Source organism: Undibacterium sp. WLX3042 (assembly GCF_049544825.1).
GTDB lineage: Bacteria > Pseudomonadota > Gammaproteobacteria > Burkholderiales > Burkholderiaceae_D > Undibacterium.
Genome location: NZ_CP186698.1, coordinates 2,882,498 through 2,938,926 on the forward strand (window position 1 = coordinate 2,882,498; position 56,429 = coordinate 2,938,926).

At 51.1% G+C, this 56,429-nt stretch carries 61 protein-coding genes and 1 tRNA gene (2 of these 62 running past the window's edge); 41 read left to right on the forward strand and 21 right to left on the reverse strand.

All coding sequences use genetic code 11. From position 1 onward, the window contains the following. The 24 genes from ACPAOP_RS12930 to tatC all read left to right on the forward strand — a co-directional run. A protein-coding gene (locus tag ACPAOP_RS12930) for an ABC transporter ATP-binding protein (RefSeq protein ID WP_423679597.1) crosses the window boundary here: on the forward strand, positions 1-358 show its final stretch. The gene continues 446 nt to the left of window position 1, outside the view; the window shows 358 of its 804 coding nt (coding positions 447-804); its start codon lies off the left edge, out of view; it ends in the stop codon at positions 356-358. Then, a complete protein-coding gene (mlaE, locus tag ACPAOP_RS12935) occupies positions 355-1,125 on the forward strand; it encodes a lipid asymmetry maintenance ABC transporter permease subunit MlaE (RefSeq protein WP_423708302.1) in 771 nt (256 codons plus the stop codon). The genes ACPAOP_RS12930 and mlaE overlap by 4 nt, the downstream gene beginning before the upstream one ends. Before the next feature lie 133 nt (positions 1,126-1,258). Next, on the forward strand, positions 1,259-1,735 hold the full coding sequence (gene mlaD / locus ACPAOP_RS12940; RefSeq protein WP_423708303.1) for an outer membrane lipid asymmetry maintenance protein MlaD: 477 nt from the start codon (positions 1,259-1,261) through the stop codon (positions 1,733-1,735). Next, on the forward strand, positions 1,732-2,502 hold the full coding sequence (locus ACPAOP_RS12945; protein WP_423679600.1) for an MlaA family lipoprotein: 771 nt from the start codon (positions 1,732-1,734) through the stop codon (positions 2,500-2,502). The genes mlaD and ACPAOP_RS12945 overlap by 4 nt, the downstream gene beginning before the upstream one ends. 108 nt (positions 2,503-2,610) lie before the next feature. Continuing rightward, on the forward strand, positions 2,611-3,261 hold the full coding sequence (locus ACPAOP_RS12950) for an MlaC/ttg2D family ABC transporter substrate-binding protein (protein WP_423679601.1): 651 nt from the start codon (positions 2,611-2,613) through the stop codon (positions 3,259-3,261). 19 nt (positions 3,262-3,280) lie between these two features. Next, the gene (locus ACPAOP_RS12955) at positions 3,281-3,556 is read left to right on the forward strand and encodes an STAS domain-containing protein (RefSeq protein ID WP_423708304.1); all 276 of its coding nucleotides are present in this window, start codon (positions 3,281-3,283) and stop codon (positions 3,554-3,556) included. A 149-nt stretch (positions 3,557-3,705) separates the two neighbouring features. Beyond that, positions 3,706-4,626, forward strand: coding sequence for an ABC transporter ATP-binding protein (locus tag ACPAOP_RS12960; protein ID WP_423708305.1), 921 nt, complete (start codon positions 3,706-3,708; stop codon positions 4,624-4,626). A 5-nt stretch (positions 4,627-4,631) separates the two neighbouring features. Continuing rightward, complete coding sequence (locus ACPAOP_RS12965; RefSeq protein WP_423710019.1) at positions 4,632-5,387, forward strand: ABC transporter permease; 756 nt, start codon at positions 4,632-4,634, stop codon at positions 5,385-5,387. Positions 5,388-5,447: 60 nt separating this feature from the next. After that, positions 5,448-5,684 (forward strand): BolA family protein, encoded by a 237-nt coding sequence (locus tag ACPAOP_RS12970; RefSeq protein WP_186884504.1) that lies wholly within the window; start codon positions 5,448-5,450, stop codon positions 5,682-5,684. After that, positions 5,684-6,934: a UDP-N-acetylglucosamine 1-carboxyvinyltransferase gene (gene murA / locus ACPAOP_RS12975; RefSeq protein WP_423708306.1), complete on the forward strand. Its 1,251-nt coding sequence runs from the start codon at positions 5,684-5,686 to the stop codon at positions 6,932-6,934. The genes ACPAOP_RS12970 and murA overlap by 1 nt, the downstream gene beginning before the upstream one ends. Beyond that, on the forward strand, positions 6,934-7,587 hold the full coding sequence (gene hisG / locus ACPAOP_RS12980; RefSeq protein WP_186884506.1) for an ATP phosphoribosyltransferase: 654 nt from the start codon (positions 6,934-6,936) through the stop codon (positions 7,585-7,587). Before murA ends, hisG begins: the two co-directional genes overlap by 1 nt. A 15-nt stretch (positions 7,588-7,602) precedes the next feature. Further along, a complete protein-coding gene (hisD, locus tag ACPAOP_RS12985) occupies positions 7,603-8,925 on the forward strand; it encodes a histidinol dehydrogenase (RefSeq protein ID WP_423708307.1) in 1,323 nt (440 codons plus the stop codon). Between the two features lie 21 nt (positions 8,926-8,946). Then, the gene (locus tag ACPAOP_RS12990; RefSeq protein ID WP_423708308.1) at positions 8,947-9,711 is read left to right on the forward strand and encodes a DNA-methyltransferase; all 765 of its coding nucleotides are present in this window, start codon (positions 8,947-8,949) and stop codon (positions 9,709-9,711) included. Positions 9,712-9,813: 102 nt separating this feature from the next. Beyond that, positions 9,814-10,893, forward strand: coding sequence for a histidinol-phosphate transaminase (gene hisC, locus ACPAOP_RS12995; protein WP_423710020.1), 1,080 nt, complete (start codon positions 9,814-9,816; stop codon positions 10,891-10,893). A gap of 2 nt (positions 10,894-10,895) precedes the next feature. Beyond that, positions 10,896-11,507, forward strand: coding sequence for an imidazoleglycerol-phosphate dehydratase HisB (gene hisB, locus ACPAOP_RS13000; RefSeq protein WP_423708309.1), 612 nt, complete (start codon positions 10,896-10,898; stop codon positions 11,505-11,507). 45 nt (positions 11,508-11,552) lie between these two features. After that, positions 11,553-12,191: an imidazole glycerol phosphate synthase subunit HisH gene (gene hisH, locus ACPAOP_RS13005; protein WP_190480517.1), complete on the forward strand. Its 639-nt coding sequence runs from the start codon at positions 11,553-11,555 to the stop codon at positions 12,189-12,191. Positions 12,192-12,317: 126 nt separating this feature from the next. Beyond that, positions 12,318-13,112 (forward strand): 1-(5-phosphoribosyl)-5-[(5-phosphoribosylamino)methylideneamino]imidazole-4-carboxamide isomerase, encoded by a 795-nt coding sequence (hisA, locus tag ACPAOP_RS13010; protein WP_186897758.1) that lies wholly within the window; start codon positions 12,318-12,320, stop codon positions 13,110-13,112. Further along, on the forward strand, positions 13,109-13,873 hold the full coding sequence (hisF, locus tag ACPAOP_RS13015) for an imidazole glycerol phosphate synthase subunit HisF (RefSeq protein ID WP_186884512.1): 765 nt from the start codon (positions 13,109-13,111) through the stop codon (positions 13,871-13,873). The genes hisA and hisF overlap by 4 nt, the downstream gene beginning before the upstream one ends. After that, positions 13,870-14,271, forward strand: a complete 402-nt coding sequence (gene hisI, locus ACPAOP_RS13020; RefSeq protein ID WP_186884513.1) for a phosphoribosyl-AMP cyclohydrolase — start codon at positions 13,870-13,872, stop codon at positions 14,269-14,271. Before hisF ends, hisI begins: the two co-directional genes overlap by 4 nt. Then, positions 14,268-14,615 carry a phosphoribosyl-ATP diphosphatase gene (locus ACPAOP_RS13025; RefSeq protein WP_423679613.1) on the forward strand — a complete coding sequence of 116 codons (348 nt, stop codon included), beginning with the start codon at positions 14,268-14,270 and terminating at the stop codon, positions 14,613-14,615. The genes hisI and ACPAOP_RS13025 overlap by 4 nt, the downstream gene beginning before the upstream one ends. Before the next feature lie 56 nt (positions 14,616-14,671). Beyond that, the gene (locus tag ACPAOP_RS13030) at positions 14,672-15,046 is read left to right on the forward strand and encodes a histidine triad nucleotide-binding protein (RefSeq protein WP_423708310.1); all 375 of its coding nucleotides are present in this window, start codon (positions 14,672-14,674) and stop codon (positions 15,044-15,046) included. Between the two features lie 31 nt (positions 15,047-15,077). Beyond that, positions 15,078-15,299: a Sec-independent protein translocase subunit TatA gene (gene tatA, locus ACPAOP_RS13035; RefSeq protein WP_423708311.1), complete on the forward strand. Its 222-nt coding sequence runs from the start codon at positions 15,078-15,080 to the stop codon at positions 15,297-15,299. 33 nt (positions 15,300-15,332) lie between these two features. Then, positions 15,333-15,824 carry a Sec-independent protein translocase protein TatB gene (gene tatB / locus ACPAOP_RS13040; protein ID WP_423708312.1) on the forward strand — a complete coding sequence of 164 codons (492 nt, stop codon included), beginning with the start codon at positions 15,333-15,335 and terminating at the stop codon, positions 15,822-15,824. Between the two features lie 45 nt (positions 15,825-15,869). After that, on the forward strand, positions 15,870-16,631 hold the full coding sequence (tatC, locus tag ACPAOP_RS13045; protein ID WP_423679617.1) for a twin-arginine translocase subunit TatC: 762 nt from the start codon (positions 15,870-15,872) through the stop codon (positions 16,629-16,631). A 30-nt stretch (positions 16,632-16,661) separates the two neighbouring features. On the opposite strand, the gene ACPAOP_RS13050 is transcribed toward tatC, so the two are convergent. Then, on the reverse strand, positions 16,662-17,330 hold the full coding sequence (locus ACPAOP_RS13050) for a DUF2461 domain-containing protein (protein WP_423708313.1): 669 nt from the start codon (positions 17,328-17,330) through the stop codon (positions 16,662-16,664). Between the two features lie 8 nt (positions 17,331-17,338). Next, a complete protein-coding gene (locus ACPAOP_RS13055) occupies positions 17,339-18,505 on the reverse strand; it encodes a Do family serine endopeptidase (RefSeq protein WP_423679619.1) in 1,167 nt (388 codons plus the stop codon). A 25-nt stretch (positions 18,506-18,530) separates the two neighbouring features. Here ACPAOP_RS13055 and ACPAOP_RS13060 point away from each other — a divergent pair, with 25 nt between their 5' ends. Then, positions 18,531-19,283: a Nif3-like dinuclear metal center hexameric protein gene (locus ACPAOP_RS13060; RefSeq protein WP_423682333.1), complete on the forward strand. Its 753-nt coding sequence runs from the start codon at positions 18,531-18,533 to the stop codon at positions 19,281-19,283. Between the two features lie 60 nt (positions 19,284-19,343). Here ACPAOP_RS13060 and mscL read toward each other — a convergent pair whose 3' ends face one another. After that, positions 19,344-19,763, reverse strand: a complete 420-nt coding sequence (gene mscL, locus ACPAOP_RS13065) for a large conductance mechanosensitive channel protein MscL (RefSeq protein WP_423679620.1) — start codon at positions 19,761-19,763, stop codon at positions 19,344-19,346. A 321-nt stretch (positions 19,764-20,084) separates the two neighbouring features. Here mscL and petA point away from each other — a divergent pair, with 321 nt between their 5' ends. The 7 genes from petA to ACPAOP_RS13100 all read left to right on the forward strand — a co-directional run bounded on the left by petA (position 20,085) and on the right by ACPAOP_RS13100 (position 26,819). After that, complete coding sequence (gene petA / locus ACPAOP_RS13070; RefSeq protein WP_423679621.1) at positions 20,085-20,699, forward strand: ubiquinol-cytochrome c reductase iron-sulfur subunit; 615 nt, start codon at positions 20,085-20,087, stop codon at positions 20,697-20,699. Next, positions 20,699-22,111, forward strand: a complete 1,413-nt coding sequence (locus ACPAOP_RS13075) for a cytochrome b (RefSeq protein WP_423710021.1) — start codon at positions 20,699-20,701, stop codon at positions 22,109-22,111. Before petA ends, ACPAOP_RS13075 begins: the two co-directional genes overlap by 1 nt. Before the next feature lie 25 nt (positions 22,112-22,136). After that, positions 22,137-22,901 carry a cytochrome c1 gene (locus ACPAOP_RS13080; protein WP_423679622.1) on the forward strand — a complete coding sequence of 255 codons (765 nt, stop codon included), beginning with the start codon at positions 22,137-22,139 and terminating at the stop codon, positions 22,899-22,901. Positions 22,902-23,058: 157 nt separating this feature from the next. Continuing rightward, on the forward strand, positions 23,059-23,670 hold the full coding sequence (locus ACPAOP_RS13085; RefSeq protein ID WP_423679623.1) for a glutathione S-transferase N-terminal domain-containing protein: 612 nt from the start codon (positions 23,059-23,061) through the stop codon (positions 23,668-23,670). Positions 23,671-23,794: 124 nt separating this feature from the next. Continuing rightward, the gene (locus ACPAOP_RS13090; protein WP_423679624.1) at positions 23,795-24,304 is read left to right on the forward strand and encodes a ClpXP protease specificity-enhancing factor; all 510 of its coding nucleotides are present in this window, start codon (positions 23,795-23,797) and stop codon (positions 24,302-24,304) included. Positions 24,305-24,362: 58 nt separating this feature from the next. Then, a tRNA-Thr gene (locus ACPAOP_RS13095) sits at positions 24,363-24,438 on the forward strand. A 194-nt stretch (positions 24,439-24,632) separates the two neighbouring features. After that, positions 24,633-26,819: a S9 family peptidase gene (locus tag ACPAOP_RS13100; protein ID WP_423708314.1), complete on the forward strand. Its 2,187-nt coding sequence runs from the start codon at positions 24,633-24,635 to the stop codon at positions 26,817-26,819. A gap of 403 nt (positions 26,820-27,222) precedes the next feature. Here ACPAOP_RS13100 and ACPAOP_RS13105 read toward each other — a convergent pair whose 3' ends face one another. From ACPAOP_RS13105 to ACPAOP_RS13135, 7 genes are all read right to left on the reverse strand, one after another. Then, positions 27,223-29,301 carry an esterase-like activity of phytase family protein gene (locus tag ACPAOP_RS13105; protein ID WP_423708315.1) on the reverse strand — a complete coding sequence of 693 codons (2,079 nt, stop codon included), beginning with the start codon at positions 29,299-29,301 and terminating at the stop codon, positions 27,223-27,225. 300 nt (positions 29,302-29,601) lie between these two features. Beyond that, positions 29,602-30,201 (reverse strand): UbiX family flavin prenyltransferase, encoded by a 600-nt coding sequence (locus tag ACPAOP_RS13110; RefSeq protein WP_423708316.1) that lies wholly within the window; start codon positions 30,199-30,201, stop codon positions 29,602-29,604. Between the two features lie 8 nt (positions 30,202-30,209). Further along, the gene (gene grxD, locus ACPAOP_RS13115) at positions 30,210-30,521 is read right to left on the reverse strand and encodes a Grx4 family monothiol glutaredoxin (protein ID WP_423679628.1); all 312 of its coding nucleotides are present in this window, start codon (positions 30,519-30,521) and stop codon (positions 30,210-30,212) included. A 274-nt stretch (positions 30,522-30,795) separates the two neighbouring features. Next, positions 30,796-31,299: a nuclear transport factor 2 family protein gene (locus ACPAOP_RS13120; RefSeq protein WP_423708317.1), complete on the reverse strand. Its 504-nt coding sequence runs from the start codon at positions 31,297-31,299 to the stop codon at positions 30,796-30,798. Further along, positions 31,296-31,724: a hypothetical protein gene (locus tag ACPAOP_RS13125; protein ID WP_423679630.1), complete on the reverse strand. Its 429-nt coding sequence runs from the start codon at positions 31,722-31,724 to the stop codon at positions 31,296-31,298. The genes ACPAOP_RS13120 and ACPAOP_RS13125 overlap by 4 nt, the downstream gene beginning before the upstream one ends. A gap of 336 nt (positions 31,725-32,060) precedes the next feature. After that, positions 32,061-32,912 (reverse strand): hypothetical protein, encoded by an 852-nt coding sequence (locus tag ACPAOP_RS13130; protein ID WP_423708318.1) that lies wholly within the window; start codon positions 32,910-32,912, stop codon positions 32,061-32,063. 356 nt (positions 32,913-33,268) lie between these two features. Next, positions 33,269-35,620, reverse strand: a complete 2,352-nt coding sequence (locus ACPAOP_RS13135; protein WP_423708319.1) for a Tex family protein — start codon at positions 35,618-35,620, stop codon at positions 33,269-33,271. A 277-nt stretch (positions 35,621-35,897) separates the two neighbouring features. Between ACPAOP_RS13135 and ACPAOP_RS13140 the strand changes: the two genes are divergently transcribed. The 7 genes from ACPAOP_RS13140 (at position 35,898) to ACPAOP_RS13170 (ending at position 41,834) form a co-directional block, all read left to right on the forward strand. Next, positions 35,898-37,004, forward strand: coding sequence for a dienelactone hydrolase family protein (locus ACPAOP_RS13140; RefSeq protein WP_423708320.1), 1,107 nt, complete (start codon positions 35,898-35,900; stop codon positions 37,002-37,004). Positions 37,005-37,264: 260 nt separating this feature from the next. Then, entirely contained in the window at positions 37,265-38,764 is a 1,500-nt protein-coding gene (locus ACPAOP_RS13145) for a COG3014 family protein (RefSeq protein ID WP_423679634.1), read from the forward strand. A gap of 84 nt (positions 38,765-38,848) precedes the next feature. Beyond that, positions 38,849-39,244 (forward strand): YcfL family protein, encoded by a 396-nt coding sequence (locus tag ACPAOP_RS13150; protein ID WP_423708321.1) that lies wholly within the window; start codon positions 38,849-38,851, stop codon positions 39,242-39,244. A 44-nt stretch (positions 39,245-39,288) separates the two neighbouring features. Further along, positions 39,289-39,903, forward strand: coding sequence for a penicillin-binding protein activator LpoB (gene lpoB / locus ACPAOP_RS13155; protein ID WP_423679636.1), 615 nt, complete (start codon positions 39,289-39,291; stop codon positions 39,901-39,903). A 53-nt stretch (positions 39,904-39,956) separates the two neighbouring features. Next, the gene (locus ACPAOP_RS13160; protein ID WP_186884538.1) at positions 39,957-40,781 is read left to right on the forward strand and encodes a penicillin-binding protein activator LpoB; all 825 of its coding nucleotides are present in this window, start codon (positions 39,957-39,959) and stop codon (positions 40,779-40,781) included. 325 nt (positions 40,782-41,106) lie between these two features. Continuing rightward, complete coding sequence (locus tag ACPAOP_RS13165; protein WP_423708322.1) at positions 41,107-41,559, forward strand: lysozyme inhibitor LprI family protein; 453 nt, start codon at positions 41,107-41,109, stop codon at positions 41,557-41,559. A gap of 131 nt (positions 41,560-41,690) precedes the next feature. Further along, positions 41,691-41,834 carry a hypothetical protein gene (locus tag ACPAOP_RS13170; protein ID WP_423708323.1) on the forward strand — a complete coding sequence of 48 codons (144 nt, stop codon included), beginning with the start codon at positions 41,691-41,693 and terminating at the stop codon, positions 41,832-41,834. A gap of 63 nt (positions 41,835-41,897) precedes the next feature. Here the strand turns inward: ACPAOP_RS13170 and ACPAOP_RS13175 are convergent, their stop codons facing one another. From ACPAOP_RS13175 to minC, 11 genes are all read right to left on the reverse strand, one after another. Then, positions 41,898-42,311 carry a GNAT family N-acetyltransferase gene (locus ACPAOP_RS13175; RefSeq protein ID WP_423708324.1) on the reverse strand — a complete coding sequence of 138 codons (414 nt, stop codon included), beginning with the start codon at positions 42,309-42,311 and terminating at the stop codon, positions 41,898-41,900. A 16-nt stretch (positions 42,312-42,327) separates the two neighbouring features. Further along, positions 42,328-43,155: a peptide chain release factor N(5)-glutamine methyltransferase gene (gene prmC, locus ACPAOP_RS13180; RefSeq protein WP_423679640.1), complete on the reverse strand. Its 828-nt coding sequence runs from the start codon at positions 43,153-43,155 to the stop codon at positions 42,328-42,330. Then, on the reverse strand, positions 43,155-43,655 hold the full coding sequence (locus ACPAOP_RS13185; RefSeq protein ID WP_423708325.1) for a disulfide bond formation protein B: 501 nt from the start codon (positions 43,653-43,655) through the stop codon (positions 43,155-43,157). Before ACPAOP_RS13185 ends, prmC begins: the two co-directional genes overlap by 1 nt. 115 nt (positions 43,656-43,770) lie before the next feature. Further along, entirely contained in the window at positions 43,771-44,850 is a 1,080-nt protein-coding gene (gene prfA, locus ACPAOP_RS13190; RefSeq protein ID WP_423708326.1) for a peptide chain release factor 1, read from the reverse strand. Between the two features lie 105 nt (positions 44,851-44,955). After that, on the reverse strand, positions 44,956-46,242 hold the full coding sequence (hemA, locus tag ACPAOP_RS13195) for a glutamyl-tRNA reductase (protein WP_423708327.1): 1,287 nt from the start codon (positions 46,240-46,242) through the stop codon (positions 44,956-44,958). 79 nt (positions 46,243-46,321) lie between these two features. After that, positions 46,322-48,727 (reverse strand): CHASE2 domain-containing protein, encoded by a 2,406-nt coding sequence (locus tag ACPAOP_RS13200; protein WP_423708328.1) that lies wholly within the window; start codon positions 48,725-48,727, stop codon positions 46,322-46,324. Between the two features lie 10 nt (positions 48,728-48,737). Next, positions 48,738-50,432: a FecR domain-containing protein gene (locus ACPAOP_RS13205; RefSeq protein ID WP_423708329.1), complete on the reverse strand. Its 1,695-nt coding sequence runs from the start codon at positions 50,430-50,432 to the stop codon at positions 48,738-48,740. A gap of 70 nt (positions 50,433-50,502) precedes the next feature. Beyond that, a complete protein-coding gene (locus tag ACPAOP_RS13210; protein ID WP_186884547.1) occupies positions 50,503-51,195 on the reverse strand; it encodes a response regulator transcription factor in 693 nt (230 codons plus the stop codon). A gap of 314 nt (positions 51,196-51,509) precedes the next feature. Then, complete coding sequence (minE, locus tag ACPAOP_RS13215) at positions 51,510-51,773, reverse strand: cell division topological specificity factor MinE (RefSeq protein ID WP_186884548.1); 264 nt, start codon at positions 51,771-51,773, stop codon at positions 51,510-51,512. A 2-nt stretch (positions 51,774-51,775) separates the two neighbouring features. After that, a complete protein-coding gene (gene minD / locus ACPAOP_RS13220) occupies positions 51,776-52,591 on the reverse strand; it encodes a septum site-determining protein MinD (protein ID WP_423679646.1) in 816 nt (271 codons plus the stop codon). A gap of 43 nt (positions 52,592-52,634) precedes the next feature. Continuing rightward, complete coding sequence (gene minC, locus ACPAOP_RS13225; RefSeq protein WP_423679647.1) at positions 52,635-53,381, reverse strand: septum site-determining protein MinC; 747 nt, start codon at positions 53,379-53,381, stop codon at positions 52,635-52,637. 352 nt (positions 53,382-53,733) lie between these two features. Here minC and ACPAOP_RS13230 point away from each other — a divergent pair, with 352 nt between their 5' ends. Next, positions 53,734-55,005 carry an O-acetylhomoserine aminocarboxypropyltransferase/cysteine synthase family protein gene (locus ACPAOP_RS13230; protein WP_423708330.1) on the forward strand — a complete coding sequence of 424 codons (1,272 nt, stop codon included), beginning with the start codon at positions 53,734-53,736 and terminating at the stop codon, positions 55,003-55,005. 419 nt (positions 55,006-55,424) lie between these two features. After that, positions 55,425-56,429, forward strand: partial view of an AMP-dependent synthetase/ligase gene (locus ACPAOP_RS13235; protein ID WP_423708331.1) — the 5' portion only. The gene runs 840 nt beyond the window's last position; 1,005 of the gene's 1,845 nt are visible here — the first part of the coding sequence; its start codon is at positions 55,425-55,427; its stop codon lies off the right edge, out of view.

Below are 56,429 nucleotides of genomic sequence, written 5' to 3' on the forward strand. Positions count from 1 at the left end.
TGCACTTGCCCGCGCCGTTGCTCTGGACCCGCAATTGATGATGTACGACGAACCGTTTGCTGGTCTGGATCCGATTTCTATGGGTGTGGCAGCGAATCTGATCCGGAACTTGAATGATGCTTTGGGGTCTACGTCGATACTGGTTTCACATGACGTTCATGAATCGTTTGCGATAGCAGATTACATTTACTTCCTTTCGCAAGGAAAAATTGTCGCGGAAGGTACGCCTGAACAGATGATGGCATCGGAAGATCCTTATGTCAGACAGTTCGTTAACGCGCAAGCTGATGGTCCTGTACCTTTCCATTATCCGGGCAAAGCCTTGCTGGATGACCTGGGATTGAAAGGAAGAGCATGATCGTCGATTTTGTCGGAAAGTGGACGCGCAGTATTGCCAGTGATCTGGGTTATGCGACACGGAGTTTTATTGCTATCTTATTCAGTGCTGCCGGTTTGTGGCGGCGGCCGCGCCTGATTACTGACCAGATCCATTTCATCGGTAATTACTCTCTGGTGATTATTGCTGTCTCCGGTCTGTTTGTCGGGTTTGTACTTGGTTATCAGGGGTATTACACCCTGAATCGCTTTGGTTCAGGTGAGACCCTCGGCTTGCTGGTGACAATTTCTCTGGTGCGCGAGCTCGGGCCGGTGGTTACTGCACTGTTATTTGCCGGGCGTGCCGGTACTTCCTTAACTGCTGAAATTGGTCTGATGAAGGCCGGTGAGCAATTGGCGGCGATGGAAATGATGGCGGTCAATCCTGAGCAGCGCGTATTAGCCCCCCGCTTTATTGCCGGCCTGATTTCCTTGCCGATTCTGACGGCTATTTTCAACGCCATGGGTGTGATCGGTGGTTATATCGTTGGTGTTCAACTGATCGGTGTGGATAACGGTGCGTTCTGGTCGCAGATGCAGGCGGGTGTGGAAATCGGCCAGGATATTGGCAATGGCGTGTTGAAAAGCATCGTTTTTGGTTTTGCTGTCACGTTTGTGGCCTTGTTTCAGGGGTATGAAGCTCAGCCAACACCGGAAGGCGTGTCCAGAGCAACGACCCGTACTGTCGTGATCTCTTCCTTGCTGGTGTTGTGGCTGGATTTTCTGATGACAGCCTGGATGTTTCAGTAAGCGTAGCTTTAAGCATACTCCCTAGGGTATGAAAATCTGTAAGGCTAAGGTCTTTTTAAATAAACGGTAAATTAAGAATAAATGCAGATACTCCCCCGTTTTCGCGGGAGTGTGGAATAAGTAAGGATCGATGATGCAAAAAAAATCTCTGGATTTCTGGGTTGGACTGTTTGTTTTACTGGGTGCGGCCGCTTTACTGTTTCTGGCTTTAAAAGCGGGCAATATGAGTTCTCTGTCTCTGGAGAAAACATACGAAGTGGTCATGCGTTTTGACAATATCGGCGGATTAAAACCACGCGCTGCGGTAAAAAGCGCAGGTGTCGTCGTCGGGCGTGTTTCTGAAATCAGGTTTGACGATAAAACCTTTCAGGCAACGGTGATTCTGCAGCTGGAAACTCGTTATAAATTCCCGAAAGATACGTCTGCCAAGATACTGACAGCAGGATTATTGGGTGAGCAATATGTCGGATTGGAAGCTGGAGGCGATACAGCCAATCTGGTCTCTGGTGACAGGATAAAAATGACGCAGTCGGCAGTTGTTCTGGAAAATCTGATCAGTCAGTTTCTTTTCAGTAAAGCTGCAGACAGCAGTGCGGAAGAAAAAAAATGAAAAATACATCTAAGCAGTTATATGCGCACTTTTGCGCCGCGATGGTACTCGGTCTGACGCTGTTGCTGACCGGTTGCAGCACGGTATCAGTCGACAAAATCAAAGATAAAGCAGATCAGACGCTGGATGTGATCAGTACAAAAACCAATATCGGTAAAAACCCGCGCGATCCTCTGGAAGGCTTTAACCGCGCGATGTTTTCATTTAATGATACGCTTGATCAGGCAGTGTTAAAGCCAGTTGCTCAGGTTTATCGTGATGTCACTCCATCATTTGTGCAGACTGGTATCGGTAACTTTTTCAGTAATATCGGCGATGTCTGGAACGCAGTGAATAACCTCCTGCAGGGGAATGTTGCTGAAGGTAGTTCAGATGTGATGCGTTTTGCGTTTAACTCAACCTTTGGTCTCGCTGGTTTAATCGATATTGCTTCTCCGGCAGGATTGCCTAAGCACAGAGAGGATTTTGGTCAGACCCTGGGCCGCTGGGGCGTACGTTCCGGGCCATATCTGGTTCTGCCGATTTTTGGATCATCGACCGTACGCGACGCGTTGGCAACGCCTGTCGATATGAAGGGTAATCTGTGGTCGTATAAGGACCCTGTTTATGTCCGTAATACCGGAACTGCCGTGCGTCTGGTTGATGCCCGCGCATCGGTGCTCGATGCCGGTTCGCTGATCGAAGAGGCCGCGCTGGATAAATACGTGTTTATCCGCGACGCCTATTTGCAGCGCCGTGCCAGCCAGATAGCTCCTGAAGAGGATTAATCCGGCAGGGATTTGTAAAAAAATATAACAACAGTCAACCCGTCAACACACCGATGAGTTAACTGGCGACATAGACGTCGCCATCAGATGGATATGAAGGATAAAGAAATGAAAACAATCATGACCCGATTTTTATTGACGATGTTTGCCACGCTGGCATTTGCTAGCAGTGGTTTTGCCGCTGCCGCTGCGCAGGAGGCGCCTGATCAGCTGGTGAAACGTATCAGCCTTGAAATTATCGACCTCGCTAAAGCTGATAAAGAAATTCAGGCCGGTAACCAAAAGCGTGTGTATGATCTGGTGGACAGCAAAATTTTGCCTTATATCGATTTTCAGCGCATGACTTCGCTGGCAGCCGGTAAAAGCTGGCGCGATGCGACGCCGGACCAGCAAAAGCAACTGATTAATGAATTCCGTACCTTGCTGGTATTTACATATTCCGGCGCGATCTCTCAGATTAAAGATCAGCGGGTTGAGTTCAAGCCTATGCGTGCAGCTCCGGAAGATACCGAGGTCGAAGTCCGTTCGCAGATTATTCAGTCACGTGGCGAGCCTATTCAGCTGAATTATCGTCTTGAAAAATTGCCAGCAGGCTGGAAAATCTATGACATCAACGTACTGGGTGCGTGGCTGGTCGAAACCTATAAAGGCAGTTTTTCTGCGGAAATCAGCAAGTCCGGCATTGACGGACTGATCAAGACCTTGTCTGATAAAAACAAAAAACTCGCGTCCGCACCGATCAAAGCTGCCTCTAAATAAGTCTGGCAAAGGATTTATTGTGTACAAACTTGCAGGCGAACTCTCTCAGAAAAATGCCCGTACAGCGCTGGCAGAAGGCAGTGCGGCCATAGCCCAGGGGCAGTCTGACTTCGATTTGTCCGGTCTGGAACGCATAGATTCGGCTGCTGTTGCCGTGATGATTGAATGGCAACGGCAGGCGCTGGCAAAGAAACAGACACTGCAATTTCATGCGTTGCCTGACAGTCTGATCAGTCTGATCAGACTTTATGGTCTGAATGACCAGTTTATTACCCCATCCTCCGGGCGACATTGACGCTCACCCCGGGAATGCGTCGGTTTCCTGCTCGCAGTTTCAGCCCGCGCGCTGAAAATCCCCTATAATCAAGGGTTCGCCCAGCGGGTGTACCCTTAGATTTTTTCCGTATCCGATTTTTCTTAAGCACGTAAGTGCAAGCATGCCAGATGGCCGCCATACAAATCAGTAATATTCAAAAACGCTACCAGTCTTTGCAAGCTCTGGGCGGCGTATCGCTTTCGATAGAAGAAGGCGAATTTTTCGGCCTGCTCGGGCCCAATGGTGCGGGTAAAACGACATTGATTTCTATCATCGCTGGTCTGAACCGCGCCGATACCGGGAATGTCACGGTGCAAGGGCATGACGTTGTCAGTGATTACCGGAATGCGCGCAGAAATCTGGGTGTCGTACCGCAAGAATTAGTCTTTGATCCATTTTTTACTGTACGCGAAACCTTGCGTATGCAGTCCGGTTATTTCGGCCTCAGAAACAACGACAAATGGATAGACGAGGTCATGGAAAATCTCGATCTGACCAATAAGGCCGATACGAATATGCGCGCTTTGTCGGGGGGGATGAAGCGCCGCGTGCTGGTCGCGCAGGCGCTTGTTCACAAGCCGCCAGTGATTGTGCTTGATGAGCCGACCGCAGGCGTTGACGTAGAGCTGCGTCAGACTTTGTGGCAATTTATTTCCCGCCTGAACCGTGAAGGTCACACCATCGTCTTGACTACACATTATCTCGAAGAAGCGCAGGCTCTTTGTAATCGTATCGCAATGCTGAAACTGGGGAAGGTTGTTGCCCTCGACAGCACTGCCGCGCTGATTAAACGCATCTCAGGATCGCAACTGCGGGTAACACTGGCCGCATCCGGTAATACGACTTTACCCGTAACGTTACGCGACAGAATTATCAGCCATGAAACCCTGGCTGATCCGCGTCAGTTTGCTTTGCGTGTTACAGACTACGGTCAGGTTGAAGGAATTTTAGGTGAGCTCCGTACGGGTGGATGTGTGATTGAGGATATGCAATTGTTGCAAGCCGACCTGGAAGATGTCTTCCTGCAAATCATGGAGGGCAAGCAATGAGTAATATGACCGGTTTTAATACCTTGTTCTACAAAGAAGTGCTGCGCTTCTGGAAGGTCGCTACGCAGACGGTCACAGCACCGATCATGACCGCGTTATTGTATTTGCTGATTTTCGGCCATGTGCTCGATGCTCATGTGCAGGTCTATCCGGGTGTGCGTTATACCGCGTTTCTCGTACCGGGACTGGTGATGATGAGTGTGTTGCAGAATGCTTTTGCGAATTCCTCTTCGTCGCTGATACAGTCGAAAATTACCGGTAATCTGGTGTTCGTTTTATTGCCGCCTTTGTCGCACTGGGAATTATTCGGTGGCTACGTGCTGGCGGCGATATTGCGCGGTATCACCGTTGGTGCCGGCGTGTTCATTGTGACTGTCTGGTTCACCGATCTGCATTTTGAGGCACCGTTGTGGATTGCTCTGTTTGCTTTACTGGGCGCAGCGATGCTGGGGACGATGGGATTGATCGCCGGAATCTGGGCGGAGAAATTCGATCAGCTTGCCGCATTTCAGAATTTTTTAATCATGCCGGCGACGTTTTTATCCGGCGTGTTTTATTCGATACATTCCCTGCCACCGTTCTGGCAAACCGTGTCGCACTTTAATCCATTCTTTTACATGATCGATGGATTCCGGTTTGGCTTCTTCGGTAAATCAGACGTGGCACCGTTGTATAGTTTAGCGATTGTTTCTGTTTTCTTTGTTTTACTGTCAGCGATTGCGGTGCAGATGCTGAAGCGTGGTTATAAGTTGCGTGATTGATTGATGCCAGGTATCAGTCCTTCAGCGTGTTACTAATTGAGTTTGAAAGAGATATACGCCGTGTTTCCTACCCCTGAACAAATTAAAAACTACATTGCTGCTGGTCTTGAATGCAGCCATCTGGAAGTTGAAGGTGATGGTCAGCACTTTAATGCCGTCATCGTTTCCACCGCATTCGCTGGCAAACGTCCGATACAACGTCACCAGATCGTCTATGCGGTTCTGGGTGATCGTATGCGTGAAGAAATTCATGCTTTGTCGATGAAAACACTGACACCTGAAGAGTACCAGGCATAATGGATAAATTACTGATTACCGGCGGACACCGCCTGAACGGAGATATCGTTATCTCCGGAGCAAAAAATGCCGCGTTACCGATTTTGTGCGCAGGTTTGCTGAGTGCCGATGATGTCGTGCTGAGCAATGTTCCATCGCTGCAGGATGTCAACACCATGCTGAAATTGCTGCGTCAGATGGGTTTGTGCGTCACGCAGGAAAATGGTGTCACCACGCTCAATGGGCAAGGTATTGATAAACTCGAAGCACCTTACGACATGGTGAAAACCATGCGTGCCTCGATACTGGTACTCGGCCCTTTACTGGCGCGTTTCGGTGAAGCGAAAGTCTCATTGCCGGGCGGCTGTGCGATTGGCTCGCGTCCGGTGGATCAGCATATCAAAGGCTTGCGTGCGATGGGTGCCGAGATCACGATCGAGGCGGGTTATATCCATGCCAAAGCCAAGCGCCTCAAAGGTGCGCGTATCGTCACCGATATGATTACCGTGACCGGCACTGAAAATCTGCTGATGGCGGCGACGCTGGCGGAAGGCGAGACTGTGCTGGAAAACGCCGCGCGTGAACCGGAAGTGACCGATCTGGCGAATCTGCTGGTGGCAATGGGAGCGAAGATCGAAGGCATAGGCACTGATAGACTGGTGATACAGGGTTGCGATAGTTTGCATGGCGCTGCCCATACCGTGATCGCGGATCGCATTGAGACTGCGACTTTCTTGTGTGCAGTGGCGGCAACTGGTGGCGATATCACCTTGAAAAATACCCGCAGCGATATTCTGGATGTGGCACTCGATAAGTTGCGTGAAGCTGGCGTCGTTCTGACGACCGGCCCGGACTGGATACGTGCGCAAATGAGCAGCCGTCCTAAAGCGGTCAGCTTCCGTACCACCGAATATCCGGGTTTCCCTACCGATATGCAGGCGCAATTTATGGCGCTTGATTGTGTCGCATCCGGCAGCAGCCGTGTCACAGAAACGATATTTGAAAATCGTTTCATGCATGTGCAGGAAATGAATCGTCTCGGCGCGAAAATCGAAATTGATGGGCATACTGCAATCATCAATGGCGTCGATAAACTGGTCGGCGCGCCAGTCATGGCGACCGATTTACGTGCTTCGGCCTCGCTGGTGATTGCCGGCATGGCGGCGGAAGGCGAAACACTGATAGACCGGATTTATCACCTCGACCGTGGTTATGACCGCATGGAAGTGAAACTGTCGGCGGTCGGCGCACAAATACAAAGGCTCAAGTAATGACTGCACAACTCACTCTGGCTTTATCCAAAGGGCGGATTTTTGAAGAAACCCTGCCGCTGCTGGAAGCAGCCGGTATTCGCGTGACTGAAGATCCGGAAAAATCCCGTAAGCTGATTCTGGCAACGAATGATCCCGGCGTGCGCGTCATCATCGTCCGCGCTTCAGATGTGCCAACGTATGTGCAGTATGGTGCTGCTGATTTCGGCGTGGCCGGTAAAGACGTGTTGCACGAACATGGTGGCGAAGGCTTGTATCAGCCGATTGATCTGAACATCGCCAAATGCCGCATGTCGGTGGCGGTCTCGGCCGGATTTGATTATCAGAGCGCTGTACATCAGGGCGCTCGTCTGCGCGTGGCAACCAAGTACACCGAAACTGCACGCGAGCATTTTGCCAGCAAAGGTGTGCACGTCGATCTGATCAAGCTGTATGGTTCTATGGAACTCGCGCCGCTGGTTGGTCTGTCGGATGCGATTGTCGATCTGGTCAGCACCGGCAGCACTCTGCGCGCCAACAATCTGGTTGAAGTCGAACACATCATGGATATTTCCTCGCGTCTGGTAGTCAATCAGGCAGCATTGAAATTGAAGCGTGAGCGTTTGCAACCGATACTTGAAGCTTTCGAGCGCGCCACCAGTTTAAAAGCATAATTAAAGAGAATGAGCATGGCATCCCCCGCATCCCTGATTACCCGGCTGGACTCAACTGAGGCTGATTTTTCCGCAAAGCTCTCTGCTTTGCTGGCTTTTGAAGCGAGTGAAGATGAAGCGATTGATCGTGCTGCCGCACAAATTTTAGCCAGCGTGAAAACGCATGGCGACAGTGCTGTGCTGGACGCGACCAATTGTTTTGACCGCCTCAGTGCGGACAGTGTGGCGGCGCTGGAGTTGTCGCAACAAGAGATGCAGGATGCGCTGAATTCACTCAGTGCCGAACGTCGCCATGCGCTGGAAACGGCGGCACAACGGGTGCGTGCGTATCACGAAATACAAAAGAAAGAATGCGGCTCTGAAGGCTTCAGCTATACCGAAGCCGATGGAACTGTGCTCGGTCAGAAGGTCACGCCACTCGATCGCGTCGGCATTTATGTGCCGGGCGGTAAGGCGGCTTATCCTTCATCGGTGCTGATGAATGCGATTCCGGCCAAGGTCGCCGGTGTGCAGGAAATCATTATGGTGGTGCCAACCCCTGATGGCGTGAAAAATCCGCTGGTGCTGGCGGCCGCGGCGATTGCCGGTGTCGACAGAGTATTCACCATCGGCGGCGCGCAGGCAGTCGGTGCGCTGGCGTATGGCACTGCGACGATTCCGCAAGTCGATAAAATTGTCGGGCCGGGTAATGCTTATGTCGCGGCGGCAAAACGCCGTGTGTTCGGCACAGTCGGTATCGACATGATTGCTGGTCCATCTGAAATTCTGGTCTTGTGCGATGGCACGACGAATCCGGACTGGGTTGCGATGGATTTATTTTCTCAGGCAGAACATGATGAGCTCGCGCAGTCGATTTTATTGTGCCCCGATGCGGCATATATCGAAGCGGTGTTGGCGAGTATCGCCCGCTTGCTGCCGGAGATGCCGCGTCAGGAAGTCATCCGCACTTCGCTGGCGAACCGCGGTGCGTTGATTAAAGTACGTGACATGGACGAAGCCTGTGCGATTGCGAACAGCATCGCCGCTGAACATCTGGAAATCTCGGCTGAACAGCCGCAGCAATGGGCAGATAAAATCCGCCATGCCGGTGCGATGTTCCTTGGGCGTTATTCGTCGGAAGCCTTAGGCGATTACTGCGCAGGTCCGAATCACGTGTTGCCGACTTCCCGCACTGCGCGCTTTTCATCGCCGCTGGGTGTGTATGATTTCCAGAAGCGTTCTTCCATGATTCATGTCAGTGAGCAAGGTGCGCAGACGCTGGGTAAAGTGGCCGCCGAACTCGCTTATGGCGAAGGTTTGCAAGCCCATGCGCGTAGTGCCGAATTCCGCCTGAAGTGACTTTCAACATGAATTCCTAGCATGGCAGCCGATTGGCGCAATCAGATATTTTGTGAGGACGCGCTGCAAGGGCTGGCGCGTCTGCCCGATGCCAGCGTTGATCTGTTACTGGCCGACCCGCCGTATGGTCTGGGCAAAGATTACGGCAACGATTCCGACAAAATGGAAGCTGCCGCCTATCTTGACTGGATGACGGAATGGGTCGATCTGGCCTTACCCAAGCTCAAGGCGAATGGCAGTCTGTATATTTTTCTGACCTGGCGTTATTCGCCGGAAGTGTTCGTGATGCTGAAGCAGCGCATGAGCATGGTCAATGAAATCATTTGGGACCGCCGTGTGCCATCGATGGGCGGAACGGTACGTAAATATTCTTCTGTGCACGACACCATCGGTTTTTTTGTCAAAGCGCGGGATTATTATTTTGATCTGGATGCGATCCGCATTCCGTATGATGCTGCCACCAAAAAAGCCCGCAGCCGCAAGATTTTTGAAGGCGCTAAATGGCTGGAGCTCGGTTTTAATCCCAAAGATGTGTGGAGCGTTTCGCGCCTGCATCGTGAACACGCCGAGCGTGAAGAGCACCCGACACAAAAGCCTTTAGAAATTATCGAACGCATGATCAAGGCCTCCTGCCCACCCGGCGGCGTTGTCCTTGATCCATTCATGGGCAGCGGCACCACTGCTGTCGCCGCACAACGTTGCGGGCGCGATTTCGTTGGTTTTGAACTGAATCCTGATTATTGCGAGATGATACAAAAACGCCTCGCTCAGGCGCATCCCGTATAACTCTCCGGCGTGCAGTTTTGGGGGAGTATATGAACAACGTCTCGTACAACCTAATTAAATAGCGGATGTTTTGGTGTTAATCGAACATACTGCCTGGAGTATATAGTGAGTATCACGGATATTATCCGCCCGGAAATCAGCAGTTTAGCGGCTTACCACGTGCCAGATGCGGCAGGTTTGCTGAAACTCGATGCGATGGAAAATCCTTATCTGTTGCCAGCGGAAATGCAGCAGGCGCTGGCGCAGCACCTGGCACAGGTGGCGCTGAATCGCTATCCGGTGCCATCGTATTCCAGCCTGAAGCAGTTGATCGCTGACAAGCTCGGCGTGCCCGCTGATCGCGAGATCGTGCTCGGCAATGGTTCCGATGAATTAATTGCCATGATCTCAGTGGCATGTGCCAAACCGGGCGCGAAAGTGCTGGCGCCGGTGCCCGGATTTGTGATGTATGCGATGTCTGCGAAATTTGCCGGTCTGGAATTCATCGGTGTGCCGCTGCAGGCAGATCTGACGCTCGATACGGCAGCGATGCTGGCGGCCATCCGCACGCATCGCCCGGCGATCACTTATCTTGCGTATCCGAATAATCCTACCGGCACTTTGTATGATGCCGACGATATCGTTGCCATTGCGAACGCCGTTGGTGACACTGGCGTGGTGGTGGTGGATGAAGCGTATCAGCCTTTTGCGCCGTCGAGTTTCATGCCGCATCTGGCGGAATTCGACAATCTGGTGGTCATGCGCACGGTATCAAAATTAGGCCTGGCGGGCATACGCCTTGGCTATATGGCAGGCAATAACGCGCTGATGCATGAATTTGAAAAAGTGCGCCCACCGTACAATATCAATGTACTGACGCAGGCGGCGGCAGAATTTGTGTTGCAGCGGGTCGAAGTGCTGGATGCGCAGGCGGCCGAATTACGCGAGCAGCGTAGCCAATTGGCAATCGCATTAAGTGCCTTGCCCGGCGTGCAGGTTTTCCCCTCCGCTGCAAATTTCCTGCTGATCCGTGTGGCGAATGCTGAACAAGTCTTTGCTAAATTGTTGGATCACAAAATTTTAGTTAAAAATGTAGGTAAAATGCACTCTCTGCTTGAGAACTGTCTGCGTGTCACCGTCAGTACTCCGGAAGAAAATGCACTTTTTATGGCTGCGCTTGCAGCATCTCTGACATCAAAATGAATATGCCAACGCAAAATGAATACCTGCCGCGCATTGCGACGGTATCCCGCAATACCAACGAAACGCAAATCCGCGTCGCGATCAATCTGGATGGCACCGGTCAGCAAAAGCTCAATACCGGCGTGCCGTTTCTGGATCACATGCTCGATCAGATCGCCCGTCACGGATTGATCGATCTGGAGATCGAAGCGGTCGGCGATCTGCACATCGATGCGCACCATACCGTCGAAGATGTCGGTATTACGCTGGGTCAGGCATTCGCGCAGGCGGTCGGCGACAAAAAAGGCATCCGTCGCTATGGCCACGCTTATGTGCCACTGGATGAAGCATTGTCACGAGTGGTAGTGGATTTTTCCGGTCGTCCCGGGCTGGAATATCACATTCCTTTCACCCGTGCGATGATAGGTCAGTTCGACGTTGATCTGACGCGTGAATTTTTCCAGGGTTTCGTGAATCACGCACTGGTTACGCTGCATATCGATAATTTGCGTGGCGATAATTCGCATCATCAATGCGAAACCGTGTTCAAGGCGTTTGGCCGTGCTTTACGTATGGCCGTTGAGCTGGATCCGCGTGCTGCAGGTATGATTCCATCGACCAAGGGTTGTCTTTAATATTGTCAGTCGTATCCCGGTCCCGGCGACAGTCGGGCGATCATTATGAATAAAATTGTTGTTGTTGATTACGGTATGGGAAATTTGCGCTCAGTAGCGCAAGCCCTGCGTGCCGTTGCACCTGAAGCGAACGTATTGATTTCGGGTGAGGTGGCCGATATTCAGAGTGCTGACCGTATTGTGTTACCAGGACAGGGCGCGATGCCCGACTGCATGAGCAGTCTGCGTGATTCCGGTGTGCAGGAAGCTGTACTCAATGCCAGCCGTAACAAACCCTTGTTCGGCGTGTGTGTTGGAGAGCAAATGTTGTTTGACCTGAGTGAGGAAGGCAATACACCTGGTCTGGGACTATTGCCGGGCAAGGTTGTACGCTTTGATCTGGATGGTCAGCTGCAAGCCGATGGTTCGCGTTTTAAAGTACCGCAGATGGGCTGGAATCGTGTGCAGCAGTCCCGTCCTCACGCTTTGTGGCAAGATATACCCGATCAGGAATATTTTTATTTTGTGCACAGCTATTATGCTCAGCCTGACAATGCTGAGCATATTGTGGGTATGACGGATTATGGTCAGCTTTTCGCCTGTGCCGTTGCCCGCGATAATATTTTTGCGACGCAATTTCACCCTGAAAAAAGTGCGCATGCCGGCTTGCAGTTGTATAAGAACTTCGTTCACTGGAATCCTTGAGTCTCTGATCGGGCGAAATGTTGTTGCTTTGTGCTTTGCCGGATAGTCTGATTTTCTGTTGTACTTTCGTTTCTTTTTTTGTCCCTTTTTTTTGTCTGATACCGACACCTTAATTTCTTTAACATCATGTTGCTCATCCCTGCTATCGACCTGAAAGATGGTCACTGTGTACGCCTGAAACAAGGTGATATGGAACAAGCCACCGTGTTCTCCGAAGACCCGGCTGAAACTGCCCGTCACTGGCTGAAACAAGGAGCACGTCGTCTGCATCTGGTCGATCTGAATGGCGCTTTTGCCGGTAAGCCGAAAAACGAAGGAGCGGTGAAATCCATCCTGAAAGCGGTGCGGGAATATGCTGAAGAAACCGGCACTGAAGAAATCCCGGTTCAGCTCGGCGGCGGTATCCGCGATCTCGATACGATAGAACGCTATCTTGATGGCGGTCTGTCCTACATCATCATCGGCACGGCCGCGGTGCGTAACCCCGGCTTTCTGGCAGACGCCTGCAGCGCATTTCCGGGTCAGATTATCGTCGGCATCGATGCCAAAGACGGTAAGGTGGCAACCGATGGCTGGAGTAAATTATCCGGTCACGAAGTGATTGATCTGGCGAAAAAATTTGAAGATTACGGCGTGGAATCCATCATCTATACCGACATCGGTCGTGACGGCATGATGGGCGGCGTCAACATTGAAGCAACCGTCAGACTGGCGCAGGCGGTCAGCATTCCGGTCATTGCTTCCGGCGGTGTACATAATCTCGCTGATGTGGAAGCCCTGTGCGCGGTACAGGACGAAGGTATTGAGGGCGTCATTTGTGGCCGCTCTATTTACGAAGGCACGCTGGATCTCGCCTCGGCACAGGATCGTGCCGACGAACTCAGTGGTGAGCCGCTTTTGGATGAAGAAGACGCTGAATGACATTAGCTAAACGCATTATTCCTTGTCTGGATGTGACCGCAGGTCGCGTCGTCAAAGGCATTAATTTTCAAGAGCTGCGCGATGCCGGTGATCCGGTGGAGATTGCCCGTCGTTACGATGCGCAGGGTGCCGATGAAATTACTTTCCTCGATATCACTGCATCGTCCGATGGACGTGATTTGATATTGCCGATTATCGAAGCCGTTGCCTCGCAGGTGTTTATTCCCCTGACTGTCGGCGGTGGCGTGCGCACGGTTGCCGATGTGCGACGCCTGTTGAATGCGGGAGCCGACAAGGTTGGCATCAATACGTCTGCGGTGACCAATCCACAACTGGTGGCAGATGCGGCGCATAAATACGGCTCACAATGTATTGTGGTCGCGATTGACGCAAAGAATGTCGCACCGGGAAAATGGGAAGTGTTCACCCACGGCGGCCGCAATGCAACCGGTCTGGATGCGGTAGAGTGGGCACAAAATATGGCGCGTCTTGGTGCCGGTGAAATTCTTCTGACTAGCATGGATAAAGATGGTACCCGTTCCGGTTTTGATCTCGGCCTGACCCGTGCTGTATCTGACGCGGTGTCCATTCCGGTAATCGCTTCTGGTGGTGTCGGTGGTTTGCAGGATCTTGCTGACGGTATCAAAGTCGGTGGTGCAGATGCGGTATTGGCTGCCAGCATTTTCCATTACGGCCATCACACGGTCGGAGAAGCGAAGCAATTCATGGCAGCGCAAAATATTCCTATGAGGTTGGTATGAGTGCCGCGACGTGGTTAAACAAAGTGAAGTGGGATGATCAGGGGCTGGTACCCGTGATCGCACAAGAGGCGAGCAGTAACGACGTGTTGATGTTTGCCTGGATGAACCGCGATGCGTTAAGCAAAACAGTTGAGATCGGCGAAGCCGTTTACTGGAGCCGTTCACGTAAAAAGTTATGGCATAAGGGCGAGGAGTCCGGTCATGTGCAGAAAGTAAAAGAAATCCGCCTCGATTGCGATCAGGACGTGGTGCTGATTAAAGTTGAGCAGGCAGATAGCATTGCCTGCCACACCGGACGTCATTCTTGTTTTTTTCAGAAATTTGAAGGCAGCCTGAATGAAGGTGACTGGCAGGCAGTGGATCCGGTATTGAAAGACCCTGAGAGTATTTATAAATGAGTACACAAGTACAAGTGCTGGAACGTCTGGCAGAGATTATTGAAAGTCGTAAGCTGGCCAATGGCGGCGACCCGGATAAATCGTATGTAGCACGTTTGTTTTCCAAAGGCGACGATGCGATTCTGAAGAAAATCGGCGAAGAAGCAACTGAAACTGTGATGGCAGCCAAAGATGCACGAGTATCCGGTGATACCAGCAAAGTGTTATACGAATGTGCTGACTTATGGTTTCATTCGCTTGTCATGTTGGCTCAGTATGATTTGCGCCCTCAGCAGGTTTTAGATGAGCTGGCAAGGCGAGAGGGCATCTCCGGTATCGAAGAAAAGGCTGCACGCAAGGAGTAAGGCGCGCGGCTTTTGTTCTGATAGTTATTTCCCTAGTTTAATTTGATCGGATAAACGTGGATAATTGTATCTTCTGTAAAATTGTTGCCAAGCAAATTCCATCAACGATAGTGTATGAAGATGAGAGCTTACTGGCGTTTAAGGATATTCATCCTGCTGCACCGGTGCACTTATTGATTATTCCAAAAAAGCACATAGATACCTTGTCTTCCGCACAGTCAGAGCATACGGAATTGCTGGGAAAAATGCTGGCGCTGGTGCCTAAGCTTGCGACTGAGCATGGTTGTGCACCAACGGTGATGGCAGATGGAAGTTTATCGGGTGGTTATAAAACCCTGATTAACACAGGGCCGGATGGCGGGCAGGAAGTGTATCATCTGCACACGCATCTGATCGGTGGCCCGCAGCCCTGGCGCGGACAAAATAAATAATTTTGAGATTGAATTCTCTAAGGAGTAAAAAATGGGCGGATTTAGTTGGTTACATTGGTTGGTAGTTCTTGTGGTTGTAATTCTGATTTTTGGCACCAAAAAACTTGGTAACGTTGGCGCTGATCTTGGTAAGGCTGTCAAAGGATTTAAAGACGGCATTAAAGGTGAAGAAGAAAAATCATCCACTGCGACTCAGCAAGTGGCAGATAAAAGCACGATTGATGTTGACGCCAAAGAAAAATCGAAACAGTGAAGCAAGTGTTGCTGACTTCTGTGGGATGCGGCCATGATTGATCTTGGTATCAGCAAACTGGCATTGATCGGTGTCGTTGCCTTGATCGTCATCGGTCCGGAAAAATTACCGAAAGTTGCCCGCATGGCGGGCACTTTGCTTGGGCGTGCCCAGCGTTACATCAGTGACGTGAAAGCCGAAGTCAGTAAAGAAATTGAACTTGAAGAGTTGCGCAAAATGCAGAAAGATGTGCAGGAAGCAGCTCAGAATGTAGAGCAATCTGTCAGCGCTTCACTGCAGGAAGCAGAGAACGAGCTGCGTTCGGTTGAGCGCGATGCGCAAGCTGATTTGCAGACGCCATTCACCGTTACGCAAGCACAGGTCAACGAGAAAGCAAAAGATTTTCGTCGCAAGCGTCTGGCGAAAACATCGGCAGTTCCTGGCTGGTACAAAAGCCGTCATGGCCAGCGCAGTCATATTGTGTCCGGTTCTGCCCGTATGGCAAGACACAGGGCAAAAGCTCGTCCACCTGTCAGTTTTTTTTAATTCCTCTTTTATGTCCCTGCGCTCTTTATTTTGGGTGGTATTCGCATGAGCGATAAGATTGAACACGGCGCTGAGGAAACCTTTATTTCTCATCTGGTTGAGTTACGTGATCGTCTGGTGAAGGCGGTTTATGGTCTCGCTGCTGCATGTATTGTGTTGATGCTGTGGCCGGGGCCGGCGGCTATTTATGATTTTCTCGCCAGCCCTATGCTGGCGTCGTTGCCCGCCGGATCGAAAATGATCGCCACCGGCGTGATATCGCCATTTCTGGTGCCGATGAAGGTGACGCTACTGCTGGCATTCATGCTGGCGTTACCGTGGATACTGTATCAGGTCTGGGCGTTTATCGCGCCGGGCTTATATACCCATGAAAAGCGGCTGATTGCACCTCTGGTGGTTTCCTCCTCGCTGCTGTTTCTGGGCGGCGTCGCGTTTTGTTATTTCGTGGTGTTTCGCCGGGTATTTAAATTCATTAATGAGTTTTCACCTGCGTCGATCAGCATCGCGCCAGATATAGAAAATTATTTAGATTTTATTATGTCGATGTGCCTTGCCTTTGGCGTGACCTTCGAGGTGCCGGTCGTCGTTGTTGTTTTGGTGCGTATGGGGTTGGTGACGGTCGATAAGCTCAAAGCGATACGACCTTATGTCGTGGTTGGGGCGTTTGTGATTGCCGCTATTGTGACGCCACCGGATATTGTCAGTCAGTTTTCGCTGGCGTTGCCTATGTGGTTTTTGTATGAGCTTGGTTTGCTCATTGCGCCACTGTTTGTTCGCGTAACGCAGTCACCCGATACGGCCGAGTAGATGCTACGGGACAGAACGTGTCCCCTAGAATTATGCGGCGCGCAGCCATTGAACCAATGGCAATGCACTTTGGAAGCCTTGTAATAAGGTGTGCTTAACCTCGTCGCTGTCCATGCCTTTCAGCGGACATTCTGTCCAGACCATAAAGTTTTTGAGTTTGATGTACTCGATGTGTTTCAGTTCCGCATCAAACCCTTTCGGTGGGCGACTCAGTTTTCCCTCTTCCTGTAATTCCCCGAAAGCCTGTTTGAGCTTTTTATCTTTCAGCACTTTTTCAAACCCTGCAGCATCATCGACGATATGCTGACGGATTGCCCGCAACCGGTCCGGTGGTGGCATATATTCACCGACGGCAAAAAACAGCCTGCCTGCGGCATCCATTTGAAAATAATAAGCCGGCCCGCCGCCTTCGCTGGGCTTCTTGCGCCCGCTCGGCAGAATAGATGAGGAGAACGTCGTTTTGTATGGTGATTTGTCTTTGGCAAAACGGACATCGCGGTTAATCCGGAACAAGGCTTTCTTCGGTTCACACCCCGCGATTGCGGGATCGAATTTTTGTATGCCTTGTATGAGTTCTGTCACCATTTGTACAAACTCAGCGCGCAAAATATCGTAACGCGGTTTGTTCATGACGAACCACGCGCGGTTATTGTTTTCAGATAACTCAGATAAAAAAGCCTGCAAATCAATCAGGTGCATATTTCAGCCTATTCTTCGCGTCTGGTTGGTGGACGTTTGCCAACCGTGATTTCGAGGGTCGGTTCCTGCTTGTTCCTGACCACCACGATTTTTGCCGTATTACCCGGTTTGAGTTGGGCGACCAGATTCAGCATTTCAGTCGTGTCTCTGACTGGTTTACCTGCGATAGAAACCAGAATGTCACCCGGCTTCATCCCGGCTTTGTCTGCAGGCCCTCCACGGATTACGCCGGCAATAATTGCCCCCGATTTCTGTTTCAGTCCAAAGCTTTCAGCAAGCTCTGGCGTGATGTCCTGGGGTTCAACACCAATCCAGCCACGTACTACTTGCCCCTGACTGATAATTTGTTCCATGACCGCTTTAACAGTCGAGACCGGGGTGGCAAAGCCAATACCCACTGAACCGCCGGTCTGGGAATAGATCGCTGTATTAATCCCGAGCAGATTGCCATTAATATCGACGAGGGCTCCGCCGGAATTGCCCGGATTAATTGCTGCGTCGGTTTGTATGAAATTCTGGAATGCGTTGTCGGTCAGATTATTGCGTCCCAGTGCAGAAATGATACCCATCGTTACCGTTTGTCCGACACCGAAAGGATTGCCAATGGCCAGCACAACGTCGCCTACCTTAGTGTCGTCGGGTTGTCCGAGTGTGATGGCAGGAATATTCGGCAGATTAATTTTGATGACGGCAAGATCGGTTTCCGGATCGGTACCTACAACTTTCGCTGCAGCCGTGCGACCGTCGGCAAGAGCAACATCAATTTCGTCCGCAGACTCGACCACGTGGTTATTGGTCAGGATATAACCTTCGGCACTGACGATGACGCCGGAGCCCAGACTCGATTGCCTTTCTGTTCTCTGGTTCGATTGCTCGCCAAAAAAGCGGCGCAGAAACGGATCATCTAACAGTGGATTGCGTGAACGCTGAATTTCTTTCGAAGTATAGATGTTAACGACTGAAGGCATCGCCTTCTGTGCCGCCCCACGATACGAACTTTGTACGTTGACGCTGTTTGCCGGCGCTTCTTTCAAATTGATAGTCTGTGCCAGCGGCCCGCCTGTACCCGAGCTGAGAGCCTGATTCACCCAGCCTGGTTTTAAGGTGGTTACAATAAACCAAATCGCCAGACCAACTGTTACGGTCTGGGCAAACAATAACCAAAGACGTCGCATAAGGTAGATGATGAAAGTAAATTCAATAAATAGGGATGAACTTGCCCAATTTCTAGACACAGAATTGCAGCTCGCTCGCGTTCGTGATTATTGCCCAAATGGCGTGCAGGTGGAAGGACGAAATGAAATTAAGCGCATAGTGACCGGAGTGACCGCCAGCCTGGCGCTGTTGAATGAGGCTGTGCGTCTTCAGGCTGATGCAGTGCTGGTACATCACGGCTATTTCTGGCGTGGTGAGGATATGCGTGTGGTGGGGCAAAAGCAAAAACGTTTAAAGCTCTTGTTACAAAATGATATAACTTTGTTTGCCTATCACTTGCCACTGGACATGCATCCGCTGATCGGGAATAACGCGCGTCTGGCGCAGGAACTTGGTCTGCGCGCAGAGGGGAGGTTTGGCGATGATGAGCTTGGCTGGACTGGTTGGTCTGATGTCTCAGGGGTTAAAACGGTGGGGCAATTTGCCCGGTATATCGAGGCTCGCCTCGGACGGCAGCCTCTGCTGATCGGCGAGCCGGAGGCGGTTCTGGGAAAAATTGGGTGGTGCACCGGTGCCGCGCAAGGGATGTTTGATGCTGCGATTGCAGCAGGGGTCAGTGTTTACCTGAGTGGCGAGATATCAGAACCGACTGTGCATCTGGCGCGGGAGTCAGGCGTTGCCTACCTGGCATGTGGTCATCACGCGACTGAGCGGTACGGGATTCAGGCCTTGGGCGGCTTGCTCGCGGAAAAATTCGGAATCGAACACGTGTTCGTGGACATTGATAACCCGGTCTGAAGCAACCCTGTGTCGCCGGGATTGCCGGCGTTGAGCGGCAATCCTCTCGCAGTTTTGAGATTATTTTTTCAGTGAGTCGCGGATTTCTCGCAGCAGCAATACGTCTTCCGGTGTCACAACCGGCGCTGGAGCGGGTGCAGGTTCTGCTTTTTTCATTTTGTTAAACAGACGTACCATTTGAAAGATGATGAAAGCCAGAATCAGGAAATTGACGGCAACTGTAATGAAACTGCCGTAGGCAAGAACGCCACCGGCTTTTTTTGCCTCTATCAGGGTCATGGCGGTTCCCTGGCCATTCAGGGGCAGATAATAGTTGGAAAAATCGAGGCCACCGAAGATGCGTCCGACGATAGGCATAACGACATCGCCTACGAGTGAATCGACGATTTTGCCGAAAGCACCACCGATAATCACACCTACTGCCAGATCAATTACATTTCCTTTGCTGGCGAAAGCTTTGAATTCCTGCATCATGCTCATTGTTCTTCTCCATAAATATATCGACGAATATATTGGCAAACGCTGCCAAGATCGTTAAATTGTATTGTAAGGTCGAAAGCTGTCCAAATAATCAGGATACTTTGTCAATTATCTTTTCATACATTTTCTGCTTTAGTCAGAAAATACAGGAAAAGATCTGAAGTAAATCAAAAAGTGTGTAAGTTGTTGAAAAAAAGGCCTGAAATGGGCGTTTCGGGTATCTTTTGCTTTAAAAGCATATCCGGCTACTTTATAATTTAATGTTGCTAGAAGTTGGATTGGGCTTCATCGGGTTTTGATTTTTGACAGATTGGGGTTGGTATGAGTAACGAAAAGCAGGTCGATTCTGGCCGTCGCGGTTTGCTCGTCGCCACTTGCGCGGCGGGTGGTGTGGCAGGTTTGGCAACAGCAGGAGCGCTGGTGAGCACTTTCCAGCCATCTGAGCGAGCCAAAGCAGCTGGTGCTCCGGTGGAAGTTGATATATCAGCTTTGAAACCGGGAGAAATGACGACAGTCGAGTGGCGTGGTAAGCCAGTCTGGATTCTGAAACGTACTCCGGAAATGCTGGCGAGCCTGGCAAAAACGGAAGACAAGGTCGCGGATCCTACTTCCAAAAAACCTTACACTATGGATATGCCTGAGTACTGCGACAAGCAAACCCGCTCACGTAAAGAACATCCTGAACTGTTGGTGACTGTTGGTATCTGCTCGCATCTCGGTTGTTCTCCAAGTTCTAAATTCCAGGCGGGTGCACAACCTTCGCTGCCTGATGACTGGCAGGGTGGTTTTCTGTGCCCATGTCATGGTTCCACTTTCGATCTGGCTGGTCGTGTATATAAAAATAAACCAGCACCTCAAAATCTGGATGTGCCACGTCACATGTTTTTGTCAGATACCAAAATTGTCATCGGTAAAGATGAGAAAGGCGAGGCTTAATCATGGCATTTGTTGAGAAAAAACTCCCGGCGGACGCTCCTGTCGTGGATAAAGCTCTGAACTGGGTCGATTCCCGCTTCCCTTTATCGAAGCTTTGGAATGATCAGTGGGGCAAATACTACGCTCCGAAAAACTTCAATTTCTGGTACATCTTCGGTTCGCTGGCGATGCTCGTGCTGGTGATCCAGATTGTCACCGGTATTTTCCTGGTCATGCACTACAAACCAGATGCGAATCTGGCATTTGCATCCGTCGAATACATCATGCGTGATGTGCCATGGGGCTGGCTGGTGCGTTACATGCACTCGACCGGTGCCTCGGCTTTCTTCATTATCGTGTACCTGCACATGACCCGTGCTTTCCTGTACGGATCTTATCGCAAGCCACGTGAACTGATCTGGCTGTTCGGTTTTGCCATTTTCCTGTGTCTGATGGCGGAAGCTTTCTTTGGCTACCTGCTGCCATGGGGACAAATGTCCTACTGGGGAGCGCAGGTTATTGTTAACTTGTTCGGTGCGATTCCTTTGATCGGCCCTGACCTGTCTCTCTGGATTCGTGGCGACTATGTGGTTTCAGATGCGACATTAAATCGTTTCTTCTCTTTCCACGTCATCGCGATTCCTCTGGTGTTGCTGGGTCTGGTGGCAGCGCATCTGATTGCTTTGCATGAAGTAGGTTCCAACAATCCTGACGGTATTGAGATTAAAGAAAACCTGGGACCTGATGGTCATCCTGTTGATGGTGTGCCATCGCATCCGTATTACACTTTCCACGATATTTTCGGAGTGACAGTGTTCCTGACGATCTTCAGCGCAGTGGTATTCTTTGCTCCTGAAATGGGTGGTTATTTCCTCGAATATAACAACTTCATTCCGGCTGACTCTTTGAAAACGCCGTTGCATATTGCGCCAACCTGGTATTTCACACCGTTTTACTCGATTCTGCGTGCAACAACATCAGAGTTCCTGTATGTCGTTCAGGTGGGTGTGGCTGCTTATGTGGCATTGATCTGGCTGACAACGAAGTTGCCGCAGATCGTCAAAATGACGATTGCCGGCGTTGCTTTGCTGGCGATTATCGGCATGCTGCCATTTGGCCTGGATGCGAAATTCTGGGGCGTGGTGTTGTTTGGTGGCTCCGTTGTGATTCTGGGTTTCCTGCCATGGCTGGATGTGTCCCCAGTGAAATCGATACGCTACCGTCCTCACTGGCATAAATATGTCTACATCGTGTTTGGTATTGCGTTTGTTGTTCTCGGTTATCTCGGGGTGCAGCCACCATCTCCAACCGGCGAGCGTGTGTCTCAGGTCTGTGCTGTGATCTATTTCAGCTTCTTCCTGCTGATGCCTTGGTGGAGTGCTATGGGAACATTTAAGCCAGTGCCGAAGCGCGTTACATTTTCAGCACACTGAGCGAACTAAGCGAGGAAGAATTAGCATGAAATTACTTAAAAAGATAATCGCTGCCCTGGCATTTGTTCCAGTACTGGCGATGGCTAGTGGTGCAACCTTCCCTCTGGATCGTGCTCCTGACCGTTCCACAGATATGGCGGCGTTACAGAATGGCGCGAAGCTGTTCGTGAATTATTGCCTGAACTGCCACTCTGCTTCGGCTATGCGTTATAACCGCCTTAGAGATATCGGTTTGACAGATGATCAGATCAAACAAAACTTGCTGTTTACAGGCGAGAAAGTGGGCGATTTGATGAAAAACACGATGTCAGCCAAGGATGCAAAAACCTGGTTTGGTGCGGTGCCACCGGATTTGTCAGTAATCGCCCGTGCCCGTGCTTCGGAAGCTGGTTCTGGTGCTGACTGGCTGTACACCTATCTGCGTACTTACTACAAAGATGACTCCCGTCCTACTGGCTGGAACAACATGGTGTTCCCTAATGTCGGTATGCCTCATGTGTTGTGGGAAATGCAAGGTGTCCGTGATGCTAAATTTGTGGAAGAAAAAGATCCGCATGACGCATCTAAAACGGTACATAAATTTGTCGGCTTTGAAAAAGTGACCGATGGTTCACTGGATCAGGCAGCCTATGACAATCAGGTCGGTGATTTGGTCGCCTACTTGCAATGGATGGGTGAACCGGCGCAAAATACGCGCAAACGTCTTGGTGTTGTTGTGCTGATTTTTATGGCATTGCTGGCAACACTTGCATGGCGTTTGAATGCTTCTTACTGGAAAGAAGTAAAATAAAGCATTGTTTCCTGTTTTACGTCTGCGATTTATCTTATCGTAGGGCAGGAATTTCTAAGATCGTCCGTTTCTATCCGTCGTAAACGGACGAGTAATCCCTGGGGTGAGGCGCGCAAAATTGGCTCCTCGCCCTGATTGTTTCTAAGGAACTATAAAAATGATGGTTCTCTATTCGGGTACAACCTGCCCATTTTCTCAACGTTGCCGTTTAGTGCTGTTTGAAAAAGGCATGGATTTTGAAATTCGTGATGTTGATCTGTTTAATAAACCGGAAGATATTTCGACCATGAATCCTTATGGTCAGGTGCCGATTCTGGTTGAGCGTGAATTGATACTGTATGAATCCAATATCATTAACGAATATATTGATGAGCGTTTCCCGCACCCGCAACTGATGCCTGCAGATCCGCTGCAACGCGCACGTGCACGTCTGATGCTGTTTAACTTTGAAAAAGAATTGTTCGTCCACGTACATACGCTGGAAAACGACAAGAGCAGCAGTTCTGCCAAAGCGCAGGACAAGGCACGTGCTGAAATCCGTGATCGTCTGACGCAGCTGGCACCATTATTTATTAAAAATAAATACATGCTCGGTGATGAATTCTCCATGCTTGACGTTGCGATCGCACCTTTGCTGTGGCGTCTGGATCACTACGGTATCGAGTTGTCGAAAACTGCCGCACCTATCATGAAATATGCTGAGCGTATTTTCTCTCGTCCGGCCTACATCGAAGCGCTGACACCTTCTGAGAAAGTGATGCGTCGCTAAACGCTGAGTGATACGTTTTTTGTATCAACGGTATCTCAACAAGGCTGACTGATTGCATCAGGTCAGCCTTGTTGTTTTTACCGGCTCCCTCTATCCTTAAACTTTGATCTGTTGAGTAAGTATCATGCAAGAAACATCGACGAAACCTTATTTCATGCGTGCCATTTACGAATGGTGTACTGATAATGGCTATACCCCGTATATGGCGGTGAAAGTACAAGGCGGTGCGCGGGTGCCTATGGAATTTGTCCGCAATGGCGAGATCGTACTGAATATCAGTTTCGGCGCGACCAGTGGCCTGAAAATGGATAACGAGGCCGTGACATTCAAAGCAAGGTTCGGTGGCGTGTCCCGTGACATATATGTTCCCGTGGCGAATGTGATGGCGATTTACGCCAGTGAAAATGGTCAGGGAATGGCATTCGAGCTGGATTTGACGGCAACGGAAGACGTGGCTGAGCCGGAGTCGCTTGCTGAAGAAAATGACATATCAGAAAAAGAAGCGCCGCCAAGAAAATTAGGTTTGGCCGCGGTCAGTTCTAGGCCGGATGGCGAAGAAAAAGCGGATTTATCCACTGAACAAAAAAAATCTGAAAAAAAATCAGAAAAGCCCTCGCTAAAAATAATAAAGTAGCCTATAATCTTGGTCTTCGGGGATGCAACGGAAACGAAGCAGATACGAAAAAGTTTTCGCCGGCTTAGCTCACTTGGTAGAGCAGTTGACTTGTAATCATCAGGTAGCCAGTTCGATTCCGGCAGCCGGCACCAATTAAAAACCCATCGTTAGCAATAACGGTGGGTTTTTTCTTTTCCGTCGCATGTTCTTATTCGCAGTGCTGCCCTGATAATTCCTGCTCTTTCAAATATCACAGTGAACTGTGCACAGGTCTGTATGGTCATACTGCGCAAGTGCGCTGACGAGCCCGTGTTGGCGGCACGGAAAAAATACACAGAGGAATTCCATGAAAAAAATAATCAAAAGCGGATTGTTTGCAATGCTGTTGGCCAGCGCAGCGATGGCGGTTGCCGATGACGGCAAGCTCAGTCTGGAGATGCTGTATCACCCGCTGAAGAAAGAAAAATTCGATACCCGCCCGCTGACGCGTTTGTCGTGGGATCAGCAAAATCGTCTGATTGAGTCTGAAGTGAAAGAGGGGGTTGTTAAGCTGTCGGTGGTGCAGCCGGCAACTTGGGAAAAGCAGGCGCTGACAGTCGATGGAAATATTCTGCGCTATCTTAAATCTGCGGGTATCGATGATAAATCGGCGCAGAGTCTGGCGGAAAAGCTGGGACAGCAGGTGCAGCCTGAAGTGAAGTCGTATTTGTTCAGCTACAAAAACGATTTGTGGCTGCTGGATCTGCAAAATGCACGCGCGCGCGAACTGACGCATACGCCGGATCAGGCCGAAGATGAAGCGATACTCTCGCCGGACGCGAAATCGGTCGCGTATCTGAAAGGGAATGACCTGTATCTGACCGACATCGCCAGCGCGACAGAGAAACGTCTGACCACCGGTGGCAGCGAGACGAATCTGAATGGCCGTCTCGACTGGGTCTATATGGAAGAAATTTACGGACGCGGCAAATTGCGGGCATTCTGGTGGGCGCCGGATTCGCAGAAACTTGCGTTTCTGAATTTCGATGAAAGCAAAGTGCCGGTTTACACGCTCAGCGGTGATCACGCGCAGCCTCTAAAAACGAATCTGACCCGTTATCCGAAAGCGGGCGACCCGAATCCCACGGTCAGATTAGGCATTGTTGATAAAGACGGCAAACTGAGCTGGACAGAAAATCCGTATCCCCAAAAAGAGACGCTGATCGTGCAAGTCGGCTGGACGCCGGACGGCAAGTTGCTGGCCGGTTGGCAGGATAGAGTGCAGACCTGGCTCGATCTGCGTTTGTATGATGCGAATATGCAGCAGAGTAAAGTGATCGTGCGCGAGACCAGCCCGGCATGGACTGAACGTCTGCCGTTTCCGGTGTTTCTGAAAGACGGCGGCTTTATCTGGGAATCGGATCGCAGCGGGCATCGTCATTTGTATCGCTACGATCAGCATTATCAGCTGCAAAAAGTGATCACCAGCGGTGACTGGGATGTGCGCAGCGTGTACGGCGTCGATGAAGCGCGTCAGCGCATCCTGTTTTCTGCGAATCAGCGCAACCCTATCGGTAACGATGTTTACAGCGTGGGTCTGAATGGTGAAGGTTTGCAGCGCCTGACGCAGGAAATGGGTACGCATAACGTGCACTGGAACAAAACCTTTACCCATTTTCTTGATAGCTGGAGCAGCCTGAAGCAAACGCCGAAACAGGCTTTGTTTAACGACGAAGGAAAACAACTCCGACTGATCGACGACGTTGGCATGCCAGAGAAAATGCGCGGCCTGCGTCTGGCCAAAGTCACTCAGCAGCAGATCCGCGCACGCGATGGGTTTTTACTGGAAAGCCTGTTGTACTTGCCGCCGGATTTTGATCCTGCAAAAAAATATCCGGTGTATCAGCACCTGTATGCGGGGCCGATGGCGCCGCAGGTGAATGACCGCTGGTCGAATGATTTGTACCATCACTTCCTCGCGCAACAAGGCTACGTTGTGTGGGTGCTGGATAACCGCAGTGCGAGTAATAAAGGCGTGGCAAGCGCCTGGCCTATCCATAAAAAACTGGGGCAGCTCGAATTGCAGGATCAGCTTGATGGCCTCGCGTGGTTGCGTCAGCAGGGCTGGGCGGACATGGACAGAATCGCGCTGAACGGCTGGAGTTACGGCGGCTATTTCACCTCGTATGCGATGACGCACAGCAAAGCCTGGAAGATAGGTTTCGTCGGCGCGCCGGTCACCGACTGGCGTCTGTATGACAGCGTGTATACCGAGCGTTACATGGGCTTGCCGCAAGAAAATGCGAGCGGTTACGATCAGGGCAGCGTGCTGAAAGCGGCGAAAGATTTGCATGGTGAAATCCTGATCATGCACGGCACGATGGACGACAACGTACATCCGCAAAATACCGTGATGCTGATCGATGAGCTGATTAAAGGCGGCAAAGATTACAGCCTGCAACTGTATCCGGGCGCAGGTCACGGCCCGCGCGGTGACTGGACGATCTGGTCTTTGCAAAAAGCGAAATGGGAATTTTTGCAAAGGAAACTGTAAGCCGGAATGACGATGCAAAAAAGGACGCTGCGGCGTCCTGTTTTTTCTTTGGAAATTAAGAAACAGGGGAGTATATGAAGAAAACTGCCCATTCTCTACATAAAATAAGGGGTTTAAAAAATACTGGGGGGAGTATATTTAAACTGTTTTAGCCGCGTTTTGACCCCGTTTCGGCCCGGTTTTATCTTTGCGTTCGCTCTGTTTGCGCTTTCCGGACATTTCAGATTCAACCGTACACTGCTGATCTCTTGCTGATCTCAGCCAATGCCATGATCAGACTTCAACGAAATAAAAAAGCCGCCACGCTAAGGTGACGGCTCGTCTCAGATCAGGTGCCGCGTGACGCTACTATCGCAATGATGTCGTAGTCAGATTGCTATAACGTCACAGCGACGTGACTGCATTACTGCGCGGGTACGGCAAAGTCGGCCAGTTTCTTGTTGAATTTAAACAGCCACAGACGATTCGGACGTTCGCTGTCCGCACCGCGAGCCACGCGTACCGAATTACCGGCAACGCAGCCGGTGGCACCGGCCGTGGTGGTCAGTGCGCCATTCGCATCCACCGTGCATTTCGTGATATCGGCGCCTTCCACTGTTTTACCGTTCGCATCAGTAATCAGGGTTTTCAGACCGAAGTCATCATCATTCACCAATGCCAGCGTGTATTCATCCACCAGTGCCAGACCTTCGGCTTTTTCTGCCAGCCAGCCAGCGCCGTTCAGATCAAACAACACGGTCTTTTTGAGCGTGACCACGTTCGCATAATTTACACCGTTGACCGCTGCACCTGTCATGCTGCTCTTTTCGAGGTCAGTGCCCATCGCTGCAATATCAGTCGCGTCCGTTGGAATCTGCACCAGCATCAGACGATTGAATACCTTGCCGTCCACGCCAGCACCCTGTTCAATCACGATGAATTTGCCGCCACCGAGCGCGACCAGATCGCCGAGTTTCGCGCCGCCGGTTTTGCCGGATGCATACATCGTGCTGTCGAGCGGATACGCATACAATTTTGTTTTTTCGGTCGTTGGATCGAACTCAACCCAGCGGTTGAATTTGGCGTAATCCTTGATGCTTTCGTTGGTCGCAGTGCTTGCGCCCGGCACTTTATAAGATGCTTTGCCATCGTCCAGCGGGCTCTGGATAAAGCCCTGCAATTTCCCTGTGCTTGCATCAAGCGACAGACCTTCCATGCCACGATTCGCGCGGCGTTTCAGCAGCACGGCGGGCAGGTCAGCAGCTCCGGTACCTGGCTGATATTTTTTCAGAATGATGCCGGTATTCATATCGATCTTGAGGATGAACGGACCATATTCATCCGACACCCAGAACACACCGCGCGCCGTATCGAGCACCACGGATTCGGTATCGAGACCATAATCGCTGAAGGTGGTTTTGCTGGTGGCATCGTATTTCATCGCGTCGTTCAGCGGCACCTCGCCGGAGGAGCCGACTTTGCCAGCGGCGATCGATAAGCCGGACGCATTGATGGTGCTGCTGAATTTAATCGGCATCGATGATTTTAATGTCGCGCCGTTTTTACCGACAGAGATCAGACCGATCGAGGGTGTGAAACTCGGTGATGGGAAAAATTTAGCGTCGCTCGTACCGCTGGCACCCGCGGTCACGATTGAATTCGGTACTTTCGGGCCGTCGCCGTTCGGGCCGCGATCGGTAATGCCATAGAACTCCAGAGATCCATCGGCCGCTTTGCCTTTAAACGTCAGGCCAGAACCATACGATGGCAAAAAGCCTTTTGGAAAATCGGCTTTCACGGCCGCGTTTGTGCCTTCATACGGAACATAAAATGTATCTGCCGCCTTGATCTGGTAGCGCGTCACATTCGCCACCACCGTGCCGAGTGCATTGGTTTGCGTGACCGCATCCACCACAGGCTTGTCCATTTTGGACGCGAGCGTATCTTCAAAATGTTCGCGTACCAATGCGCGACGATCCGCATCCACGCTGCGACCCTGATAACTGGCAGGTAGCTTGCTCAGCAGATTCGTCATCGCCGTATTGAAAGTCGCCGCATTCGCGTTGAAATCCAGAGCCTGACCTGCCAGCGCAGTTTTGACTGCAGAAGATAAACGTATGCCATTCGAAGGATCATTATCTTCATCCAGCAATTGCAAGGCCATCAGGCGATTGACGACTTTATCGTCGTTGCTGTTGCTCTGATTCGCCAGGCTCAGTGGCGTGATCACTGCCGCACATGGCGCAGAACCCAGGCTGATGCCACCGACAGAAAAACTCATATTGTCGCCAGTATTGCAGTTAAAGCCGCCGTCGGCCTGTGTTGTGCCTTTTGCTGTGCCACTGGTGTAATCGAGACCTTCCACCGCTGCATCCAGAAACACGCCAGATTGGGCTACTGGGGCGACGGGTGTGGTGCTTGCCGTGTCGGAGCCGCCGCAGGCAGCGACCAGAGCGCTTGCCGTCAGCGCGGCCAGCAGCGATACATTTGCTTTGTGAGTCATGTTGTTGATCCTGTACTTGTCGAGTGTGACTGCTTTACAGCAATCGCTTTGGTTTTACGATGCGCTTGCGACCGCGCCATTACCGGATGCCAGGTGAAGGCTTTGCTCGCAAGTAACAAAATGTATCAACTGGATATGACCCCGTGATTACAGCGAAGGCGGATAACAACAGCGAAGAAAAAAATCGCAGGGCAGGATTGCGCAAAAAAATAAAGACGCAGATGTGTGCGCCTTACTTCCGGTATTGCAACCAGAAAAGCAGAACAGAGTGAGACAGCGCGCCAGATCCGGCGCGATGATTTATGTGCGGTCTTTCAAGCCTTGCCAGCGTGGTGTCAGTTTGTGCGGCAGAGCGAACATATCGAGTACGCGGCCGACTGTGTGATCGACCATTTCCTGTATCGATTGCGGGCGGTGGTAAAAACCGGGGAGAGGCGGGAAGATGATGCCGCCCATTTCGGTCACGGCGGTCATATTGCGCAGATGGGCGAGGTTGAACGGCGTTTCCCGGACCATTAATATCAGGCGGCGGCGTTCTTTCAGCACGACATCGGCAGCGCGCGTGATCAGATTATCTGACATGCCATGCGCAACCGAGGCCAGCGTTTTCATCGAGCACGGTGCAATCACCATGCCGTCAGATTGAAACGAGCCGCTGGCGATGCTGGCGCCGACATCGCGCACATGATGCACGACATCTGCGAAGGCCTCGACATCCTTACGCTTCATATCGAGTTCCTGATGCAGATTCAAGACCCCGGCTTCAGAAATCAGCAGATGCGTTTCGACATCCGGGTTGGCCTGTAATACCTGCAGCAAGCGCACACCATACACAGAGCCGGTCGCGCCGGTGATGGCGATGATCAGACGTTGTTTCGGTGGTACGCTGGTGCTCGTCATGACGGTGCTCAGTCTTTCAACAAGGTTTGCAGTTCGCCGCTTTCGAACATCTCATTCATGATGTCAGAGCCGCCGATGAATTCGCCTTTGATGTACAACTGCGGTACGGTTGGCCAGTTAGAAAAATCTTTGATGCCCTGACGTACTTCCGGGTCTTCCAGCACATTCACAGTCACCAGATTCTGTACGCCGCAGGCTTTCAATACCTGCACCGCACGACCGGAAAATCCGCATTGCGGGAATTGGGCAGTCCCTTTCATGAACAACACGACAGGGTTTTGGGTAACGGTTTCTTTGATCCAGCTTTGAACGTCGCTCATGGCTTTTCCTTGGTTAATAATGTGCCGCCATTATAAAGGAAACTCCGGTAGTGCTCCCGCGCACCAACAGCGTGACTACAGGCGCTGTTTTGTACTCGGGGAATAAATATACTCCCCCAGAGTATATGTTTTACACCAAATGAATATAAGGAGGTCAGCATAGTTTTGTAAAAATATGGGGGGAGTATATGATTTTAACCAGGATTGACCTAACTCAAGGATTTCCAATCCGGCTCGCGCAATACCGACGGAGCGCGGCGCGTTTTATCAGGCGCTACGACCCCGCGCCGACAGAACCAAGGCCTGAGCTGTGCAGTAACAGCACCTTGCCGTTGCGACGAACCAGCGTATCCGTGCTGCGTGATCGGATATGCATGAGCGTTCCGGCAACGTCCAGCGAACTGCTGACATCCACCGTCGCAGTTTTGCCGTCCGGCGACAGCGATATGCTGTGTATCGTGTATTGAGAATCCAGTTGCAGCATGCCACCCATCTTCTCGCCCAGTTTTTCCCAGGTCGAATACAAGTCATGATAGGCGTCGCAGGCTTGCTGCTTGTTTTGGTTTACCGTTTGCCTGTTTCCAGCTGTGCTGACGCTGCCGGTGGATTGAAAATCCGGCGCCAGCAGCGCGCATATCGCGTCAGGCTGACGCTGCAGCGTCGCGATTTCAAGATCGCGGTAAAAGCCATTGACATGATCGTCCGACAGCTTGCGCCCGCCGATAAAATACCACCAGCCGCCAGCCACAATCAGCACAAGGAGTATTACTTTTTTCATTTATGTATGCCAGAACGGATTGCGCCTGCAGACTTGATGTACTCCAGACGTCGGAAGCGCAGTGCCGACCAGTCTGCATCTATGGCGACCTGGCGCACCGTATCGAAACCCTCGCTGCGCATGGCATCCCAGCCCGTGTCGCGGTTGAACTCGCATTTGTACCGCTTAGACGTGCCCTTCGGATACGCGAACCACAGCACTGCATCGCCTTCCGCCTTGCTTGCCAGAATCTTAGACAAGCTATCGACCTCGGCTTGCTTGGTGGCGAAAATCAACGCGAAGTAAATTGCCTTCGCTTTCTTCAGATCACGGATAACTGTAACGCCTTCGAGTGAGAGCAACTCAGGCTCGAAGGATGGCGGCGCATTGACAACAATAATCTCTTGTTGCTGCTTCAGGTTCAGCTTTTCAAAGATTGACGACATAAGTTCACTCCCGGCGCCGATGACGCCTCAACGTTGCGGTGCCGCGATTGCCGCCACCAGTCAATTCATAAAAGTGCAGATTATTGGCGATTCCCCGCCGTACGTAAAGCAAGCATAGGCTGTGTTTCACGCACCGCGTTAAGCGCAAAAACTGATGAACAAGCGGAATAATATCGCTGTGATTAGCTGCCGTCCCTTTTTGTCATTGGCATAAAAATTCCGTCGTGCACAAATAATGTATGGGCACGCATAAATGCGTTTACAGTGGGGGTTTGCAAAAAAAAGTGCGTGAACGCATCCTCTGTTTGCTGCGACACTCGCATGCATGGCATAACGCTATCGAGGCGAGACTCCTAGACGCCTAGCCTCGCGATCCATAGCATAGGCAGTCATGTATTCTGGATCGAAATTTAGACCCGGAGTTTTCCAATAGCGCGCACGCTCAATGTTTCGCACCTTTTGGTCCATTGAATAAGCGGTCATGTACTCTGGATTGAAGCTGTAGCCTTTTGACCGCCAAAACTCTGCGCGCTCAATGTCCTTGACTTTTTGATCCATGGAGTACGCAGTCATATATGCGGGATTAAATGAGTAACCCTGCTTTGCCCAGAATTGCGACCGCTCTTCGTCGCGCTGCTTTTGTTGTTCGATGTAGGTTGACTGGCGTGAGATAGGCTGCGAGTTAAGGGTGAAAGGTCTTGAATGTTGATTGTCCGGTAGTACGTTGTTTGATTGCGAAGGAGTTACATTGGGCTGCGAAGGAATAGCGAGGGTTGACCTGGGATACAAGGAGCTGCCGGATTTCAGTGTTGCGCGCTCTACGCTGGGAGCAACAGGTGGCAGCGAAGGGAGGTAAGCAGAGGATCTATATGAGGAACTGTCTGAACCAACGGGGCCGCTTGGCGGTGTTAAAACTCTTCCTTCTTCGCCGGTGTACGGATTGTAGTTGCCGTATGTGCTCCAATTGTTTTGAATGCTCCCGTCGGGTGCTGTTCGTTGGTGAGGTTGTACATAAGTTCCGTCTTTACGCACGTATCCCCGGACGGCAACTGTTCCACGGCTCATACCCTTTCCGCCAGCGATCGATAGATCGGTTAACAGCATTAGCAAAATAAAGATACTAAGAGATATTTGATAGTTCTTGATGAACGCATCCTTATCCCATATTTGAGCAGAGCGGACTGACAATGAAGCCTCACTTCTGAATTAATTTTTATTTAATTTGACAAAAATGTAGCTTAACTCGAAATGTTCAAAAAGACAATTTTCTTTAAATCCCTTGAAAGCCTCATACAGCCTTGTTGTCTTTGCTTATGTTGAGCATATAACACGTTTAAGCGAACGGGGGGGAAACATTACTTCGCTGGTATCGCTAAAACCGTATTGATTGGATTAGGTGCGAGAACGCTTGCGGTATAAGTCCGAGCAGCAACGATGCAGTAAGTCACAAGCGCAAACAACCAGCATTGCGCACAAAAAAACACCCCGGTAAAAACCGGGGCGCTTTGAACGTTGCTGCTGTATTTTTTGTGGCTTCTTTAATCTCAACCGCGTAATTTCGCAAACGCTGCTGCCATCGCGTTTCCTGCCGGGGCGGCTTCTTGTTTGCGTTGTTGCTGGTGCTGGCCTAGGCGTTTGGCGTCGTTGCGGTCGCCGCGTTGTTCCGGTTTGCTGCCGGGTTGTGGTGCGCTGTCGGTGAGGCGCATGGTGAGGGCGATACGCTGGCGTTTGACATCGACTTCCATGACTTTGACTTTGACCACCTGACCGGCTTTGACGACGGTGTGCGGGTCTTTGACAAAGGTGTTCGACAGTGCGGAAATATGCACCAGACCGTCCTGATGCACACCGATATCGACAAACGCGCCAAACGCGGCCACGTTGGTGACGACGCCTTCTAAAATCATATCGGGCTGCAAATCTTTGATGTCTTCCACGCCGTCTTTAAAGGTGGCTGTGGTGAATTCAGGGCGCGGATCGCGGCCCGGTTTTTCCAGCTCTTTGATGATGTCGGTGATGGTCGGTACACCGAATTTGTCATCGGCGTATTTGGCGGGGTTCAGCGATTTCAATAAGCCGCTGTCGCCGATCACGCCTTTCACATCTTTCTTGATATCGGCCAGAATTTTTTCGACCAGTGGATACGATTCAGGGTGCACTGCGGATGCATCGAGCGGATTGCTGCCATTCATCACACGCAAAAATCCGGCGGCTTGTTCAAATGTTTTGTCACCGAGGCGCGGTACTGCGCGCAGATCGGCGCGTGAACTGAACATGCCTTTGGCATCGCGGAAATTGACGATGCTTTGCGCGACGCTGGCCGACAAGCCGGACACCCGCGCCAGCAAAGGCGCAGACGCGGTATTGACATCAACACCGACCGCATTCACGCAGTCTTCGACCACCGCATCGAGCGAGCGTGCGAGCTGGGTCTGGCTGACATCATGCTGATACTGGCCAACGCCGATGGATTTCGGATCGATCTTCACCAGCTCCGCCAGCGGGTCTTGCAAACGACGTGCAATCGAGACCGCGCCACGGATGGACACATCCAGATCCGGCAATTCTTTAGAGGCGAATTCTGAGGCGGAATATACCGACGCACCGGCTTCGGAGACCACGATTTTCGTCAGCTTGAGTTCTGGTTTGAGTTTGATTAAATCCTGCGCCAGTTTGTCGGTTTCGCGTGAGGCGGTGCCGTTACCAATCGAGATTAATGACACCTGATATTTTTCAGCGAGTGTCGCTAGCGTATGCAGCGAACCATCCCAATCGTTACGCGGCTGATGTGGGTAAATCGTGGCGTGTTCCATGACTTTGCCGGTCGCATCGACAATCGCAACTTTGACGCCGGTACGCAAGCCAGGATCGAGACCCATCGTGGCGCGCGGGCCGGCTGGTGCGGCCAGCAATAAATCTTTGAGGTTGCGCGCAAACACGTTGATGGCTTCGATTTCTGCATTTTCACGCAGCTTGCCCATGAGCTCGGTTTCCAGATGCATGAAGACTTTGACGCGCCATGCCCAGCGTACAGTATCGGCCAGCCATTTATCGGCCGGACGACCCTTCTGACTGACGCCAAAATGGGCGGCAATGCGGCTTTCACACGGGTTCAGCGGCGCATCCCATTTTGGTTTTTCTTCTTCGCTGTCGAGCCGTAAAGTGACCGTCAGCATTTCTTCGCGGCGGCCACGGAACAAGGCCAGCGCGCGGTGCGATGGAATCGTGCCCAGGGTTTCTGAGTAATCGAAATAATCGGCAAATTTTTCACCGGCATCTTCTTTGCCTGCGACGACTTTGGATTCGACGATGCCGTGGTCGTTCAGATATTCGCGCAGCGCCTGCAACAGGCTCGCATCTTCGGCAAAGCGTTCCATCAGAATCTGGCGTGCGCCATCGAGCGCGGCTTTGGTGTCAGGTACGCCGGGGTTGTCGCCGTTGTCTGTGCTGAAGGCGGGTTTCAGATATTTTTCTGCTTCGGTTTCCGGCGTCAGCGTCGGGTCGGCCAGCAAGGCATCGGCCAGCGGCAACAAACCTGCTTCGACGGCGATCTGCGCTTTGGTGCGGCGTTTCGGTTTGTACGGCAGATATAAATCTTCGAGACGGGTTTTGTCTTCGGCGTGGGTAATCGCATCAAGCAATGACGGTGTCATCTTGCCTTGTTCATCAATCGAGGCGATGATCGCGGCGCGGCGGTCTTCGAGTTCGCGCAGATAACGCAGACGTTCTTCGAGCAGACGCAATTGCGTATCATCGAGGCCGCCGGTAACTTCTTTACGGTAACGGGCGATAAACGGTACGGTCGCGCCTTCATCCAGCAAGGCAACAGCAGCGGCCACCTGTACCGGTTTGGCGGCGAGTTCTACGGCGAGTCTTTGTTCAATCGAAGGCAGCATAAATCCAGAATCCAGACATTAAAAAAGCAATGAAGGCGCAGATGATACGCAATTTGCAGCGTTGCGCCAGTCTTGACAGTCGTTCTGACTGCGGTTAATAGTCGGCCGGGGAGCGCGGTGTGATGACGGCGATCTGTAGAAAATACAGGCCGGCAGCGGCGCAAAAATGCCGCTCAGGAAGTAAAAAAGGGGAGAAGAGGGGAGTATATGGCGATTTACGCTTATTCTCTCAATGAAATAAAGGGTGTTTACATATACTGGGGGGAGTATTTTCAGGATGAAATTTGAGTATTGCAGCCTTCGCAGCCGTGGCTATCTCCGCAGGCAGAGCAGACACGCCGCTGCGCGGCTGGCCGCGGCGGCGGTGTTGCTGGCGTTTCTGATGTGCTTCGCGCTGGCGGCACCGGCAATTGCTACTGCTGCTGCCACTGCTGAAACTGCGGGACCTGCATCAGCCTATGCTGCGACTCCGGCAGTAAAGGCGAACATGAAATTACAGCCCGCCACGTTCACTTTTGCCGATGGTGGCAACGCCCTGTTTTATCAATGGGATAAACAGCCGTGGCAAAGCGATACTGCTGCAATGGTTTCCCCGGTGAATCTGCTGTTCGTCGTGGCCGGTGCCGGTTGCGGCAGCATGGGGCGATATTTGCCGCAGTATTTCACCGGATGGGAAGGCGAATCCGGGCTGACCCGTATCCATGTTTTGCTGAAGCGTCATATCCGTGCCGAGGACAGCGGCGACGTCTGCAGCGAGGCATTTATCCGCGCCGATCATCTGAGCCAATGGCGTGCCGATCAACAGGCATTCATAAAAGCCCAGTTGCGCCAATTCAAACAACAAGGCATGCAACCACGCCGCGTGATTTTGCTGGGCATTTCCGAGGGCGCTGAACTGGTGCCTTTGCTGGCGCGCGATCTGCCGCAAATCACGCATCTGGCCTTGTTGGCGAATGCAGGAAACAGCGCGATTCCGACTTACCGCGCACTCGCTGGCATCTATCCGCATATGCAGCAGGGCTGGGACGTTTTATCCCGCGCACTGGCAAGTTCCCCGGCCGACCCTGAGCAGGTGCGCATACACGGGCGCAGCTGGCGTTACTGGTCGGAAATCGCGGGTATCGATCAGACACGCAATCTGCTCGCCGCGCGCTTGCCGGTTTTTGCCGGTATCGGAGAGGCGGATACTTTAATCCCGCCGGGCGAGGCCAGCGCCTTGAGAAAAGCGTTCAGCGACGCGGGTCGCAGCGATTTGCAATTGCGCATGTATCCCGCTGCAGATCATGGTTTGCGCAGTCCGGATAAAAATTATCTGCCGGATTTTATGTGGCAACTGGATCAGTGGCTGCTGGATGAACGGAATCATGAGGCCAGGTTCTGGTGATGGAGTTTAATTAAAAGCAAAGTTTATTTACTGCAAAAATAATAATTTTGAAAAAGTGTTGTTTTGTATGTTTTGCTAACAAATTTAAGCATTACAAAAACAAATGTGCTCTTTATAATTTCTTGCTTTCGCCTTGTTGATGCACTTTTATTGTGCAACATGTATCGTACTTTATCTGCTTGTACGGTATTGTTTGCAAAAAAGGGTGCGTGGCTCTGGCAGTGCTTACCCCTTTTTTCAAACCACAATAAATAAGCTCAATGCGCCTCTCATCATTCTCGCTTACTCCTTTGGTTGCTGCTCTGGTTCTCACTGGTTGCGTCACAACGCAGACCCACGACAGCAAAGTCTCTAACTCACTTGCAGTTGTCAAAACCGGGCAGATCGAGGATGCGATTCGCCAGGTGGAAGAACAGACGCAAGGCAAAAATCAGAATGATTTATTGCTGAACCTCGAAAAAGGCGAACTGATGCGTATCGGTAAACGCTACCAGGACAGCTTGAATGCACTGACGATTGCCGACACCAAGGTCAAAGAGTGGGAAGAAAACGCTAAAACCAATCCACAAAAACTGATGAGCCAGATCGGCGCCACCATCATGGGTGACGCCAGCCGTGATTACGAAGGGCAGGATTACGAAAAAGTGATGCTGACCGTACGTATGGCGATGGATCGCATCAATCTGGGCGATCTGGATACTGCCCGAGTCGATATCAAACGTACTCACGAACGTGAAGCCGTGATTGCTGAATTCCGTTCTAAAGAAACGCTGGAAGCCGAAAAAGAAGCGAAAGAAAAAGGCGTCGCCACCACGAACAAGGAAATCAACGGCTATCCGGTTGAAACGCTGAATGATCCCGAAGTGCTGAAACTGAAAAATGGTTATCAGAATGCGCTGAGTCATTATCTGGCGGGTTTTGTATACGAAGCCCTGAATGAACCGGGTCTGGCCGCACCGGGCTATCGCAAGGCGATCGAATTGCGTCCTGATTTGCCGGTGCTGGAAGATGGTCTGAAAGGGCTGGATCAGCGTACCAGTTTCCGCCGTAAAAAAGGCGTGACGGATGTTCTGTTTATCATCGAAACCGGCAATGCGCCGGCACGTCAGTCGCAGAAATTTGCGTTGCCATTGCCAACGTCGCGTGGTCTGGTGACCGTGTCGCTGACTTTCCCTGTGATTCAGCCGGATAAAGAAGCGGCAGTAATCCGTTCGGTGAATATTGCCAATCAATCTTTGCCTACTGCATTGATCACTGACTTCAACGTCATGGCACGCCGTGCCTTGAAAGATGAAATGCCGGGCATCTACACCCGCGCTGCGATCCGTGCGATTACCAAAGGCGTGGTGCAGGATCAGGTCAATAAAAATTTCGGCGCACTTGCCGGTCTGGCCGCCAATATTGCAGTGGTCGCCACCGAAGGCCCGGCAGATGACCGCATGTGGCGCAGTTTGCCAGAGCGCGTCTTTATTGCGCGGGCGTTTTTAGCGCCGGGCGAATATGAAGTGAATTTTTCCGGCCGTCCTGGCGAAAGCACCAAGCTGAATATTGATGGCCGTTACATGGTGGTGCCGGTACGTTTGTATCCGAACAAAACCTATGTCGGCGATCTGGCGAAATTCGGTAGCGTGACGCCAGCGGCGCAAATCGCGGCGGAAACGCCTGCCGTGAAAACTGCACCAGCCAAACCTGCTAATAAAAAGCCGCAGAAACCTGTGAAACCAGTGGCAACCAACGGCGCAGCTGCAGGTTCAAACTGAGTAAAAGTGGCGGGGACGAAAAAATCCCGCTGGTCTTATTGAGGTACAAAGTTGATGTACGAAGTTACTAAGGAAAAATCATCCATGATGTCTAAAAAAATTGCTGTTTGCACGGCTGTCGTCGCCGCCTGTTTTGCTGCACCTGTGATGGCGGAAGATGTACCGAATGCGGTGTCGCCTGGCATTGCGGCGAAATTAATGGTGCGTGGCACTCTCGAAGGTGTGCAGGTGACCGATCTGCGCAGCCAGCGTCGTAATGATGTACTGGTGGTGCAGGCGGAAATGTATAACACCACAGCGAAAGATGTACGTGTCTATTACCGTTTCCGCTGGACAGATGCGGCCGGTATGCAGGTCGGCGATGGCGAGGTCTGGAAACCATTAATGATACTGGGCAAGCAAAGCCAGCTTGTCAAAGGCACAGCTTATGGCCCGCAAGCGGCAGATTTCAAAATCGAAATGAGCGCTGAGCCTCGTTAATCACAGATTTGTTTTAAAAAATTGTACAGAACTACGGAGTTATTATGAAACGCATTTCCTCTTTATCCTCTACTTTGTGCCTGATGATTCTGGCGGTGACGTCGTTGTCCGCCTGCCAGACAAAATTATCGCAGCCAACCGTCAGCCTCGCGCGTCAGGTCAGCTATGGCGATAACAAAGCAGTGGAAACGGTGACCAATGAATTCGGTTCAACTGATCTGCAAATGATCGCAGAAAAAATGGTCGGTTCTCTGCTCGAAGACCCGGCACTGGCAAATCGTCCGACACTGACACTGGCTGGCGTGCGGAATAAAACCAGCGAATACATCGACACTAAATCGATCATGAACAGTATTCAGACTGCGCTGGTGAAAAGTAAAAAAGTGAAGTTCACCCGTAGCGCTGATGAAATGCAGCAGGGCGTGGACGAACTGCAACGTCAGAATCAAAGTGGCCTGTACAAATCCCAGGGCAAAGCAAAAGTGGGCAACATGACGGCAGCGAAATATTCACTCGAAGGTGAAATCGTTTCTATCGTCAAACAAAACGCCACAACCAAAGATGTGTTCTACAAGATGACCCTGAAACTGTATGACATCGAAGATGGTTCCATCGAATGGCAGGATGAAAAAGAAATCCGTAAAACATCGAAAAAATAATCAGCCCTGATCAATCTTTAACCGGTTTTTAACCGGCTCCTGAAGGACGTAAGATGTTGAATATGAAAAAAATTCTGGCAGGCGTTTTCTGCTCCGCAGCAGCATGCAGCGCGCTGGCAGCAGAACCGAAAATTGCCGTGACCGATCTGACTTACGAAGAAAAAGTCAGCGAGTATTTCCGTGTCGTTTCTGCCAGCAGCAAAAGCAGCGTCAAAGGTAGCTACAGCGAACGCGAAACCGATCGCAGCTATTCACAACGCGGCAAAATCGATGCCAAGAGCGAAAGCAATTACTACGAAGCGGAAGGTTTTTATACCTATATCGATCGTGGCGAACTGAAAACCTACACGGCCGATTTGAAAGGCGCGATGATCAAAGGCGGTGGTGTGCATCTGATTCAGGCGCGTCCGTATGTTGGGAAACCGATGGAAAAAATTTACGACATCATCGGTCGCATCAAACAAGGCATGTATCCCGGCGCGGATTATGTGTTGTTCGGCACAGTCAGCAATATCCAGTTCCGTCAGGAAAGCAATCAACTGCAATACGGGAATTCGATGACAGCCAGCCTGTCACTCGATCTGGTGGCCGATTTCAGCCTGATTAATACCAAAACCTATGAAGTCAAAGCGGCGTTCAGCGCGAGTGGTTCCGGTGTTGATACCAAAATCATCAGCCGTGCCGGTGATCGTGTTGTCTTCAATCGCGGTAAGGTCATGCAGGAAACGTCACGCAGTCTGGCAGATGCTGCCTATAACGAGCTGATGGTGCAGTTCGGTTTGCCACGCGGCGCGAACCGTCCGGCGAATGCCAATGGTCAGCCAGTGGTACCTGCAGTGCCAGTACAAAATACGGAACCAGTGACGGTGTATCGTTAATCAGCCATCGCTGTTTTAACTATAGAAAAGCCAGCAGCAATGCTGGTTTTTTTATGTCAGTTCCATCCGCGAAACTGCGTAATATCTTGTGTGAAATTGTTGCGATAAATGGCATTTTTAGGGGAGTATAAGCAAAAAATGCCATCATCTCCTTATGAAATAAGGGCTTTAAAATATACTCCGGGGAGTATATTTTATGCCAAATGACAGACTGGTGCCGTTACTGAGTACCTTGCCGGTCGCATCGCTGATCTGCGCGAGATGTTTATTTTATGCGCCGTGTTGTCGGAAATGTCTGTCTGAATTTTTTTGAACAGGTGATTGAATGATGAAACATAAACCGTTTGCGCAGCTGTTCTTCGCCGCTATTTTTGCGCTTGCCGCAAATGTTGGTAATGCCGCGAATGCCGCTGGTGCAGATCGATATGCCCCTGTCTGCGTTGATATGACAGGTTATCAGGCAGAGGCTGAGTGCTTCAGTCATCAGCTTGATTTGAAAGAGGCGCAGTTTAAAAAATACTATCTGGCAGCGCAGAAGCAGGATATAAAAATATACGGCGGCAACGCCGAGGAATTGGCTGAATCACAGCAGCTGTGGGAGCAGTATCTGCGAAAGCATTGCGACTATCTGTACAGCCGTGAGCAAGGTACTGCCCGGATACGCGATTCTGCCGAGTGCCAGTTGCGGCTTTACGATGAGCGCATTGACGAAATATGGATTTCGTATTTAAGGTATTTTGGTTCTGCTGAGCCGGTTCTTCCCGATCCCCGGAAATAATGTTTCTTTATGGCGCAGATGCTTTGCAGCGATTGTAGCCGCGCCATGCATGAAATATGCAACGTGCGTGGTCATGATGGCCTATACTGAATCTTCACTTGCATACGCGGGTGCTTACCCGGAGTCAGATCATGAGCAAAGTTACCAAGATCAATAAAGACACCAAGAAGCAGGCCTCATCCACTCCTGAAGAAAAAAAGGCAGCAAAAGAAGCGAAAAAAAGTAGCGAATGCCGTTATCCCCCGGACACCGTGCGCATAACAGCGTTAACTTGAGTAAAAAAACGATGCCTTGAACAGCATCGTTTTTTTTTCGTCGCTCAATGTTAACGATCAATATCAGCGATAAATATCGGGCCGGTGAATTTCCATAAACGCTTCGGGTTTTACCGGTGAGCGGAAACCAAATTTTTCGTACAGGCCACGTGCTGAACTGCTGACCAGCAAGAAACGGCGTATGTTTTGCAGTTCGGGATGGTTCTGAACGGACTCAATCAGACTGCGGCTGTATCCACGTCCACGATAATCCGGTAACACAAACACATCCATCAGATAGGCGAATGTCGCACGATCTGTAACCACCCTTGCAAACGCGATCTGTCTGCCATCGATAAATCCGCCAAAGCACAGGGAATGTTCAATTGAGCGTTGTACCGTTTCCAGCGGAATCCCTTGCGCCCACGGTGAGGTCGTGGATAAGAAATCGTGTATCAGCGCAACATCGAGTGCGGTTTTATCTGTCGTAATGTGCATAAAAATTCTTTGTGCGTCAGCGGCGTTGTCCGCCTGTGACACGTTCTATGCCAGCGAGGTCGCGCCAGCTTTGTACTTGCGTGTAATTCGCTGCTTTTAACAAGGCGCGCACATCTTCAGCCTGATGATAACCATGTTCCATCAGCAGCCAGCCTTGTTGCGCAAGATGTTCATGCGATTGACCGATGATATGGCGGTAAGCACTCAGGCCGTCAGCGTGATCGGTCAGGGCGTTGATGGGTTCAAAGCGCAGATCGCCCTGAGTCAGATGCGGGTCATCTTTGACAATATAGGGGGGGTTGCTGACGATGGTCTGAAATACTCTTCCTGTAAGCCCGCTGTACCAGTCGCTGTGCAGTAATTGCAGGCGATCCGGTGACAGAAAACGTGTGGCATTTTTGTTTGCGATCGCAAGTGCCTCAGTGCTGATATCGACGGCGCAGACATCCAGATCCTCACGTTCGTGGGCAATCGCAATCGCAATCGCACCGGAACCTGTGCCAAGATCAAGTAAGGCGGAGTTTTGCGGCGCGAATTGCAAACTGAGTTCCACCAGTAATTCTGTATCGGGCCGTGGAATCAGTACCGCCGGTGAGGTGTAAAAAGGCAGACCGAAAAATTCACGTTCACCAGTCAGATACGCAATGGGCTCGCCAGCGAAACGACGTTGTTGTAATTCTGTAAACTGCTGCGTTTGTTGCGCGCTGAGCTGATAGTCCGAGCGGGTAATCAGCTGTATGCGGGTAAAGCCAGTCACATGCATGAGCAACATCCGTGTTTCCAGCTTGTCCAGCGGCGACAAACGCTCATGATCAGCAATGCTGAGCGGCTGGCCTTCTGTCATCAGTGGTGCTTTCCGAAGATGCTTGCTCTTTGTTTTTGAAAGAACAGCACGATCAGCGTGAGACTGAAAATAACAAACCAGACCATGGCCCAGGTTGGAATCGACAGACCCAGGATAGGCGGATAAGGTGTTTCGCACAAACCATCTGCACGGAACAGAATCGGGAACCATTCCGACAAGAAGATTTTGTTGAGCCCGGTTTCCAGAGGATCGATGCCACAGGAAAGCGTGGGATTCGACAAGACATACAGATGTTTGCCTGCGATGCCGATACCGCCAAATGCTGATAAACCAGCCAGTGCGATGCCATAACGGCGCGCACCGGCAGGAAGAAAAGCGGCAATCAGACTGAACAGGGCGATCGCCAGAAACGCATAACGCTGGAAGACGCATAAGGGACAAGGCAGCATCAGTTCAACGATCTGCAGATAGAGGGCAACCGCTATCAGTAACAGGCAAGTGACAGAGATGCAGAGTAAGACGAATTTAGAGGAACGCATGTAGGTCATTCGTAAAATGAAAGCGGATGCCAGCTTACACGCTATTTGAAGCCTCATGTTTATACGAAACCAAATAGTGTGGCATGCTGGCGGTGCAGGCAATGACTTGGATGGTTTAATCGTCGCCGAGTTCCGCAAGAAGCTCAGCCTGATGTTCTGCGATCAGGGCATTGCTCAGCTCGGTCAGATCACCATCCATAATGAAATCGAGTTTATATAAAGTCAGATTAATGCGGTGATCGGTCATGCGGCCTTGCGGATAATTGTAAGTGCGTATGCGCTCACTGCGGTCGCCGGAACCGATCAGGCTCTTGCGGGTTGCTGCCTCTTTGGCCTGCTTTTCTCTTAACTGACCATCCATGATCCTGGTGGCCAGCACCCGCATCGCCTGCGCCTTATTCTGATGCTGACTACGGCCATCCTGACATTCGACCACGATACCGGTAGGAATATGCGTCAGGCGCACCGCGGAATCGGTTTTATTAATGTGCTGCCCGCCCGCACCACTGGCGCGGAAGGTATCGATGCGCAGGTCGGCATTGTTGATGACCACATCGGCGAGTTCATCGGCTTCCGGCATCACTGCGACGGTGCAGGCGGACGTATGAATGCGGCCTTGCGTTTCAGTCGCCGGGACGCGTTGCACACGATGTCCGCCGGATTCAAATTTCAGCTTGGAATACGCACCCTGACCGGCGATACGCACGATCACTTCTTTATAGCCGCCGAGCTCAGAAGGCGACTCCGACATCATCTCTACTTGCCAGCGGTTACGTTCAGCGAAGCGGGTATACATGCGCAGCAAATCACCGGCAAACAAGGCTGCTTCATCACCGCCGGTACCGGCACGGATCTCCAGCAGAATATTACGTTCATCATTAGGGTCTTTTGGCAGCAGCATTTTTTGCAGATCAGATTCCAGTGTCTGCATCTTTTCTTTTGCGGCTTCTATTTCATCCTGAGCAAACGCTTTCATGTCCGGATCGTTCAGCATTTCCTGTGCTTCGTCCAGATCGGATTGTGCCTGTTGATAGTTTTTGTAGAGAGTAACGACCGGATCCAGTTCTGCGTGCTCACGATTGAGTTTGCGGTAATTGTCCATGTCATTGGTAGCGCCTTCCTGCATCAGCAGGTGTCCGATTTCGTCGAGGCGTTCAGCCAGCTGATCCAGCTTGGCGAGCATTGATGGTTTCATACGGAAAGCAAAGTAGGTGAATCAGGAGGGAACTGCTGCAGATTTGAAAACAGTACCCGTCAGGATGATGCAGGAATTCTGCATCCGGGAGAAAAACTAAATCCGCTAACGTTTGGTGCGGAATAATTGTGGCAACAGACTTGCCAGACGCGCGCGCTCATCACCGCTGGCCTGATGCAATGCCTGTTGCGGGCCATGCAGGAATTTGGCCGTAATACCTTTGGACAGTGCTTCGAGCACGGCGTCGATATCTTCACCGCGCGCCAGCATTTTGCGTGCACGTTCAAGTTCCATCAGGCGAAGTTGCTCGCTGCTTTCATGCAGATCCTGAATGACGGGTACCACTGCACGACCATCGATCCAGTGCATAAAGGATTGCACCCGGGTTTCGATAATGGCCTCTGCCTGCGCCACGGCTGCCTGACGACTTTCTATACCGGTCTGCACGACACTGCCGAGATCATCTACCGTGTAGAGGAAAACGTCGTCGAGTTTGCCAACTTCCGGTTCAATATCGCGCGGCACTGCCAGATCGACCATGAATACAGGACGATGTTTGCGTGCTTTGACAACACGCTCAACTAGTCCTAATCCTATGATAGGCAGCGACGATGCAGTACACGAGACGATGATATCGAATTGTGCCAATTGCTGCGGTAAATCGGCAAGACGGATTGCTTTACCATTGAAGCGGTGCGCCAGCGCTTCGCCGCGTTCGAGCGTACGATTGGCAATGGTCAGGGATTTCGGGTTTTGTGCCGCGAAATGCGTGGCACAGAGTTCTATCATTTCACCTGCACCGATAAACAGCAGGTGCTGATCAGAAATTTTGTCGAAAATACGCTGCGATAAACGGACTGCTGCCGCCGCCATAGACACGCTGTGCGCACCGATTTCCGTGGTGCTGCGAACTTCTTTGGCGACCGCAAAAGTACGTTGAAACATTTGATGCAGATAGGTGCCAAGACCACCTGCTGCTTCGGCCTGACGTACTGCATCTTTCATCTGCCCCAGAATTTGCGGCTCGCCCAGCACCATGGAATCCAGGCCGGAAGCAACGCGGAATGCATGGCGGACGGCGTTATCCTGCGGCAGGGTATAGAGATGCGGACGTAAATCGGCGTAAGGCAAGTGATGAAAATCTGCCAGAAAATGGGCAGTAGCATCGACCGGATTGCTTGCGGCACACGCCGCATACAACTCTGTGCGGTTGCAGGTCGATAAAATCGCGGCTTCATTGCCATACGAATGCGTGGTATCTGCTGCGTTATTGCCGAACCACGCACGTGCAGCCGCCACCGCCTGACCTATCTGTTCAGGCGAGAAGGCGACTTTTTCGCGCAGCGAGAGCGGCGCAGTCGTATGGTTGAGTCCAACAGCAGTCAGTTGCATGCGATGTGTGGCGTAAGATCAGACCGTCATTATAGCGCGTTGGAGATATTAATTTTCGTCCGGATGCGCTTGATGCAGCTCAAATGGTGCTTGATGGCAATCTGATATTAAAAGTCGTCCCTTCATTCGGCGCACTGATTAAATCGATTTGCGCATGATGCCGGTCAAGCACGGCTTTCACAAAGACCATGCCCAGCCCGATTCCATCATTTTTTGGCTGGTCGGCACCGCCGAAGCGTTGAAAGCGTTGAAATAGTTTGCTTTGCTCTGCACGCGGTATGCCGTATCCCTGGTCGCTGATACTGCAGATGATGTTTGCTCCTGCCAGTTGCTGCTCATAGGCCAGTGCGCAGGTGATGGTGGTATCGCGCGGGCTGTATTTGATCGCGTTAGACAGCAGATTCGTCAGAACCCGCGTCAGCAGCGAGCGATCGGCACGGATCGGGTATTCACCATCCGGTATCGTACATTTGATGCGTATGTTTTTGCTCTTTGCCAGCGACCACATTTCTTCCGTCGCATCCAGCAGTACCGTCTGTAAATCCAGTTCTTCAAAACGGTAATCCTGTGATTCAGCCCTGGCCAGCTGGACGAAGTTGTCTGCCAGACCGAGTGTGATGCGTGAGGCTTTTTCAATTCTCGAGATAAATTCTGCCTGCGGTAATGCTGTTGCTGCATCCTGCTGCATTTCCAGCAAAGCAAGTATGGATGCCTGCGGTGCGCGCATGTCATGCGAGATGAAATGCAGGGTTTCATCGCGGCTGCGTTCGGCGGCACGGATGGCGGTGATATTGATGATACTGACTATCCAGCCGACCAGTTGCTGGCTGGCGCTGTAACAAGGGGCGCTTTTGATCAGTAAATCCAGTCCCTGCGGATCTCTGACTTCAATTCCTTGCTTCATTCGTGCAGTATGTTTGAGATCCAACAGATTCCACCAAGTAAAACTGCCGGTTTTGCCCTCTTCAGGCTCCTGCGGCGCAGACATTCTGGCAAATAAATACGGCAACAGGGAATCATTCACTTTGGGTAAGCCCTGACTGGCAAAATAGCTCAGTGCTGGTGGGTTAGAGAGTAATACATTCCCATCGGTGGTGGTCACCAGAGTTGCGTCTGGCAAGCTGTCCAGGCTATCGCTGACGAACTGTCGTAAATCACGAACTCTGTCGGCGGCGACACGCACAGCATTGATGCTTTGCTCCAGCGTATCTGTCAGAACCGGCGCACTCTTTTCCTCTTCAACATCAATAAATTCTGGCAGCAGATGTGGCTCTTTTTCGAGAAGAGTAAATTCTTCGCCCAGATACTTAATCGCTGCTTCCAGCCTGCGCCAGCTCCACACAGGGTAAGCAATGATTAACGCCAGTAAGGATGTCGTAGGCGGTATCCATTTTCCGGCATAGCGCATTGCGAGGAAACTGCCTGCGGCAGAGATGCCGATAAACAGGATGGTCATCAGCAAGGCTTTTCTGGGCGACATTAACTGATAAGAGATCAGTGCCGCCAGCAGCAGTACCAGGTTATATATCGTTACCTGCCAGACCGGGGCAAAATCAATTTCACGTTCATCAAGCAGACTTGCCAGAATATTTGCATTGATTTCAATTCCGGAGATGGTGCCTTCATTGCCGGATACCGGGGTGGGGAATGAGTCCGCCATCCCTAAAGCAGTCGGGCCGATCAGGACATACTTATTTTTCAGGAAAGCTGCGGGAACTTCACCGCGCAGTACTGACACATACGGCACCGACTTAAAATGCCCACTGCTGCCGTAAAACGGAATATGCATCTGGTAATCACGCTGCCACAAGTCCTGATGTGCCGTTTTGCGCAGCTGCACAGGCAGTCTCGCTCCCGGCAGATATTTTTCAGTCCCGTAAGCTGTATTTTGTGCAACGTCTTTCAACGCGAGTGCAAAGTGAGGCCACCATTCGCCTCTTGATCCTTCACGCAGAAAGACGCTGCGTGCCACGCCGTCTTTATCCAGTTCGATATGAATATGGCTGATCTGGCGGGCTGCATTTGCCAGAGGGGGAATCGGGCGCGCCGCGATCAGGCCCTTACCACTGTTTTGAGAGACCAAAGGCAGGACGACTTTATTGCTTTGGGCGATCGCATCGGCCAGCAGCTGATCGCCGTTGACCTGATTGTCGGTTTGTACCGGCTCAGCTTCCGTCAACAGGATATCCATTCCTATCGCAGCCGGTGTCGCTGCGTTGATGCGCTGTAACAGTTCCGCATGTCGTTGCCGTGGCCAGGGCCATTTTCCCAACTCACTCAGACTGTAATCATCAATTGCGACAATCAGGATATCGTCCCGTGCTTCGCGTTGATTGAGCTGCATGTAACGATCATAGGCAATCATGTCCAGCCGCTCCAGGCTTTTCAAGTTCAGCAGCGCTACAGTCAGAACGCTGAGTAGCAGACTCAGAATCAGCCACTCACGAAATGCGATGCGCTCTAACTGTATGTATCTGATCGCCATAAATTAATCGTTAAAAGCCACTGCGGACGGCACCGCTGCCACTTTGAACCGCTTCGCCGTCACTTGTGGTCCAGCGCGACTGAACAGTGATTTTCTGCGTGGCGGAAAACGCGCCGACGTAGCCATCGGCATCCGTCGCCCGGACACGGATATAGTATTCACCGGCCGACGGACGCGGAATTTTCAGCTCAGCCTGATCTGATTCCTGTGACAGATACAGCGTTTTAAAAGCTGTATCAAGGGCAATCTGAATCAGAAATTTTTGTCCCGGTTCGGCTGCCCAGTTGAAAGAAATCTGCTTACCCGGGGAGTCGCTGAAAGACGCCGTTGCCTGTGGCGCTAATTTCTGGAATTTTTGTATATCGCCGTAGGGACCCTGATCAAACTGGCCATTTTTTTGTATCACCGTCGCAATACGCCAGAAATATTCTCCTTGTGGCAAGGAGCTGGAGAATTGCACATCCTTGATATCCGGCTGATCGAGAAGGATGTTTTTAAACTCTGCGTCTTTGGCGACCTGCAGATGGTAAGCATAAGCTTGTGCTGCGTCTGTCCAGGTGAAGTCAACACCGTCAGCCCGTACTTTATTTTTGGGTTGTATAGAGAATGGCGGCTCCGGTCTTGCCTTGAGTGTAAAGCCTGTTGTGAGAGGTAAGCCTTCCAGCCCCAATGCATCAATGGCCGTCAGACGGACAAAATACTGGCCATCTTCCAGACCGTCGAATTTGAAACGGTTTTCCTTGTAACGATTTTCCGCCAGTACGTCTAATGCCTGCGCATCTCTGGCTATCTGTACCCGATAGGCGACTGCAGCTGCGGATTTTTGCGCGATGAATTGCACTGTGGGGCGCGTTTGCACCGCATAACCAGTTTCTAAGACGGGCGGCGGCAGTAAATCGACAGCTTTCCCTACACCATTTGCTCCGATGATGTTTCCTTTACCAGCGGGTAGTAGCAGTTCATTATTTTTTTTACTTGTTGTTCCGACGGCAACGCCACCTTCCAGCACCTCATTAGATGTACCATCCGCATTGATGCCAACACGGAAATGGGTGCCGCGCACGCCCGCTACCGCAAGCGGTGAGCGTACTTCAAAGCGCCCTTTATTGCTTGCCAGGCTGGTGACGCGGGATTCGACTTTCCCCTCAGACAAAGAAATCTCAGTTCTCGGGCTGGCGATATATTTCGTTTTGCGCAGTTTGCTCAGACTGACCTGGCTATTCGATGGAATGGATACGCGCGACTCATCCGGAAACGCCAGAGTCAGAAAACCGTTTTTTCCGGTGGTGATCTTGCTTCCTTCTTTAACGACAGTGCCGATTGCGAGAGTAGTTTCGATACCATCTGCCGCTGTATAAGTCGGATTACCCGCCAACGCAACAACGCGCGCTTCACTTGCTTCTTCAGGTAACAGATCCGCCGGGATCCGGATTGCTGTACCGATAGGGATAGCGCGGTCATCAGCAATCTGATTACGCTTGCTGAGCACTTCCCAGTTCCGGGATTGATTGGTAAATCGCTTTGCGATGCCATTTAATGTGTCGCCCTGCAAGGCGTAATAGGTCATGTCCGGTGGTGTTGCCACGATGCTGCCCGGTTCGCCGGCGACTTTTGCCGCCATTAGCAGCGGCGAGTATGTAAGGAGAGCTGCGAGCAGGGTACTGACCGGTAATCGCCGTAAGAGGTGGGTTGAGTCTGAACTCATTCGTGTTTCCATGTGGCAAAATTCTGCGCAATAAATGCAAACCGGGTCAGACTGTGCTGACCCGGAAAATTTATTCTGCAGTAACTTGTTCTAATCGATAGCCGTAACTATAAACAGGTGCCAGCCTGTAACCGTTTTCTGGCCTTAATTCGAGTTTGCTGCGCACCCTGGAGATATGGGTATCCATGGTTCTGGACGGGATATCGACGTCGCGCGACCAGACTGCTTCCAGTATGTAGGCGCGCGATAAGGGGCGACCGAGATTGCGGAACAGCAGCAGTGCCAGATCGAACTCTTTCTGCGTCATTTCTACCGGCTGATCATTAACACTGACGCGACCAGCGCGTGTCTCAAATTTGTAGATGCCGAATTGCAGGTGTTCAGAGGCTGTCTGGGTCGGGTATGCCCGCCGCAACAATGCCTGAACCCGCGCGACCAGTTCACTGCGGCGGATAGGTTTGATCATATAATCATCTGCGCCAGCGGCGAGGCCAGCGACGATGTCGTCTTCACCTGAGCGGCTGGTCATAAACAAGACCGGCAGGGTGGGTGACAATTTTTCTCTGACCCAGTGCAGAATTTCAGTGCCATTCAGATCTGGAACCTGCCAGTCCAGTATCAACATGTCGTAACTTTCCCGACGCAGCTGATGCAGCATTTCTTTGCCGCTTAAAAAAGGATGACATGTATGACCAGCCGCATTCAGTATGGTGCAGACCAGCTCCAGCAGATTATTGTCGTCGTCAAGTACAGCGATTCTCATGGATAGTTATCGTTAATGTCTGGCAATTGAACAGGGTCTTATCATTATATCGAAAGCAAGTAGGAAAAAATAAAATTTGTTAAAAAATGTAACCGTGAAAAATAACATTTACAACGAAACTCATTTGTTTCTTACCATGCGAATCAATCTATTTTTTGCATTTCCTCATTCATCTGGAGCACTTATGTGTCATTTTTAGAAGAACGTCAGCGCGTTTTACTATCCGCCTGATCTCACTGTCGCTTATCTTGAGCGAGCCAGCAACCGGGTGAACGCATCATAGATGCGCTCACCGCAGCCATTCACTCAGATGATCAGTTACGCAGTTCCAATTCAGGCAAAACAACATTCACATCCAGCACTTCAAGATTGCCTTGTTTATCAAGAGAGACGGTAATGTCTTCCGGGCTGACTTTGGTGTACTTCGAAATAACGGCAATCAGTTCCTCGCGCAAGGCGGGTAAAAAATCGTAACCTTCACGTCCTGTGCGTTCACGGGCAATGATGATCTGTAAGCGTTCTTTTGCCACATTGGCAGTTTTTGGTTTGCTATTAAATAAAAAAGAAAGCAAGGCCATGTTTATTTACCTCCGAAAATACGCTGCAGTAAGCCTGGCTTTTCGTAAGTGACGAAGCGTAACGGAACATCCTGACCGAGGAAGCGCGAGACTACGTCTTCATACGCGTCAGAGACATCGCTGCCTTTCATGTGTATGGCAGGATTACCCTGGTTCGATGCATGCAATACCGCCTCTGATTCCGGTATCACGCCAATCAGAGGGATACGTAAAATTTCCTGTACGTCCGTGTGCGACAGCATTTCGCCTGCTTCAACACGTTTTGGCGAATAGCGTGTGATCAGTAAATGCTCTTTGACAGGCTCACCACCCGCTTGTGCGCGTTTGGATTTCGCCTGAATGATGCCGAGTATGCGGTCAGAATCACGTACTGAGGATACTTCAGGATTGGTGACAACGATGGCCTCATCAGCGAATGTGAGGGCCATGACAGCACCGCGTTCGATACCCGCTGGTGAGTCGCAGACGATGAATTCAAAGTCCATTTTTGCCAGGTCGTTTAATACGCGCTCCACACCTTCTTCGGTCAGCGCGTCTTTATCACGGGTCTGTGAGGCGGGCAGAATGAATAGGTTATCGCAATGCTTATCCTTGATTAATGCCTGATTCAGGGTTGCTTCACCGCTGATGACATTCACCAGATCATAGACCACGCGGCGTTCGCAACCCATGATCAGATCCAGATTGCGCAGACCGACGTCAAAATCCAGTACGGCTGTTTTATGACCGCGCATTGCCAGACCTGAGGCGAAACTTGCGCTGGAGGTGGTTTTTCCCACTCCGCCCTTGCCGGATGTTACAACTATGATTCTTGCCACAAAAAACTCCTTTTTATATCCGAAATAACTGAAATATAGGGCGTCAGCCGATCGCTTTTACTGATGATACTTCAATACTGTCACCAATCAGCCTGACTTGGACGGGGTGCTGTGCCTGTAAATCCGGGTAGCCATTTTCAAATGTCCGGTAGATGCCGGCAATCGATACCAGTTCCGGTTCCATTTGCAGAGCAAAAATTCGTGATTCGGTATTGCCGGTGGCGCCAGCTAAGGCTCGTCCGCGTAGCGTAGAGTAAATATGGATACTGCCATCGGCGATGACTTCCGCGCCGTTATTGACTGAGGCCGTAATGATCAGGTCTGCGCCGCGGGCATAAATACGCTGACCAGCGCGGACCGGCGTATCGATCACCATGGCCGGATTATTGCGGATGATGACCTGCGGCTCAGCTTTTGCTACCGGTGCTGGTACTTCGGCTTGCGCTGCGATCACTTCTGGTTCGTGGCGTGGTTTGCTTACCACATCAATACTTAAACCATGTGAACGGATGATCGCGTAATCCTCTTCGCGCGCATTGCGGACCGCGACCGGATGCAGGCCGTGCGCTTTGAACAACGGGATCAGCGCATCCCAGTCAACGGTTTCTGCGGCGATGCTTTCAACATCAATGACAGCGAATTCATCGTCAAAAAAATCCGGTGAACCGGCGGTCATTTCCTTTAAAGCGGCTTCCAGCGCAGCAGTGGACGCTTCATGCAGCAATACAGCAACAGCGACAACGGTGGAAATTTTTATTTCTATGGGCTTGCGCGTCAGACTGTTTTGCATGGCATTCATCAAATAAAAGAGGCAGTTGCCAGCGTATCATTATTTGCGGGGCAGAAAATCATCCGCAGGCCATTGATACGCGTATCGGCGGGTCAGGGAGCGACCTGCTAAAAGGAGTCATCGTACCAACTGACAGAAAAGATTGCAAAAATATGCAAAATTTTTTTGCGCTAAGCGGCAATTCCACGACGCTTCGTTGCAATTATTTCTGTCTGGGAATTTTCTTGCCTCCTGAAATCTATGTTTAAATTTTAACTATACAAAAACGAAAAGCTTCCTTGTCAGGTGTTCTGGCGCTTTTTATGATCATCACAGCTTTTTTCAAACCATCTCAAACGACAGGAAATCATCAATGAAACTGGAAACTATTGCTGTTCACGGCGGTTATTCGCCAGACCCGACGACACGTGCAGTTGCGGTGCCGATTTATCAGACCGTTGCCTATTCTTTCGATAATACCCAGCATGGTGCAGATTTATTTGATCTGAAGGTGCAGGGGAATATTTATTCACGGATCATGAATCCGACCAATGATGTGCTGGAAAAGCGTGTCGCGGCACTTGAGGGCGGCATCGCCGGGCTGGCATTGGCATCCGGGCAAGCCGCTATCACGTATGCGATACAGACGATTGCTGAAGCTGGCGACAACATCGTTTCGGCATCGACGTTATATGGCGGTACCTATAATCTGTTTGCGCATACCCTGCCGCAATTCGGCATAGAAACCCGCTTCGCGGATTATCGTGACCCTGAGTCGTTTGCCAAGCTGATTGATGATAAAACCAAAGCCGTGTTTGTTGAATCGATTGGTAATCCGCTGGGTAATATCACCGATATCGAAGCGATTGCTGCCGTTGCGCACAGACATGGTGTGCCGCTGATTGTCGATAACACAGTGCCGTCACCTTATCTGTTGCGCCCGATTGAATTCGGTGCTGATATCGTCATCCATTCGCTGACCAAATATCTGGGCGGGCATGGCACGACGATCGGTGGCATCATCGTTGATTCAGGTAAGTTTCCTTGGGCAGAACACAAGCAACGGTTTAAGCGCCTGAATGAGCCTGATGTGTCATATCACGGTGTCGTTTATACCGAAGCTTTGGGGCCCGCCGCCTACATAGGCCGTGCGCGCGTGGTGCCATTGCGTAATACGGGCGCGGCTTTGTCGCCGTTCAATGCCTTCCTGATTTTGCAGGGCATAGAAACGTTGGCGTTAAGACTGGATCGCATTACCGACAATACACGCAAGATTGCCGAATATCTGCAACAGCATGCGAAAGTGAAGTGGGTGAATTATGCCGGCTTACCAGATCACAAAGATCATGCGCTGGCGCAGAAATATCTGGGTGGTAAGCCATCCGGTATTTTGACCTTTGGTCTGCAAGGCGGACGTGAAGCAGGGGGGCGTTTTCAGGATGCCTTGCAACTCTTCACCCGTTTGGTGAATATCGGTGACGCAAAATCTCTGGCATGTCACCCTGCAACGACGACACACCGCCAATTAAATCCGGAAGAACTCGCCAAAGCAGGCGTGACAGAAGATACAGTGCGCTTGTCGATAGGCATAGAGCATATCGATGATCTGATTGCTGATCTCGAGCAGGCTTTAGCTGCGTCGTAATATATGTGTTATCGCCCTGATCGCAGTCTTTGCATCAGGGCGTATTCCGGGAATTTTTACCCGCGCTGAGGAATAGCAATTTTTTGCTCATTCTGTCAATGACCCAAGTCAATGCCCCGGCCTGATGGCTCCCTATAATCCGTTTGCACTGAATTTCGCACGGATGTGCTATTTTTTTGCCGACTGTTCTGCTCCCGCTATCCTGCCATAGTAGTAAGATAAACAAAGACCCCCGGGTTGATCTGGAGTCGTGTGTATCGTGTATGAGCAGCAAGTGTTCCGGGCACTGTATATGCTGAAATGCAGCCTTGTTCATGCCCGATAAGGCATGAATTTTCCGAACATGTTGTCTGACGTATGCTTTCATCCGGCGACCAGCCTACCGTCACAGAACGGTGCTTAACGAAAACTTAAAAATCATGTCGAACCAACAGAGACCATTGCAAGAGCGAGCATTGACAGAACTCCGGACCTTAGCCGAACTTTTTACCTGGCGCGTAGCGAAAACGCCGTCCGCAGAGGCTTACCGACAGTTTAATGAACAAAATGGTCAATGGATCAGTTACACATGGGAAGAAACCCATCAGCGTGTGATGGACTGTGTGCGGGCGCTGTCGTTGTTGAATCTGGAGCGTGGTGCACGTATCGCGATTTTGTTACCGAATGGTTTGCAGGCAGTATGTGTGGATCAGGCGGCATTGCAGATGGCGTGTGTGCCGGTTCCTATGCATGCACTGGATAATCCGGAAAGTATCGCCTACATCATCAGCGACAGCGATGCAACCGTTCTGATTGCCACAACCGATCAGCAATGGAAAGACATAGGCAATGCCGGGATTGCATTGCCTGCGTTACGCCAGGTTGTGGTGCTGGAAAAGAGTCTGACACCGGCCGATTACCCTGCCGGAGTACCGGTCGCCAACATGGAGGAATGGTTGTCTGCGGCAGCGAACGTCAATGTTGCTGACGTTCTGACCGACGCGGTGGCCGACGATCTCGCGGCCTTAGTCTATACCTCCGGAACCACCGGTAAACCTAAGGGTGTGATGCTGACGCATAATAACGTCATGTCGAATGTGAAAGCTGTGGTGGCGCGCGTTGCTCCGGTCATCAGCGACGTATTCCTGTCCTTCCTGCCTTTGTCGCATACATTTGAGCGGACTGCCGGTTATTACCTGCCTGTGGCGGCTGGCGCCTGTGTCGCATTTTCTCATTCTGTCAAACAGTTGCCGCAAGAGCTGGTGACGATTAAGCCGACGATACTGATTTCTGTGCCGCGGATTTACGAGAGGGTGTACAGCGTGATTCAGACCAGGCTGGCGCAGTCCAAAATGCAGTCGTTTTTATTTAACACCGCGATCGCAGTCGGCTGGCGGCGTTTTTCACGTGCACAGGGTTTATCGTCAGATGGACTGTTGCAACGT

What these genes read in the sequence shown, in the direction of transcription:
- mlaE (WP_423708302.1), top strand. Translation starts at nt 355, where the DNA reads ATGATCGTCGATTTTGTCGGAAAGTGGACGCGCAGTATTGCCAGTGAT.
- mlaD (WP_423708303.1), top strand. Translation starts at nt 1,259, where the DNA reads ATGCAAAAAAAATCTCTGGATTTCTGGGTTGGACTGTTTGTTTTACTG.
- ACPAOP_RS12945 (WP_423679600.1), top strand. Translation starts at nt 1,732, where the DNA reads ATGAAAAATACATCTAAGCAGTTATATGCGCACTTTTGCGCCGCGATG.
- ACPAOP_RS12950 (WP_423679601.1), top strand. Translation starts at nt 2,611, where the DNA reads ATGAAAACAATCATGACCCGATTTTTATTGACGATGTTTGCCACGCTG.
- ACPAOP_RS12960 (WP_423708305.1), top strand. Translation starts at nt 3,706, where the DNA reads ATGGCCGCCATACAAATCAGTAATATTCAAAAACGCTACCAGTCTTTG.
- ACPAOP_RS12965 (WP_423710019.1), top strand. Translation starts at nt 4,632, where the DNA reads ATGACCGGTTTTAATACCTTGTTCTACAAAGAAGTGCTGCGCTTCTGG.
- murA (WP_423708306.1), top strand. Translation starts at nt 5,684, where the DNA reads ATGGATAAATTACTGATTACCGGCGGACACCGCCTGAACGGAGATATC.
- hisG (WP_186884506.1), top strand. Translation starts at nt 6,934, where the DNA reads ATGACTGCACAACTCACTCTGGCTTTATCCAAAGGGCGGATTTTTGAA.
- hisD (WP_423708307.1), top strand. Translation starts at nt 7,603, where the DNA reads ATGGCATCCCCCGCATCCCTGATTACCCGGCTGGACTCAACTGAGGCT.
- ACPAOP_RS12990 (WP_423708308.1), top strand. Translation starts at nt 8,947, where the DNA reads ATGGCAGCCGATTGGCGCAATCAGATATTTTGTGAGGACGCGCTGCAA.
- hisB (WP_423708309.1), top strand. Translation starts at nt 10,896, where the DNA reads ATGCCAACGCAAAATGAATACCTGCCGCGCATTGCGACGGTATCCCGC.
- hisH (WP_190480517.1), top strand. Translation starts at nt 11,553, where the DNA reads ATGAATAAAATTGTTGTTGTTGATTACGGTATGGGAAATTTGCGCTCA.
- hisA (WP_186897758.1), top strand. Translation starts at nt 12,318, where the DNA reads ATGTTGCTCATCCCTGCTATCGACCTGAAAGATGGTCACTGTGTACGC.
- hisF (WP_186884512.1), top strand. Translation starts at nt 13,109, where the DNA reads ATGACATTAGCTAAACGCATTATTCCTTGTCTGGATGTGACCGCAGGT.
- hisI (WP_186884513.1), top strand. Translation starts at nt 13,870, where the DNA reads ATGAGTGCCGCGACGTGGTTAAACAAAGTGAAGTGGGATGATCAGGGG.
- ACPAOP_RS13025 (WP_423679613.1), top strand. Translation starts at nt 14,268, where the DNA reads ATGAGTACACAAGTACAAGTGCTGGAACGTCTGGCAGAGATTATTGAA.
- tatA (WP_423708311.1), top strand. Translation starts at nt 15,078, where the DNA reads ATGGGCGGATTTAGTTGGTTACATTGGTTGGTAGTTCTTGTGGTTGTA.
- tatB (WP_423708312.1), top strand. Translation starts at nt 15,333, where the DNA reads ATGATTGATCTTGGTATCAGCAAACTGGCATTGATCGGTGTCGTTGCC.
- tatC (WP_423679617.1), top strand. Translation starts at nt 15,870, where the DNA reads ATGAGCGATAAGATTGAACACGGCGCTGAGGAAACCTTTATTTCTCAT.
- ACPAOP_RS13050 (WP_423708313.1), bottom strand. Translation starts at nt 17,330, where the DNA reads ATGCACCTGATTGATTTGCAGGCTTTTTTATCTGAGTTATCTGAAAAC.
- ACPAOP_RS13055 (WP_423679619.1), bottom strand. Translation starts at nt 18,505, where the DNA reads ATGCGACGTCTTTGGTTATTGTTTGCCCAGACCGTAACAGTTGGTCTG.
- mscL (WP_423679620.1), bottom strand. Translation starts at nt 19,763, where the DNA reads ATGAGCATGATGCAGGAATTCAAAGCTTTCGCCAGCAAAGGAAATGTA.
- petA (WP_423679621.1), top strand. Translation starts at nt 20,085, where the DNA reads ATGAGTAACGAAAAGCAGGTCGATTCTGGCCGTCGCGGTTTGCTCGTC.
- ACPAOP_RS13080 (WP_423679622.1), top strand. Translation starts at nt 22,137, where the DNA reads ATGAAATTACTTAAAAAGATAATCGCTGCCCTGGCATTTGTTCCAGTA.
- ACPAOP_RS13085 (WP_423679623.1), top strand. Translation starts at nt 23,059, where the DNA reads ATGATGGTTCTCTATTCGGGTACAACCTGCCCATTTTCTCAACGTTGC.
- ACPAOP_RS13090 (WP_423679624.1), top strand. Translation starts at nt 23,795, where the DNA reads ATGCAAGAAACATCGACGAAACCTTATTTCATGCGTGCCATTTACGAA.
- ACPAOP_RS13100 (WP_423708314.1), top strand. Translation starts at nt 24,633, where the DNA reads ATGAAAAAAATAATCAAAAGCGGATTGTTTGCAATGCTGTTGGCCAGC.
- ACPAOP_RS13105 (WP_423708315.1), bottom strand. Translation starts at nt 29,301, where the DNA reads ATGACTCACAAAGCAAATGTATCGCTGCTGGCCGCGCTGACGGCAAGC.
- ACPAOP_RS13110 (WP_423708316.1), bottom strand. Translation starts at nt 30,201, where the DNA reads ATGACGAGCACCAGCGTACCACCGAAACAACGTCTGATCATCGCCATC.
- grxD (WP_423679628.1), bottom strand. Translation starts at nt 30,521, where the DNA reads ATGAGCGACGTTCAAAGCTGGATCAAAGAAACCGTTACCCAAAACCCT.
- ACPAOP_RS13120 (WP_423708317.1), bottom strand. Translation starts at nt 31,299, where the DNA reads ATGAAAAAAGTAATACTCCTTGTGCTGATTGTGGCTGGCGGCTGGTGG.
- ACPAOP_RS13125 (WP_423679630.1), bottom strand. Translation starts at nt 31,724, where the DNA reads ATGTCGTCAATCTTTGAAAAGCTGAACCTGAAGCAGCAACAAGAGATT.
- ACPAOP_RS13135 (WP_423708319.1), bottom strand. Translation starts at nt 35,620, where the DNA reads ATGCTGCCTTCGATTGAACAAAGACTCGCCGTAGAACTCGCCGCCAAA.
- ACPAOP_RS13140 (WP_423708320.1), top strand. Translation starts at nt 35,898, where the DNA reads ATGAAATTTGAGTATTGCAGCCTTCGCAGCCGTGGCTATCTCCGCAGG.
- ACPAOP_RS13145 (WP_423679634.1), top strand. Translation starts at nt 37,265, where the DNA reads ATGCGCCTCTCATCATTCTCGCTTACTCCTTTGGTTGCTGCTCTGGTT.
- ACPAOP_RS13150 (WP_423708321.1), top strand. Translation starts at nt 38,849, where the DNA reads ATGATGTCTAAAAAAATTGCTGTTTGCACGGCTGTCGTCGCCGCCTGT.
- lpoB (WP_423679636.1), top strand. Translation starts at nt 39,289, where the DNA reads ATGAAACGCATTTCCTCTTTATCCTCTACTTTGTGCCTGATGATTCTG.
- ACPAOP_RS13160 (WP_186884538.1), top strand. Translation starts at nt 39,957, where the DNA reads ATGTTGAATATGAAAAAAATTCTGGCAGGCGTTTTCTGCTCCGCAGCA.
- ACPAOP_RS13165 (WP_423708322.1), top strand. Translation starts at nt 41,107, where the DNA reads ATGATGAAACATAAACCGTTTGCGCAGCTGTTCTTCGCCGCTATTTTT.
- ACPAOP_RS13170 (WP_423708323.1), top strand. Translation starts at nt 41,691, where the DNA reads ATGAGCAAAGTTACCAAGATCAATAAAGACACCAAGAAGCAGGCCTCA.
- ACPAOP_RS13175 (WP_423708324.1), bottom strand. Translation starts at nt 42,311, where the DNA reads ATGCACATTACGACAGATAAAACCGCACTCGATGTTGCGCTGATACAC.
- prmC (WP_423679640.1), bottom strand. Translation starts at nt 43,155, where the DNA reads ATGACAGAAGGCCAGCCGCTCAGCATTGCTGATCATGAGCGTTTGTCG.
- ACPAOP_RS13185 (WP_423708325.1), bottom strand. Translation starts at nt 43,655, where the DNA reads ATGCGTTCCTCTAAATTCGTCTTACTCTGCATCTCTGTCACTTGCCTG.
- prfA (WP_423708326.1), bottom strand. Translation starts at nt 44,850, where the DNA reads ATGAAACCATCAATGCTCGCCAAGCTGGATCAGCTGGCTGAACGCCTC.
- hemA (WP_423708327.1), bottom strand. Translation starts at nt 46,242, where the DNA reads ATGCAACTGACTGCTGTTGGACTCAACCATACGACTGCGCCGCTCTCG.
- ACPAOP_RS13200 (WP_423708328.1), bottom strand. Translation starts at nt 48,727, where the DNA reads ATGGCGATCAGATACATACAGTTAGAGCGCATCGCATTTCGTGAGTGG.
- ACPAOP_RS13205 (WP_423708329.1), bottom strand. Translation starts at nt 50,432, where the DNA reads ATGAGTTCAGACTCAACCCACCTCTTACGGCGATTACCGGTCAGTACC.
- ACPAOP_RS13210 (WP_186884547.1), bottom strand. Translation starts at nt 51,195, where the DNA reads ATGAGAATCGCTGTACTTGACGACGACAATAATCTGCTGGAGCTGGTC.
- minE (WP_186884548.1), bottom strand. Translation starts at nt 51,773, where the DNA reads ATGGCCTTGCTTTCTTTTTTATTTAATAGCAAACCAAAAACTGCCAAT.
- minC (WP_423679647.1), bottom strand. Translation starts at nt 53,381, where the DNA reads ATGCAAAACAGTCTGACGCGCAAGCCCATAGAAATAAAAATTTCCACC.
- ACPAOP_RS13230 (WP_423708330.1), top strand. Translation starts at nt 53,734, where the DNA reads ATGAAACTGGAAACTATTGCTGTTCACGGCGGTTATTCGCCAGACCCG.